The 54,572-nt window shown below is 62.9% G+C and carries 57 protein-coding genes (2 of these 57 cut by a window edge); 27 read left to right on the top strand and 30 right to left on the bottom strand.

Annotation, left to right across the window (positions count from 1 at the left end; genetic code table 11):
• The 3 genes from glmU to glmS all read left to right on the top strand — a co-directional run.
• Nucleotides 1-153, top strand: partial view of a bifunctional UDP-N-acetylglucosamine diphosphorylase/glucosamine-1-phosphate N-acetyltransferase GlmU gene (gene glmU, locus NAV32_RS06270; protein WP_256051939.1) — the 3' portion only. The gene continues 1,212 nt to the left of window position 1, outside the view; only the last 153 of its 1,365 coding nucleotides appear in the window; its start codon lies off the left edge, out of view; the stop codon is at nt 151-153.
• Nucleotides 154-388: 235 nt separating this feature from the next.
• Entirely contained in the window at nt 389-1,171 is a 783-nt protein-coding gene (locus NAV32_RS06265) for a DeoR/GlpR family DNA-binding transcription regulator (RefSeq protein WP_256051938.1), read from the top strand.
• A 2-nt stretch (nt 1,172-1,173) separates the two neighbouring features.
• On the top strand, nt 1,174-3,021 hold the full coding sequence (glmS, locus tag NAV32_RS06260) for a glutamine--fructose-6-phosphate transaminase (isomerizing) (RefSeq protein ID WP_256051937.1): 1,848 nt from the start codon (nt 1,174-1,176) through the stop codon (nt 3,019-3,021).
• 217 nt (nt 3,022-3,238) lie between these two features.
• Here glmS and NAV32_RS06255 read toward each other — a convergent pair whose 3' ends face one another.
• The 4 genes from NAV32_RS06255 to trpB all read right to left on the bottom strand — a co-directional run bounded on the left by NAV32_RS06255 (nt 3,239) and on the right by trpB (nt 6,514).
• Complete coding sequence (locus tag NAV32_RS06255; RefSeq protein ID WP_256051936.1) at nt 3,239-3,877, bottom strand: peroxiredoxin; 639 nt, start codon at nt 3,875-3,877, stop codon at nt 3,239-3,241.
• Between the two features lie 161 nt (nt 3,878-4,038).
• A complete protein-coding gene (locus tag NAV32_RS06250) occupies nt 4,039-4,425 on the bottom strand; it encodes a hypothetical protein (protein ID WP_256051935.1) in 387 nt (128 codons plus the stop codon).
• Between the two features lie 71 nt (nt 4,426-4,496).
• Nucleotides 4,497-5,306, bottom strand: a complete 810-nt coding sequence (trpA, locus tag NAV32_RS06245; protein ID WP_256051934.1) for a tryptophan synthase subunit alpha — start codon at nt 5,304-5,306, stop codon at nt 4,497-4,499.
• Nucleotides 5,303-6,514 carry a tryptophan synthase subunit beta gene (gene trpB, locus NAV32_RS06240; protein WP_256051933.1) on the bottom strand — a complete coding sequence of 404 codons (1,212 nt, stop codon included), beginning with the start codon at nt 6,512-6,514 and terminating at the stop codon, nt 5,303-5,305. The genes trpA and trpB overlap by 4 nt, the downstream gene beginning before the upstream one ends.
• A gap of 173 nt (nt 6,515-6,687) precedes the next feature.
• Here trpB and NAV32_RS06235 point away from each other — a divergent pair, with 173 nt between their 5' ends.
• Nucleotides 6,688-7,587, top strand: a complete 900-nt coding sequence (locus NAV32_RS06235) for a LysR family transcriptional regulator (RefSeq protein WP_256051932.1) — start codon at nt 6,688-6,690, stop codon at nt 7,585-7,587.
• Nucleotides 7,588-7,599: 12 nt separating this feature from the next.
• On the opposite strand, the gene NAV32_RS06230 is transcribed toward NAV32_RS06235, so the two are convergent.
• The 3 genes from NAV32_RS06230 to NAV32_RS06220 all read right to left on the bottom strand — a co-directional run bounded on the left by NAV32_RS06230 (nt 7,600) and on the right by NAV32_RS06220 (nt 10,142).
• Complete coding sequence (locus NAV32_RS06230; protein ID WP_256051931.1) at nt 7,600-8,343, bottom strand: class I SAM-dependent DNA methyltransferase; 744 nt, start codon at nt 8,341-8,343, stop codon at nt 7,600-7,602.
• 5 nt (nt 8,344-8,348) lie between these two features.
• Nucleotides 8,349-9,257 (bottom strand): serine O-acetyltransferase EpsC, encoded by a 909-nt coding sequence (epsC, locus tag NAV32_RS06225; protein WP_256051971.1) that lies wholly within the window; start codon nt 9,255-9,257, stop codon nt 8,349-8,351.
• A 294-nt stretch (nt 9,258-9,551) separates the two neighbouring features.
• Nucleotides 9,552-10,142, bottom strand: coding sequence for an alpha/beta hydrolase (locus NAV32_RS06220; RefSeq protein ID WP_256051930.1), 591 nt, complete (start codon nt 10,140-10,142; stop codon nt 9,552-9,554).
• A 244-nt stretch (nt 10,143-10,386) separates the two neighbouring features.
• Here NAV32_RS06220 and oscA point away from each other — a divergent pair, with 244 nt between their 5' ends.
• From oscA to NAV32_RS06190, 6 genes are all read left to right on the top strand, one after another.
• Entirely contained in the window at nt 10,387-10,566 is a 180-nt protein-coding gene (gene oscA / locus NAV32_RS06215) for a sulfur starvation response protein OscA (RefSeq protein ID WP_256051929.1), read from the top strand.
• A 165-nt stretch (nt 10,567-10,731) separates the two neighbouring features.
• Nucleotides 10,732-11,730, top strand: coding sequence for a sulfate ABC transporter substrate-binding protein (locus NAV32_RS06210; RefSeq protein WP_256051928.1), 999 nt, complete (start codon nt 10,732-10,734; stop codon nt 11,728-11,730).
• A 279-nt stretch (nt 11,731-12,009) separates the two neighbouring features.
• Nucleotides 12,010-12,828, top strand: a complete 819-nt coding sequence (cysT, locus tag NAV32_RS06205) for a sulfate ABC transporter permease subunit CysT (RefSeq protein ID WP_256051927.1) — start codon at nt 12,010-12,012, stop codon at nt 12,826-12,828.
• A gap of 10 nt (nt 12,829-12,838) precedes the next feature.
• Nucleotides 12,839-13,714, top strand: a complete 876-nt coding sequence (gene cysW, locus NAV32_RS06200; protein WP_256051926.1) for a sulfate ABC transporter permease subunit CysW — start codon at nt 12,839-12,841, stop codon at nt 13,712-13,714.
• A 4-nt stretch (nt 13,715-13,718) separates the two neighbouring features.
• Nucleotides 13,719-14,708: a sulfate/molybdate ABC transporter ATP-binding protein gene (locus NAV32_RS06195; RefSeq protein WP_256051925.1), complete on the top strand. Its 990-nt coding sequence runs from the start codon at nt 13,719-13,721 to the stop codon at nt 14,706-14,708.
• Between the two features lie 165 nt (nt 14,709-14,873).
• Complete coding sequence (locus NAV32_RS06190; protein ID WP_256051924.1) at nt 14,874-15,281, top strand: SMI1/KNR4 family protein; 408 nt, start codon at nt 14,874-14,876, stop codon at nt 15,279-15,281.
• 187 nt (nt 15,282-15,468) lie between these two features.
• Here NAV32_RS06190 and NAV32_RS06185 read toward each other — a convergent pair whose 3' ends face one another.
• From NAV32_RS06185 to NAV32_RS06160, 6 genes are all read right to left on the bottom strand, one after another.
• Nucleotides 15,469-16,869, bottom strand: coding sequence for an amidase (locus NAV32_RS06185; RefSeq protein ID WP_256051923.1), 1,401 nt, complete (start codon nt 16,867-16,869; stop codon nt 15,469-15,471).
• A 12-nt stretch (nt 16,870-16,881) separates the two neighbouring features.
• Nucleotides 16,882-17,979 (bottom strand): CobW family GTP-binding protein, encoded by a 1,098-nt coding sequence (locus NAV32_RS06180; RefSeq protein ID WP_256051922.1) that lies wholly within the window; start codon nt 17,977-17,979, stop codon nt 16,882-16,884.
• A 51-nt stretch (nt 17,980-18,030) separates the two neighbouring features.
• Nucleotides 18,031-18,723, bottom strand: a complete 693-nt coding sequence (locus NAV32_RS06175) for a cyclase family protein (protein ID WP_256051921.1) — start codon at nt 18,721-18,723, stop codon at nt 18,031-18,033.
• Nucleotides 18,724-18,774: 51 nt separating this feature from the next.
• Nucleotides 18,775-20,088 (bottom strand): TRAP transporter large permease, encoded by a 1,314-nt coding sequence (locus tag NAV32_RS06170; RefSeq protein WP_256051920.1) that lies wholly within the window; start codon nt 20,086-20,088, stop codon nt 18,775-18,777.
• Entirely contained in the window at nt 20,081-20,548 is a 468-nt protein-coding gene (locus tag NAV32_RS06165; RefSeq protein WP_256051919.1) for a TRAP transporter small permease subunit, read from the bottom strand. Before NAV32_RS06165 ends, NAV32_RS06170 begins: the two co-directional genes overlap by 8 nt.
• A gap of 192 nt (nt 20,549-20,740) precedes the next feature.
• On the bottom strand, nt 20,741-21,811 hold the full coding sequence (locus NAV32_RS06160; protein WP_256051918.1) for a C4-dicarboxylate TRAP transporter substrate-binding protein: 1,071 nt from the start codon (nt 21,809-21,811) through the stop codon (nt 20,741-20,743).
• Between the two features lie 483 nt (nt 21,812-22,294).
• Here NAV32_RS06160 and NAV32_RS06155 point away from each other — a divergent pair, with 483 nt between their 5' ends.
• Together NAV32_RS06155 and NAV32_RS06150 are read left to right on the top strand one after the other, a co-directional pair.
• Nucleotides 22,295-23,221, top strand: a complete 927-nt coding sequence (locus tag NAV32_RS06155; protein ID WP_256051917.1) for a LysR family transcriptional regulator — start codon at nt 22,295-22,297, stop codon at nt 23,219-23,221.
• Between the two features lie 150 nt (nt 23,222-23,371).
• Nucleotides 23,372-23,749 carry a DUF3301 domain-containing protein gene (locus NAV32_RS06150; RefSeq protein ID WP_256051916.1) on the top strand — a complete coding sequence of 126 codons (378 nt, stop codon included), beginning with the start codon at nt 23,372-23,374 and terminating at the stop codon, nt 23,747-23,749.
• A gap of 20 nt (nt 23,750-23,769) precedes the next feature.
• On the opposite strand, the gene NAV32_RS06145 is transcribed toward NAV32_RS06150, so the two are convergent.
• On the bottom strand, nt 23,770-24,738 hold the full coding sequence (locus NAV32_RS06145; protein WP_256051915.1) for a CobW family GTP-binding protein: 969 nt from the start codon (nt 24,736-24,738) through the stop codon (nt 23,770-23,772).
• Nucleotides 24,739-24,824: 86 nt separating this feature from the next.
• On the opposite strand from NAV32_RS06145, the gene NAV32_RS06140 reads away from it, so the two are divergent.
• The gene (locus tag NAV32_RS06140; protein WP_256051914.1) at nt 24,825-25,178 is read left to right on the top strand and encodes an NADH:ubiquinone oxidoreductase; all 354 of its coding nucleotides are present in this window, start codon (nt 24,825-24,827) and stop codon (nt 25,176-25,178) included.
• 45 nt (nt 25,179-25,223) lie between these two features.
• Here NAV32_RS06140 and NAV32_RS06135 read toward each other — a convergent pair whose 3' ends face one another.
• The 9 genes from NAV32_RS06135 to NAV32_RS06095 all read right to left on the bottom strand — a co-directional run bounded on the left by NAV32_RS06135 (nt 25,224) and on the right by NAV32_RS06095 (nt 32,337).
• Nucleotides 25,224-25,748 (bottom strand): DUF3617 domain-containing protein, encoded by a 525-nt coding sequence (locus NAV32_RS06135; protein ID WP_256051913.1) that lies wholly within the window; start codon nt 25,746-25,748, stop codon nt 25,224-25,226.
• A 97-nt stretch (nt 25,749-25,845) separates the two neighbouring features.
• Nucleotides 25,846-27,780, bottom strand: coding sequence for a DUF4105 domain-containing protein (locus NAV32_RS06130; RefSeq protein ID WP_256051912.1), 1,935 nt, complete (start codon nt 27,778-27,780; stop codon nt 25,846-25,848).
• Between the two features lie 20 nt (nt 27,781-27,800).
• A complete protein-coding gene (locus tag NAV32_RS06125) occupies nt 27,801-28,121 on the bottom strand; it encodes a DUF2388 domain-containing protein (protein ID WP_256051911.1) in 321 nt (106 codons plus the stop codon).
• A 25-nt stretch (nt 28,122-28,146) separates the two neighbouring features.
• Nucleotides 28,147-28,440, bottom strand: a complete 294-nt coding sequence (locus NAV32_RS06120) for a DUF2388 domain-containing protein (RefSeq protein WP_256051910.1) — start codon at nt 28,438-28,440, stop codon at nt 28,147-28,149.
• Nucleotides 28,441-28,524: 84 nt separating this feature from the next.
• Nucleotides 28,525-28,842, bottom strand: a complete 318-nt coding sequence (locus tag NAV32_RS06115) for a DUF2388 domain-containing protein (RefSeq protein WP_256051909.1) — start codon at nt 28,840-28,842, stop codon at nt 28,525-28,527.
• 60 nt (nt 28,843-28,902) lie between these two features.
• A complete protein-coding gene (locus NAV32_RS06110) occupies nt 28,903-29,103 on the bottom strand; it encodes a DUF1127 domain-containing protein (RefSeq protein ID WP_256051908.1) in 201 nt (66 codons plus the stop codon).
• A 321-nt stretch (nt 29,104-29,424) separates the two neighbouring features.
• Nucleotides 29,425-30,876, bottom strand: a complete 1,452-nt coding sequence (locus NAV32_RS06105; protein ID WP_256051907.1) for an NAD(P)(+) transhydrogenase (Re/Si-specific) subunit beta — start codon at nt 30,874-30,876, stop codon at nt 29,425-29,427.
• Nucleotides 30,873-31,202, bottom strand: coding sequence for an NAD(P) transhydrogenase subunit alpha (locus tag NAV32_RS06100; RefSeq protein ID WP_256051906.1), 330 nt, complete (start codon nt 31,200-31,202; stop codon nt 30,873-30,875). Before NAV32_RS06100 ends, NAV32_RS06105 begins: the two co-directional genes overlap by 4 nt.
• Nucleotides 31,203-31,215: 13 nt before the next feature.
• Nucleotides 31,216-32,337 (bottom strand): Re/Si-specific NAD(P)(+) transhydrogenase subunit alpha, encoded by a 1,122-nt coding sequence (locus NAV32_RS06095; RefSeq protein ID WP_256051905.1) that lies wholly within the window; start codon nt 32,335-32,337, stop codon nt 31,216-31,218.
• Nucleotides 32,338-32,862: 525 nt separating this feature from the next.
• Here NAV32_RS06095 and gspE point away from each other — a divergent pair.
• From gspE to NAV32_RS06050, 9 genes are all read left to right on the top strand, one after another.
• The gene (gene gspE / locus NAV32_RS06090) at nt 32,863-34,452 is read left to right on the top strand and encodes a type II secretion system ATPase GspE (RefSeq protein WP_423836418.1); all 1,590 of its coding nucleotides are present in this window, start codon (nt 32,863-32,865) and stop codon (nt 34,450-34,452) included.
• Between the two features lie 112 nt (nt 34,453-34,564).
• Nucleotides 34,565-35,779, top strand: a complete 1,215-nt coding sequence (gene xcpS / locus NAV32_RS06085) for a GspF family T2SS innner membrane protein variant XcpS (RefSeq protein ID WP_256051904.1) — start codon at nt 34,565-34,567, stop codon at nt 35,777-35,779.
• 134 nt (nt 35,780-35,913) lie between these two features.
• The gene (gene gspG / locus NAV32_RS06080) at nt 35,914-36,363 is read left to right on the top strand and encodes a type II secretion system major pseudopilin GspG (protein ID WP_256051903.1); all 450 of its coding nucleotides are present in this window, start codon (nt 35,914-35,916) and stop codon (nt 36,361-36,363) included.
• A gap of 3 nt (nt 36,364-36,366) precedes the next feature.
• Nucleotides 36,367-36,939 carry a type II secretion system minor pseudopilin GspH gene (gene gspH, locus NAV32_RS06075; RefSeq protein ID WP_256051902.1) on the top strand — a complete coding sequence of 191 codons (573 nt, stop codon included), beginning with the start codon at nt 36,367-36,369 and terminating at the stop codon, nt 36,937-36,939.
• Nucleotides 36,936-37,325 carry a type II secretion system minor pseudopilin GspI gene (gene gspI / locus NAV32_RS06070; RefSeq protein ID WP_256051901.1) on the top strand — a complete coding sequence of 130 codons (390 nt, stop codon included), beginning with the start codon at nt 36,936-36,938 and terminating at the stop codon, nt 37,323-37,325. Before gspH ends, gspI begins: the two co-directional genes overlap by 4 nt.
• The gene (gene gspJ, locus NAV32_RS06065; RefSeq protein ID WP_256051900.1) at nt 37,325-38,026 is read left to right on the top strand and encodes a type II secretion system minor pseudopilin GspJ; all 702 of its coding nucleotides are present in this window, start codon (nt 37,325-37,327) and stop codon (nt 38,024-38,026) included. The genes gspI and gspJ overlap by 1 nt, the downstream gene beginning before the upstream one ends.
• On the top strand, nt 38,023-39,003 hold the full coding sequence (gene gspK, locus NAV32_RS06060) for a type II secretion system minor pseudopilin GspK (RefSeq protein ID WP_256051899.1): 981 nt from the start codon (nt 38,023-38,025) through the stop codon (nt 39,001-39,003). The genes gspJ and gspK overlap by 4 nt, the downstream gene beginning before the upstream one ends.
• Before the next feature lie 3 nt (nt 39,004-39,006).
• Nucleotides 39,007-40,149 carry a type II secretion system protein GspL gene (gene gspL / locus NAV32_RS06055; RefSeq protein ID WP_256051898.1) on the top strand — a complete coding sequence of 381 codons (1,143 nt, stop codon included), beginning with the start codon at nt 39,007-39,009 and terminating at the stop codon, nt 40,147-40,149.
• Nucleotides 40,146-40,661: a type II secretion system protein M gene (locus NAV32_RS06050; RefSeq protein ID WP_256051897.1), complete on the top strand. Its 516-nt coding sequence runs from the start codon at nt 40,146-40,148 to the stop codon at nt 40,659-40,661. The genes gspL and NAV32_RS06050 overlap by 4 nt, the downstream gene beginning before the upstream one ends.
• Before the next feature lie 9 nt (nt 40,662-40,670).
• Here the strand turns inward: NAV32_RS06050 and NAV32_RS06045 are convergent, their stop codons facing one another.
• The 3 genes from NAV32_RS06045 to NAV32_RS06035 all read right to left on the bottom strand — a co-directional run bounded on the left by NAV32_RS06045 (nt 40,671) and on the right by NAV32_RS06035 (nt 45,147).
• A complete protein-coding gene (locus NAV32_RS06045; protein WP_256051896.1) occupies nt 40,671-42,074 on the bottom strand; it encodes an aminoacyl-tRNA deacylase and HDOD domain-containing protein in 1,404 nt (467 codons plus the stop codon).
• Nucleotides 42,075-42,150: 76 nt separating this feature from the next.
• Nucleotides 42,151-44,223 (bottom strand): ATP-dependent DNA helicase RecG, encoded by a 2,073-nt coding sequence (gene recG / locus NAV32_RS06040; RefSeq protein ID WP_256051895.1) that lies wholly within the window; start codon nt 44,221-44,223, stop codon nt 42,151-42,153.
• Nucleotides 44,224-44,226: 3 nt separating this feature from the next.
• A complete protein-coding gene (locus tag NAV32_RS06035; RefSeq protein WP_256051894.1) occupies nt 44,227-45,147 on the bottom strand; it encodes a hydrogen peroxide-inducible genes activator in 921 nt (306 codons plus the stop codon).
• A 140-nt stretch (nt 45,148-45,287) separates the two neighbouring features.
• Between NAV32_RS06035 and NAV32_RS06030 the strand changes: the two genes are divergently transcribed.
• The 4 genes from NAV32_RS06030 to NAV32_RS06015 all read left to right on the top strand — a co-directional run bounded on the left by NAV32_RS06030 (nt 45,288) and on the right by NAV32_RS06015 (nt 49,278).
• Nucleotides 45,288-46,148, top strand: a complete 861-nt coding sequence (locus tag NAV32_RS06030) for an SDR family NAD(P)-dependent oxidoreductase (protein WP_256051893.1) — start codon at nt 45,288-45,290, stop codon at nt 46,146-46,148.
• Nucleotides 46,149-46,304: 156 nt separating this feature from the next.
• Entirely contained in the window at nt 46,305-47,477 is a 1,173-nt protein-coding gene (locus NAV32_RS06025) for a zinc-dependent alcohol dehydrogenase (RefSeq protein WP_256051892.1), read from the top strand.
• 190 nt (nt 47,478-47,667) lie between these two features.
• A complete protein-coding gene (locus NAV32_RS06020) occupies nt 47,668-48,186 on the top strand; it encodes a transcriptional regulator (RefSeq protein ID WP_256051891.1) in 519 nt (172 codons plus the stop codon).
• A 159-nt stretch (nt 48,187-48,345) separates the two neighbouring features.
• Complete coding sequence (locus NAV32_RS06015; RefSeq protein WP_256051890.1) at nt 48,346-49,278, top strand: AEC family transporter; 933 nt, start codon at nt 48,346-48,348, stop codon at nt 49,276-49,278.
• Between the two features lie 108 nt (nt 49,279-49,386).
• On the opposite strand, the gene NAV32_RS06010 is transcribed toward NAV32_RS06015, so the two are convergent.
• Together NAV32_RS06010 and NAV32_RS06005 are read right to left on the bottom strand one after the other, a co-directional pair.
• Nucleotides 49,387-50,334, bottom strand: coding sequence for a methyltransferase (locus tag NAV32_RS06010; RefSeq protein ID WP_256051889.1), 948 nt, complete (start codon nt 50,332-50,334; stop codon nt 49,387-49,389).
• A 24-nt stretch (nt 50,335-50,358) separates the two neighbouring features.
• Complete coding sequence (locus NAV32_RS06005) at nt 50,359-51,756, bottom strand: iron-containing redox enzyme family protein (RefSeq protein WP_256051888.1); 1,398 nt, start codon at nt 51,754-51,756, stop codon at nt 50,359-50,361.
• 179 nt (nt 51,757-51,935) lie between these two features.
• Between NAV32_RS06005 and NAV32_RS06000 the strand changes: the two genes are divergently transcribed.
• Entirely contained in the window at nt 51,936-52,163 is a 228-nt protein-coding gene (locus NAV32_RS06000) for a hypothetical protein (RefSeq protein WP_256051887.1), read from the top strand.
• A gap of 156 nt (nt 52,164-52,319) precedes the next feature.
• On the opposite strand, the gene NAV32_RS05995 is transcribed toward NAV32_RS06000, so the two are convergent.
• Together NAV32_RS05995 and NAV32_RS05990 are read right to left on the bottom strand one after the other, a co-directional pair.
• Complete coding sequence (locus NAV32_RS05995; RefSeq protein WP_423836419.1) at nt 52,320-53,417, bottom strand: lactonase family protein; 1,098 nt, start codon at nt 53,415-53,417, stop codon at nt 52,320-52,322.
• Nucleotides 53,418-53,662: 245 nt separating this feature from the next.
• On the bottom strand, nt 53,663-54,572 hold the 3' portion of the coding sequence (locus NAV32_RS05990; RefSeq protein ID WP_256051885.1) for a sigma-54-dependent transcriptional regulator. Its footprint extends 455 nt past the window's final position; 910 of the gene's 1,365 nt are visible here — the last part of the coding sequence; its start codon lies beyond the right edge, outside the window — the gene reads right to left on this strand; the stop codon is at nt 53,663-53,665.

Below are 54,572 nucleotides of genomic sequence, written 5' to 3'. Positions count from 1 at the left end.
TCGCTGGTGGCACCTCTGTTGTTGGGCGATGGCGCGACCACCGGTGCCGGTTCGGTGATCACCGAGGATGTGCCGGGGCAAACCCTGGCCCTTGGCCGGGGACGCCAGCGCAATATCGAAGGCTGGCAGCGTCCGGTGAAGAACAAGCCGTAGGGTGGACGTCGCCTTTCACGTCCACTACATCTCTGCTCGGGGGTTCAGTGAAACGCGAACCACGCCATATGCCGGATCTGTAGGGTGGATATCGTTTTCTATATCCACCACAACTCTCTCGGTGGATGGCCACCCCCGTGGATCGATAAAGCGTGATCCACCCTACGTATGCTTGACGAGAGCGTTCCATTAGGTTTTGATTCGCACCCTTAACTTTCGAATCGAAACCTCGCGCATGTCCAAGCGCAACACCCCACAACGTCGTCACGCTATCCTCGCTCTGCTCAATGAGCAGGGCGAGGTCAGTGTCGATGCGTTGTCACGGCACTTCGAAACTTCTGAAGTGACCATCCGCAAGGACCTCGCGGCACTGGAAAAGAACGGCTTGCTGCTGCGCCGGTACGGCGGTGCGGTGCCGCTGCCTCAAGAGCTCATCGGTGACACCATCCAGCCTGTTTCTCCCGCCAAGCAGGCCATCGCCCGCGCGGCGGTTGGCTGCATCCGTGAGCATGCGCGCATCATCATCGACAGCGGCACCACCACCGCGGCGATGATCCCGCAGCTGGGCTACAAGCACGGCCTGGTGGTGATGACCAATTCGCTCGGCGTGGTCAACGCCCTGCGCGAGCTGGAACATGAGCCTGTGCTGCTGATGACTGGAGGCACCTGGGACCCCCATTCGGAATCCTTTCAGGGTCAGGTGGCCGAGCAGGTTCTGCGCTCCTATGATTTCGATCAGCTGTTCATCGGTGCCGACGGCATCGACCTGCAGCGCGGCACCACCACGTTCAACGAGCTGCTGGGCCTTTCGCGGGTGATGGCCGAAGTCGCACGGGAAGTGATCGTCATGGTTGAATCGGAAAAGATCGGTCGGCGCATTCCCAATCTGGAGCTGCCCTGGAGCGGTATCCATACATTGATTACCGATGAACGCCTCGGCAGCGAGGCGCGTAACAGCATTCAGGACCGCGGCGTCAGGTTGATCTGCGCGGCCATCGAACACGATCTGGAGAACTGAACATGTGTGGCATTGTTGGCGCCGTCGCCGAGCGTAATATCAGCGCGATTCTTCTCGAAGGTCTAAAACGCCTTGAATACCGTGGTTACGACAGCGCCGGCATTGCCGTACTGGATGCCGCCGGCCAGCTGCAACGGCTGCGCCGTTCGGGCAAGGTTGCCGAGCTGGAAAGTGCCCAGCAGGCCCAGGAGCTGACCGGACGTCTGGGTATCGCCCACACCCGCTGGGCGACTCACGGCGCGCCTTGTGAGCGCAATGCCCATCCGCATGTGTCGGGTGAAGATCTGGCGGTGGTGCACAACGGCATCATCGAGAACCACGAAGCGTTGCGCAGCCAGCTCAAGGGGCTGGGTTATTCCTTTGTTTCGGATACCGATACAGAGGTCATCGTGCATCTGCTCAGCCACAAGCTGGACGAGTTCGGCGATCTGGCTGTTGCGCTCAAGGCTGCAGTGAAGGAACTGCACGGAGCTTATGGCCTGGCCGTGATCAGTGCCAAGCAACCCGATCGCCTGCTGGCCGCCCGCAGCGGCAGCCCGCTGGTGATTGGTCTCGGCATGGGCGAGAACTTCCTGGCTTCCGACCAGCTGGCATTGCGCCAGGTCACCGACCGTTTCATGTATCTGGAAGAGGGCGATATTGCCGAGATCCGCCGCGACAGCGTGCAGGTCTGGGATGCCACCGGGCAGTCGGTACAGCGTGAGTCGGTGCAGTACCACGAGGGGGCCGAAGCAGCGGACAAGGGCGAGTATCGTCATTTCATGCTCAAGGAAATCCACGAGCAGCCCAAGGTCGTGCAGCGCACCCTCGAAGGTCGCCTGGGTGACAAGCAGGTGCTGGTGCAGGCATTCGGCCCGCAGGCAGCCGAGTTGTTCGCCAAGGTGCGCAACGTGCAGATTGTCGCTTGTGGCACCAGCTACCACGCAGGCATGGTCGCGCGTTACTGGCTGGAAGAACTGGCCGGGATTCCCTGTCAGGTCGAAGTGGCCAGCGAGTTCCGTTACCGCAAGGTGGTGGTGCAGCCCGATACCCTGTTCGTCACCATCTCCCAGTCCGGCGAGACCGCCGATACCCTGGCCGCGCTGCGCAATGCCAAGGCGCTGTCGAAAAACGAGGGCTATCTGGCCAGCCTGGCGATCTGCAACGTCGGCATCAGTTCGCTGGTTCGTGAATCGGACCTGACCCTGCTGACCCAGGCCGGCCCGGAAATCGGTGTGGCCTCGACCAAGGCCTTCACCACCCAGCTGGTCGGGCTGATGCTGCTGACCCTGGCGCTGGGCCAGGTGCGCGGCACCCTGTCGGCGGACAAGGAAGCCGAGCTGGTCGCTGAACTGCGCCGCCTGCCGACCCGCCTGGGCGAGGCATTGGCCATGGATACCACGGTCGAGAAGATTGCCGAGCATTTCGCCGAGAAGCACCACACCCTGTTTCTCGGTCGCGGGGCGCAATATCCGGTGGCGATGGAAGGTGCGCTCAAGCTCAAGGAGATCTCCTACATCCACGCCGAAGCCTACCCGGCCGGTGAACTCAAGCATGGCCCGCTGGCGCTGGTCGATGCAGACATGCCGGTGGTTACTGTGGCACCGAACAATGAGCTGCTGGAAAAACTCAAATCCAACCTGCAGGAAGTCCGCGCGCGTGGCGGCGAACTGATCGTCTTCGCTGACGGCTCGGCCGGGATGGAGAACGGCGAAGGCACCTTCGTGGTGAACATGCCGCACATTCACGATGCACTGGCGCCGATTCTCTACACCCTGCCGCTGCAGTTGCTCTCGTATTACGTCGCCGTGCTGCGCGGTACTGACGTGGACCAGCCCCGCAACCTGGCCAAGTCCGTCACCGTCGAATAAACCCGCCCCAGCGGCAACCGAGCGGCAGCGGATTCCCAATCGGTTGCCGCTGCTGCGCCATCCCGTCAGCGCTTGGTGATGGACACCTCGTGGATTTCACGAGGGCGCTCACCTCGCTGCCCACACCCAGCTCCAGCTCGCAGGCTACGGGCGTTGCAGCAGGCGGTCGAATCCCCGCGAGAGAAACGACCCACATGGTCGCTATTCTTCTGTGCAATCAGCGGTTGGGCTGCGGGGTCAGGCGCAGGTACGGCTTCACTGCGCGATAGCCCTTGGGAAAGCGCCGCTTGATCTCTTCCTCGTCCTTGAGCGACGGCACGATCACCACCTCGTCCCCGTCCTGCCAGTTGGCCGGGGTGGCGACCTTGTGGTTGTCGGTCAGCTGCAGCGAATCGATCACCCGCAGGATCTCGTTGAAGTTGCGCCCGGTGCTGGCCGGATAGGTGATGGTCAGGCGCACCTTCTTGTTCGGGTCGATGACGAACAGCGAACGCACGGTCAGGGTGTCGTTGGCGTTGGGGTGGATCAGGTCGTACAGCTCCGAGACCTTGCGGTCGGCATCGGCCAGGATCGGGAAATTCACCGTGGTGTTCTGCGTCTCGTTGATGTCGTCGATCCACTTGATGTGTGAATCCACCGGGTCCACCGACAGGGCGATGGCCTTGACGTTACGCTGGGCGAATTCGTCCTTTAGCTTGGCGGTGAAACCGAGCTCGGTGGTGCATACCGGGGTGAAGTCGGCTGGGTGGGAGAACAGCACGCCCCAGCTGTCGCCAAGCCATTCATGGAAACGAATGAGGCCTTCGCTGGAATCCTGTTCAAAGTCGGGGGCGATGTCGCCGAGGCGGATGCTCATGGTGATGCTCCTGGAGAGGGTGGCGCTCACTATGTGCAGAAATGGTCTATATGAAAAAGAATATATAACGATTAATTTATGACTTTATGATCTAAGAGTCAGGTGCAAGGCTTCCGATGTGGTGGCCATCGGAAGCCGGCAGCGCTTGCGGTCTAGAACGTCTAGAACGGCTTGACCGTCATCAGGCCATAGGCGGCGACCAGAAGCAGGATCTGCACCACCACCGCCACTACCGCTACTGTCTTGTTGCCGGCAAGCAGCGCCTTGCGGCTGCGCACGCCGGCGAAGCCATGGCCGGCCACAGCCACGAGGCCCAGCCAGGGAAACAGCAGCGCCAGCCATGAGCCCATCGCCAGCGCGACCAGCACCAGTCCGGTGACGCCGGCCAGGCCCGTCGCCGCCATCGACCCGATATAGAACAACCGTTGCGTCCGCCCCAGCGCGGCGGTAATCCGTGGCGTAAACAGCACCACCACAGCCCAGCCGATAGTCAGCAGCAAGGACAGCAGGGCCAATCCCTGGTGGCCGTGATTGAACAGCTTGTACATGGCGCATCCCTCGTCGTCGTTTCTGAACGCGTCACTATATCCGCGACGCCGGCTGTAGCGCCGCCAAAAGGTCAGTTGCGTGCGTTACGAATTCCTTCGGCCAGCTGGCGGCAGTGGGTGAGTACGCCAGTGATGGCTTCCCGGGCACTCTTGGCGTTGGCGATATGGTCGATCAGCGCCGAGCCGACGACCACGCCATCGGCCAGCCGGGCAATGGCCGCCGCCTGCTCCGGTGTGCGGATGCCGAAGCCGATGGCCACCGGCAGATCGGTGTGGCGCTTGAGGCGCGCGACGGCTTGCTCGATGTGTTCCAGGGTCGCGGAACCCGCGCCCGTCACGCCGGCCACCGAGACGTAGTAGACAAAGCCCGAGCTGTTGTTCAGCACCACCGGCAGGCGCGCATCGTCGGTGGTCGGGGTGGTCAGGCGGATGAAGTCGATGCCCGCGGCCTGGGCTGGGTCGCAGAGGTCTTCGTTATGCTCGGGCGGCAGGTCGACCACGATCAGGCCATCGACACCGGCCTCCACGGCGGCTGCGATAAAGCGCTCTACGCCCATCTTGTGGATGGGGTTGAAGTAGCCCATCAGCACGATCGGGGTGGTCTGGTTGCCCTGGCGGAATTCGCGAACCATCTGCAGGGTTTTCGCCAGGTTCTGGCCGTTTTCCAGGGCGCGGATATTGGCCAGCTGGATCGCCGGACCGTCGGCCATGGGGTCGGTGAAGGGCATGCCCAGCTCGATCACATCGGCGCCGGCTTCCGGCAGGCCCTTGAGAATTTCCAGCGAGGAGGCGTAGTCCGGGTCCCCGGCGGTGATGAAGGTCACCAGCGCGGCGCGGTTTTCCTGTTGCAGCTGGGCGAAGCGCGTCTGCAAGCGACTCATATGCGTTCTTCCTGTTCGGCAAAGTGGTGCATGACGGTCTGCATGTCCTTGTCACCGCGACCGGACAGGTTGACCACCATCAGATGATCCTTGGGCAGTGTGGGGGCGCGCTTGAAGACTTCAGCCAGCGCATGGGAAGACTCCAGCGCCGGGATGATGCCTTCCAGGCGGCAGCACTGGTGGAAGGCGTCCAGCGCCTCCTGATCGGTGATCGAGGTGTACTCGACACGACCGATATCGTGCAGCCAGGCGTGTTCCGGGCCGATGCCGGGATAGTCGAGACCGGCGGAAATCGAGTGCGCGTCGATGATCTGACCGTCATCGTCCTGCAGCAGGAAGGTGCGATTGCCGTGCAGCACGCCCGGTTCACCGCCGTTGAGGCTGGCGGCGTGCTTGCCGGTCTCGATGCCGTAGCCAGCCGCTTCGACGCCGATGATCTTCACGCTTTCATCGTCGAGGAAGGGGTGGAACAGGCCCATGGCGTTGGAGCCACCGCCGATGCAGGCCACCAGTGAGTCAGGCAGACGGCCTTCCTGGGCCTGCAACTGGTCGCGGGTTTCCTTGCCGATCACCGCCTGGAAGTCGCGGACCATGGCCGGATAGGGGTGCGGGCCGGCGACGGTGCCGATCAGGTAGAAGGTGCTGTCGACGTTGGTCACCCAGTCGCGCAGCGCTTCGTTCATCGCATCTTTCAGCGTGCCGGTGCCGGCAGTGACCGGAATCACCTCGGCGCCCAGCAGCTTCATGCGGAAGACGTTGGCCTGCTGGCGGTCGATGTCGGTGGTGCCCATGTAGATTACGCACTGCAGGCCGAAGCGCGCAGCGACGGTGGCGGTGGCCACGCCGTGCATGCCGGCGCCGGTCTCGGCGATGATGCGCTGCTTGCCCATGCGTCGAGCCAGGAGGATCTGGCCGATGCAGTTGTTGATCTTGTGCGCGCCGGTGTGATTGAGCTCTTCACGCTTGAGGTAAATCTTCGCGCCGCCGCAGTGCTCGGTCAGGCGTTCGGCGAAATACAGCGGTGAAGGGCGACCGATGTAGTCGCGCTGGAAATAGGCCAGCTCCCTGGCGAACTCGGGGTCCTGCTTGGCTCTTTCGTATTCGGCAGCCAGCTCGTGGATCAGCGGCATCAGGGTTTCGGCGACGTACTGGCCGCCGAACGAGCCGAACAGGCCGCGGGCGTCGGGGCCGTTGCGGTATGCAGTCATGGGTAGTCTCCTGGAGTTCTTTTGTAGGAGCGGCCCTTGGCCGCGAATGAACCAATGACCGGACCATCGGTTCGCAGGCATGGCCCGCTCCTACGCGATTGCATGCACCCTACCCGGATGCAACGCGGAAAAAAAGCGATAAGATCGCCGAAACTAGTGAGGAAAAATCAACTATGAATACCAGCCTGCCGCCGCTCAATGCCTTGCGTGCCTTCGAGGCCGTGGCGCGTCTGGGCAGCCTGAAGCAAGCCGCCGTCGAGCTTCATGTCACCCACGGGGCCATCAGCCGACAGTTGAAGAGCCTGGAAGACGCACTCGGCATTGCGCTGCTGGAAAAGGACGGGCGTGGTGTAAAACTCACCGATGCCGGCGTGCGGCTGCGCGATGTCGCCAGCGATACCTTCGAGCGGCTGCGCAGCACCTGCGCCGAGCTGCAGCGACAGACCGCCGAGGCACCCTTCGTGCTCGGCTGTCCCGGCAGCCTGCTGGCGCGCTGGTTCATTCCGCGGCTGGACCGGCTCAACCGCGAGCTGCCCGACCTGCGCTTGCAACTGTCGGCCAGCGAGGGCGACCTGGACCCGCGCCGCGCCGGGCTCGACGCGACGCTGTGGTACGCCGAGCCGCCGTGGCCGGCGGACATGCGTGTGTTCGAGTTGGCTGTGGAAAGCATCGGCCCGGTATTGAGCCCGTATCACCCGCGCTGCACGGCGTGGCGCGGTTCAGCGCCGACGGTGCTGCTGGGCGAGCCGCTGCTGCACACTGCCTCACGCCCGCAGGCCTGGCCGAGCTGGGCGCGCGGCAAGGGCCTGGAGCCATCCGAGCTGCGCCTGGGGCAGAGTTTCGAGCACCTGTATTTTCTGCTGGAAGCGGCACTGGCCGGGCTGGGCGTGGCCATCGCCCCGCAGCAACTGGTCGCCGACGATCTGGCCGCGGGCCGCCTGCTGGCGCCCTGGGGGTTCGTTGAAACCTCGGCACGGCTGGCCTTGTGGGTGCCCGCACGCCGTGTCGACCGGCGTGCGGAGCGGCTGGCCGAGTGGTTGCGTGGGGAGCTGGGCGTGGCGCAGAGGGTTTGACGGGGTTTGCGGTCAGATCTTTACGCAAACAAACAGGGCGTTGCCGGAAGCCCTATCCCAGGGGGTGATCTTTTCATAGTCATGCTCAAACACATGCACATCGAACAAGGGCTGCAACAGTTCCTGCAGCTCGTCGAAGCCTGTGGCGACCATGGCGTGTTCGTCCTGCCAGGTTTGCGTGACGCCCCGGGTGGTCTTTTCAATGGCGAGTTTCAGGGTCTGCCGGTCACCGGAGCCGCCGTAATGCCAGCCGGAGGTGAACATGAAGCGGCTGTTGTCGTGCTCGGCGGCATGGCGCGTGAATGAGGTGTTGTCGATCCTGTGCTTGTCCACGGTGTTGAAGCAGAACACACCGTTTTCATCGAGCGCCGCATGCACGCTGGCCATGCACGCGCGCAGCGTGTCCAGACCGTTGTTGTAGTGGATGGAATACAGGAAGCAGGTGATCAGATCGAAGGCCTCATCAACCTTGAAGTTGCCCATGTCCTGCAATGAGAACTGGGCTTCCGGGCAACGCAGCCGGGCGATGTCCAGCATGGGCTGATTGATGTCCAGCCCGCTGCTTCGGTAACCGGAATCAAGGAAATGCCGAATATGCGGCCCGGTGCCACACGCCAGGTCCAGGTGGCGTGTGCCCTGGTTACCGAATATCTGATGCAACCTGCGTGCAGCGTCGCTTTGCGCACGGTAGTCGATGCCGTCGCACATCAGATCGTAGTAGCCCGACAGGTCGGTATAGAGCGAGTTGGCGGACATGGTTGTCAGGCGTCATCCCGCTTCTGATGCTGCAGGCCGGCCTGGGTGATGTTGCTGCCTGGCGGGATGCTGCGCGTGAGCCAGACGTTGCCACCGATAGTGGAACCCTGGCCGATGGTGATGCGACCCAGAATGGTCGCGCCGGCATAGATCACCACATCGTCCTCGACGATCGGATGGCGCGCGCGGCCCTTGTGCAGCTGGCCGGTTTCGTCCGAGGTGAAGCGTTTGGCGCCAAGGGTAACGGCCTGGTAGATACGCACCCGATTGCCGATGATCGCCGTTTCGCCGATGACTACGCCCGTGCCGTGGTCGATGAAAAAGCTGCCGCCAATCTGCGCGCCAGGGTGAATGTCGATGCCGGTGGCGGAGTGAGCGATTTCCGCGCCGATGCGCGCCAATAACGGCAGGCCGGCGGCGTATAGATGGTGGGCGAGACGGTGATGGATAACCGCAAGAATCCCCGGATAGCACAGCAGCACTTCGTCGACGCTGCGTGCCGCAGGGTCGCCGGCGTAGGCGGCGGTGACGTCGCTGTCGAGCAGCCGGCGCATCTGCGGCAGGGCGGCGGCAAAGTCGCGCACGATCTGCACCGCGCCGGCGTCACTGCCGGCCTCTGGCTCGCCGCGCTGGCGGGCGGCATAGCGCAACTCCAGGCGTACCTGGCAGAGCAGGCTGTTCAGCGCATTGTTCAATGTATGACCGACGTAGAAGTCTTCGCTCTCCAGGCGCAGGTCGCTTGGACCCAGGCGCATCGGAAAGAGCGCGCCACGCAGGTCGGAGAAGATGCATTCCAGCGCCTGGCGTGACGGCAGCTCGCGGCTCCCCAGCTCGCGGGCACGCCCGGTGCTGACGCGCCATTCGGTACGGGCCGCGCGCAGTTCGCCGACGATCTGCTCCAGGTGCCAGGACATCGGGTTGGACGATGCCTCTTGCGCACATGCATCGCGATCCGGGGACTGGCTGTCGAGCTTGTCGGACATGGAAACTCCTTGAATACGCCGTTGGCGGGTATTGTGCGGAACAGACGGGAAATGAACCGAAGCTGTTCCGGTCGTTCCCGCCTCACAACACTGATCGTCGCTCAGTTTAGCAATGGCAAGCCCAGGTATTCGATAAGTAAGCGCCAGGCGCCGGCGAAAGGTCCACTCGATATAACCCGCTCGGCGTCTCGGTCAAGGTTGCAGCACAACAGCTGGCGCTGCGCTTCAGGCGCACCTGCGGTCATTGCGCTCAATACGGCTCTGCAAGCGGTACAGGTAGGCGAAACCCTGCTCCCAGCGGTGATGCCCGGACGTCACATTGATATGCCCGGCGTCGGCGAGTATCACGATTTCGCTGCCCCAGCCGTGGCCCAGCTCTACAGTGCGCCCGGCGCTGGCGGCGCTGTCGTTGTCGGAACCGATCAACTGGCTGGCAAAGGGCAACGGCTGGCGGGGAAGCGGCGCGAAATTGCGCAACGGCTCCGGGCAATTGCTGCGCTCCACATCGGCTGGGGCGACCAGCAGGGCACCGCGTACCCGGCGTACCCGTGCCGGCGTCGCCTGCGCCGCCTGCGCCGCCCAATGCGCGACGGTGATGCAGCCCAGACTGTGCGCCACAAGAATCACTGGCTGGGTACTGGCGGATACGCAGCGCTCCAGTTCGGCAACCCAATCCTCGCGCCGGGGCGTCAGCCAGTCAGCCTGCTCGACCCGCGCGCTGTTTGGCAAGGTGCGCTGCCAGTGGCTTTGCCAATGGTCTTCGGGTGAGCCGTGCCAGCCTGGCACGATGAGATAGCGTATGGATTCACTGCGCATGTCGGCGCCTCCTGCACGTTGATGGCGGCCAGTCTAGCCAGCAGGATATTTTCTTAAAAAGAATAAGAAATTCTTTGCTTATGCAATTTGTGCGGAATTTCGTTCCAGCTCACATATTCCCAAATAATCTATAAATGTTCTTAAACAGTATTTTTAAGAATATTCTTCCGCTGCTTAATATCCGCTCCACGCCTCACTGGCTACGGCTGTCCTGGCCGTCATGAGGCTTTCACGGAGATAGAAAATGACCGCAACCATTCGCAACCTCGAAGGTCAGGACGAAGCCAGCATCCTGCGCGAAATCCACGCCGCGCTGAATGGCCTCAAGTTTGGTTCGGTGGAAGTCACCGTACACAACGGGCAGGTCGTGCAGATCGAGCGCAAGGAAAAATTCCGCCTGCAGCCGACCGCCAAGAATTCCTGATCCATCAACCCCAAGCCCGACTGGACCACCGGAGGGCGTGACCATGAGACCAAGACCATGAACACGCACCGGTACTGCAGCTGTCGCCCGCGAATGCGGAGTTGATTGCCCAACACCCTGAACCGTTACCGCCAAAACAGAACCAGGTTTTTTCAGGAGCTGCACATGTCCATTCGTTACTTCACGCTCGCCGCCCTGGCCAGCGCACTCATCGTCGGACCAGCCGTGGCCGCCGACTCCCTGCTCAACGTGTCCTACGATCCGACGCGCGAGCTCTACGTGGAATTCAACAACGCTTTCAACAAGCACTGGCAGGCCGGAGGCCACGAACCGATCAAGGTCCAGCAGTCCCATGGTGGCTCGGGCAAGCAGGCCCGCGCCGTTATTGATGGATTGCGTGCCGATGTGGTGACCCTGGCTCTGGCCGGCGACATCGACGAGCTGCACAAGCTCGGCAAGCTGATTCCCGAGGATTGGCAGTCCCGCCTGCCGCAGGCCAGCACGCCGTACACCTCGACCATCGTGTTCCTGGTGCGCAAGGGCAACCCCGAAGGCATCAAGGACTGGGAAGACCTGGTCAAGCCGGGCGTCGAGGTGATCACGCCGAACCCGAAAACCTCTGGTGGCGCGCGCTGGAACTTCCTGGCCGCCTGGGCCTCTGCCCAGCAGAAGTACGGCAGCGATGAGCAGGCGCAGGCCTTCGTCGACAAGCTCTACAAGAACGTTCCGGTACTGGATACCGGCGCCCGCGGCTCGACCATCACCTTCGTCAACAACCAGATCGGCGATGTGCTGCTGGCCTGGGAAAACGAAGCCTTCCTGGCGCTCAAGGAGCAGGGTGGCGAGAACTTCGAGATTGTCGTGCCGTCGCTGTCGATCCTCGCCGAGCCGCCAGTCGCCGTGGTCGACAAGAACGTCGAGCGCAAGGGCACCCGCGAAGTCGCCGAAGCCTACCTGAACTACTTGTACAGCGAGGAAGGCCAGCGCATCGCCGCGAAGAACTTCTACCGTCCGCGTAATGAAACCGTGGCGGCGGAGTTCAAGGATCAGTTCCCGGCATTGAAGCTGGTCACCATCGACGAGGACTTCGGCGGCTGGAAGGTTGCGCAACCGAAGTTCTTCAACGACGGCGGCGTGTTCGATCAGATCTATTCGGCGCAGTAAGCCGTCGTTCGTAGGGTGGATCACGCTTCACCGATCCGCCATCGACGCCGCGAGGTGCCGGTGGTGGAAGTGAAAGGCGACTTCCACCCTACACGCTGCGCTCGCGACGCTTCAGCCGACACATTGCTCGAATAGTTCGTAGGGTGGATCACGCTTTACCGATCCACCATCGACCCCGCGAGGACGCCTTTGGTGGAAGTAAAAAGCGACTTCCACCCTACGCGCTGCGCTCGCGATGTTTCAGCCGGACTCCATGCTCAACCAGACCGAGCCTAAAGAATGTCTAGTCGCTCTTCCTCCGTCATCCCCGGCTTCGGACTGACGCTGGGTTACACCCTGGTGTACCTCAGCCTGTTAGTGCTGATTCCCCTGGGTGCGCTGTTCCTCAAGACCACCGAACTGACCTGGGACCAGTTCATCGCCATCATCAGCGCGCCGCGCGTGCTGGCGGCGCTCAAGCTCAGTTTCGGCACCGCCTTTGTCGCAGCGCTGCTCAACGGCGTCATCGGCACCCTGCTGGCCTGGGTGCTGGTGCGCTATCGGTTCCCCGGTCGCAAGATCATCGAGGCGATGATCGACCTGCCATTCGCCTTGCCGACTGCCGTCGCCGGCATCGCCCTGACCGCGCTCTACGCACCCAGCGGCCTGGTCGGCCAGTGGGCTACGGCGATGGGCTTCAAGATCGCCTACAGCCCGCTGGGCATCACCCTGGCACTGACCTTCGTCACGCTACCGTTCGTGGTGCGCACGCTGCAGCCGGTGCTGGCTGATATTCCCCGCGAGGTCGAAGAGGCCGCGGCTTGCCTGGGTGCTCGCCCGCTGCAGGTGGCCCGCCATGTGTTGCTGCCGGCGTTGCTGCCGGCCTGGCTGACCGGCTTTGCGCTGGCCTTTGCCCGCGGCGTCGGCGAGTACGGCTCGGTGATCTTCATCGCCGGCAACATGCCGATGAAGACCGAGATCCTGCCGCTGCTGATCATGGTCAAGCTGGACCAGTACGACTACGCCGGCGCCACGGCCATCGGCGTGCTGATGCTGGTGGTGTCCTTCATCCTGCTGCTGCTGATCAACCTGCTGCAGCGCCGCATCTCGCACCCTTAAGGAGGTCGCCATGTCTTCTGTTTCGCTAACCGCGACAGCCAGCACCTCCGCCAACGCGGCGCGACGCGGCAATGCCCTCGGGCGCCGCTTGCTGATCCTTGCCGCCTGGCTGGTGTTCGCGCTGTTCCTGCTGCTGCCGCTGGTGATCGTCGTCAGTGAGGCGTTGAAGCTGGGTTTCGGCACCTTCTTCGAGGCGATCTTCGAGCCAGACGCCCTTGCTGCGCTGAAGCTGACACTGATCGCCGTGGGTATTTCAGTGCCGCTCAACCTGGTGTTCGGGGTCGCCGCCGCCTGGTGCGTGAGCAAGTACGAATTCCGCGGCAAGAGCATCCTGGTCACGCTGATCGACCTGCCGTTCTCGGTATCGCCAGTGATCGCCGGTCTGATCTACGTGCTGCTGTTTGGCGCCCAGGGCTATTTCGGCGAGTGGTTGAGTGATCGCGATATCCAGATCATTTTTGCCGTGCCTGGCATCGTGCTGGCCACGCTGTTCGTCACCGTGCCCTTCGTCGCCCGTGAGTTGATCCCGCTGATGCAGGAACAGGGCACCACCGAGGAAGAAGCCGCACGGCTGCTCGGCGCCAGCGGCTGGCAAATGTTCTGGCACATCACCCTGCCGAACATCAAATGGGGCCTGATCTATGGCGTGGTGCTCTGTACCGCAAGGGCGATGGGCGAGTTCGGTGCGGTATCGGTGGTGTCCGGGCATATCCGCGGACTGACCAACACCCTGCCGCTGCACGTCGAGATTCTCTACAACGAATACAACCATGTCGCCGCGTTCAGCGTGGCCAGCCTGCTGCTGGCGCTGGCGCTGCTAATTCTGCTGCTCAAGCAGTGGAGCGAGTCGCGCATCGAGCGCCGGAACGCCAAGGCCGAGGAATGAAGCCATGAGTATTGAAATCAGCAACGTCAACAAGCGCTTCGGGCAGTTTCAGGCACTGAACGACATAGACCTCAACATCCAGAGCGGTGAGCTGGTGGCATTGCTGGGCCCGTCCGGCTGCGGCAAGACCAGCCTGCTGCGCATCATCGCCGGCCTGGAAACGCCGGACACCGGCAGCATCGTGTTCCACGGCGAGGACGTCTCCAGCCACGATGTACGCGACCGCAACGTCGGCTTCGTCTTCCAGCATTACGCGCTGTTCCGCCACATGACGGTGTTCGACAACGTTGCCTTCGGTCTGCGCATGAAGCCCAAGAAGCAGCGCCCGAGCGAAACGGTGATCGCCCAGAAGGTCCACGAACTGCTCGGCCTGGTGCAGCTCGATTGGCTCGCCGACCGCTACCCCGAGCAACTCTCCGGTGGCCAGCGCCAGCGCATCGCCCTGGCGCGTGCGCTGGCGGTGGAGCCCAAGGTGCTGCTGCTCGACGAACCCTTCGGCGCGCTGGATGCCAAGGTGCGCAAGGAACTGCGTCGCTGGCTTGCCCGGTTGCACGAGGATGTGCACCTCACCTCCGTGTTCGTCACCCACGACCAGGAGGAGGCGATGGAGGTGGCCGACCGCATCGTGGTGATGAACAAGGGTGTGATCGAACAGATCGGCACGCCGGCAGAGGTTTACCAGAACCCGGCCAGCGATTTCGTCTATCACTTCCTCGGAGACGCCAATCGGCTACAGTTGGACGGCGACCACTCCGTGCTGTTCCGCCCTCACGAAGTGTCCTTGAGTCGGGTCATCCAGGCTGATTACCAGGCCGGCGAAGTGCGCGATATCCGTCCGCTGGGCGCGACCACGCGGGTGACGCTTCGGCTCGCCAGCCAGGCCGAGCCGATCGAGGTCGAAGTCGCCAACGATCACGCCAGCTTGCTGGGCGCACAGCGCGGCGAGACGCTGTACTTCCGTCCGCTGGAACGGCACTCCCGGGTGGCGAGCTGAGTTCTGCCGGGCGAGCCCGACCGTGGCCAGTTGCTGTGCTTGAGCAGGTTCTGATGCGACGGGCTCTTGTCGATAGGCGGTGCCGTCAGATAAAAGCGGCGCAGGGGCTGGTTCGCCCGCGTCTTGGCTTGTATAAACGCCCTTTGTTGGCGTGAAGGGGGCCGTATGGAAGAGGTGATCGAACAACTGCGTGAACTCAACGAGCCGGTGCCGGTACCGCTGGAGTTGCCGGACGATGAGCGCCTGGTGGAGGTCGAGGAAGAGCTGCTGATCAACCTGCCGTTCGGCCTGCGCGAGTTCCTGCTGCTGGTCAGCGATGTGGTGTATGGGAGGCTGGAACCCGTCACCGCCACCGATCCGCAATCGCACACCTATCTGCCGGAAGTTGCAGCGCTGGCCTGGGACGCGGGAGTTGAGCGCGACTTGCTGCCGATCTGCCAGGACGGCAACGATTTCTACGTGGTCGATCTGGAAGGCGAAGTCATGCTGTTCGACGGTGACGCGCATGAAATGACCGGCGAAAGCTGGGAAACCGTCTGGCATTGGGCGCGGGACGTCTGGCTGGAGAGCTGAGGCGCTTGGTGCTTGGCAGTGCAGCTGGCCAGGGCTATCTCTGGCGCACCGAAGTTGGAAGGCAGGTGGCTTTTCGCCCGATTACTGTGACGTTTCATTGGTTGTGAACGATGCCCGCAGGATGATGGCTGTGGCTGCACCTTGCGGATATCGTCCAGGCAGTCGAGGCCCGAAGTTCCATGCTCTGCTAAAAGCCCTTCGGCCTGTGTTCACTCCAGGGGCGAGCCTCTTCCAGCGCCGCTGCCGCACGAAAAATCGCGCATTCCCCATGCATGGGCCCAACAATCTGCAGCCCTACGGGTAGCCCGTCTTTTGTCATCCCCGCAGGTGCTGAGGCAGCTGGTTGCCCGGTCAGGTTGAACGGATAGGTATAGAAGACCCAGGAAACGATATTCCGGCCGGCGACTTCCGGTGGCACATTCATTCCGATCTGTGGCGCAGGAACCGGAATGGTGGGCGTCAAAAGCAGGTCGTATTTGCCGAAAAACTGCCGCATCTTTTCGCGGAAGTCATAGCGGGCGAACACCTTGGCATAGTACTCATCGAGCGTCTGGTCGAGGGCTCCGGCCAAGACGTCGGAAACGGCGCTGTCGATCAAGTCTGGTTGATCGCGCAGGACGTTCTGCAGCCTGGTCCCTACGCCCGCATAGAATTCCGCCATCCATAGCTCGCCCGGATCGTCCATGACGTTTTCGACCAGCTCCAGCGTGCATCCCATTTCCTCGAATGCACGGGCTGCACGTTCGGCTATCTCGACGACCTCCGGGAGCGGTTTCGCGTAGCCCAGGGTGGGCGACCAGGCGATACGCATCCCTTTGACCGGCTTATCGCAAGCGGCGAGAAAGTCGGGCACCGCGCCCGCGACCGAGAAGGGGTCACGTGGGTCGTAACCGGCGATGGCCTGCAACAGTAACGCGGAATCCCGAACGGTACGTGTCAGAGGCCCCACATGAGCCAGCGTCGGCGTGGCGGATGCAGGAAAGACCGGAACCCGACCGAATTGAGCCTTGATCCCGAAGAGGTTGGTCATGGACGCCGGAATGCGTAGCGAGCCACCGCCATCGGTGCCGAGCGCCAGCGCACTGACGCCGGCTGCAACACTTGCTGCAGCCCCGGCGCTGGAGCCGCCAGGTGTCCGGGTCAGATCCCAGGGATTACGGGTGATGCCCGTTAATGGCGAATCGCCGACCGCCTTGCAGCCGAACTCACTGGTTGTAGTCTTGCCGATGATGCAGCCACCGGCAGCCTTGATCCGCTCGGTCGCGGGTGCGTCCAGCGCTGCGAGATTGTCGGCCAGGGTACGGGAGCCGAAGGAGCAGGGCACCCCGGCCACGGTGATGAGGTCCTTGATCGAAACGGGGAGGCCATGCAGCAATCCAAGCGATGTGCCATCCATCACTGCTTGTTCGGCTTTTCGCGCGGCGGCTAGCGCCAGTTCGGGGGTGCGGGTGGCGAAGGCGTTGAGCCTGGGCTCGGTTTCGTCCATCCGCTCCAGCGCCCGCTGCACCACTTCAACGGGGGACACCTCTTTGTGGGCAATGGCTGCGCGCGTTTCCAGCGCCGACATGAAGTCGAGTTCCTGTTTCATGACATGTCCTTCTCAGATGGCGCCCAGGGCGCGATCCAGCGTCGCGCTTGCCTGTGCTTTGCACAGGGAAAGGCGTTGCAGGATCGCGTTGCGCTGCAGGTTCTTGCCGATCAGAACCAGTCGCGAGTCCGCTACGTCTCCAGGCCAGGATTCGGCGTAGGTCAGCGGGCTGTAGACCTGCTGTACACCTTGAAGAATGACGGGTCGTGGATCGTTGCTGAACTGGATCAGGCCCTTGATACGGAAGAGGTTATCGCCGTATTCCTCGGTGAACTCGGAAAGCGCCAGCATCAGCTCTGCGTAATCCAGCGGCGCCTCTTCGCGGAACGATACGGAAACGATATCTGCGTGCTGGCTGGCTTGATCAGGGGTATGGCCATGATGCGCATGACTGCAGTCCTGCCCACACGCGGCATGATCATGCTCATGGTGTGCCGGTACGGTCTCGCCGATCCAGGTGGCGACGGCGCTTTCCTTGGTGTTCGGGTCGAACAGACTGAGATCCATGACCTTGGAGGCGGACAGTTCAGCGTAGGTTGTGGTCTCCACAGGACAGCTGGGGTTCAGGCGCCTTACAGCGGCCAGGGCTGCTTCGTAGGTTTCGTCATCCACCAGGTCGCGCTTGTTGAGAATGATCTTGTCGGCCATTGCGATTTGCTTGCGCGCCTCATCCGAGGCTTGCAGCTGTTGAACGACATGCTTGAGATCGACCATGGTGACGATAGCGTCCAGGCGATAACTCAGGTTGAGCTGCATGTCCGTGTAGAAAATCTGTGCCAGTGGCGTGGGGTCGGCGATTCCGGTGGTTTCGATCAGCAACTTGTCGAACTCGATCTTGGGCTCGAGGGCACCGACCTTGCGCATGAACAGCTCATAGATGGTTTTGACCAGGTCGTCCTTGCTTGCGCAACAGATGCAGCCGTTCTTGAGTTCCAGCATGTCTTCGGAAGCCGATGAAACCAGGTCGCCGTCGATGCCGATTTCGCCGAACTCATTGACGATGACTGCGATGCGTCCCGCTTCGGGATCGGTGAGCACGCGGTTGAGGCAGGTGGTCTTGCCTGCTCCCAAGAAGCCGCTGAGCACGGTGATGGGGATTCGTTGGTCCACAGGGGTTCCTCCGCAGGAGAAGGCTGCGGCGCGCGCCGCAGCCAGAGTCGATTACTGCACTTCAGCCCAGGCGCGCACCGGCGAGCCGCTGCCGTTGTCGATCTTCAGGGGTGGGCCGTAGAACATGAATTCGCCCTTGCCGACAAGCTCCTCCAGGTTGACCAGCCACTCGTAGTGGGTGATGCCGCGGTCACGGCATACGCGGTGGCTGGGGAACTCGTTGTGCGAGGGTTTATCGGTGGAAGGGCCTTCGACGCCATGCAGCTTGGAATTACGGTCGGCGAGCCAGTGGGTGGCGGCCTCGGTCAGGCCAGGGTTGGACCAGACGACCTTGACGTCCGGGTAGTATTTCTTATGCAGGCCGGTACACATCAACACGATATGACCGTCGATTTTCACGCCAGCCATTGCCTCGGCTTCTTCCAGGTCCGCGACATCGATGTCGCCCAGGTCCGGGATATGGCGAAGATCCAGGCAGACCGCCTTGCCCATGAACATATCCAGGGGCATGTTATCGATGGTCAGTCCGTTAGGGCCCACATGGTAAAAAGCGTCCACGTGGGTGGCGATATGGTCGAGCATCGACAGGTGCGTGGTGGCGAAGGTCATCTGGTCGCCAGGCACGCCGAGATTGAACTTCTTCGAGGTTTCGTGGGTGAAGTGAGCCGTGATGACCGGACGCTGGAACAGCTTGTGCGCCGGCATGTTGTCTTCGATCTTCAACGTAAGGTCGATGATGGGCATTGCGTTTTTCCTTTTGTTAGACGCAGTGGAATAACGTAGGCGCGATTGCGACTACATCATTTTCGTGGGAAGCCAGCTGGCGATCCCGGGAAACAGAGCTACCAAGAGGACGACTAGAAGCAGGATGATCCAGTAGGGGATCGAGCCCCGGAAAATGAGCCCCAGCGTGGCGTCGGGGTCTGATATGCATCCCTTGACCGTGTACACACATAGCCCGAGTGGGGGGGTGAGTAGGCCTGCCTCGATGGCCAGGATGCCGAGAATTGCGAACGCCAGTGGCTCGAAACCCAACGCCGTGGCGATCGGCGCGAAGATCGGTACCGTCAGCAGGATGATGGAGGTGCTGTCGAGAAACATGCCCAGCACCAGCCAGATTCCGACCATGATGGCCAGGGTCAGATAAAGGCCGCCAACGCCCAGGAACAGGTCGCCGATCATGTCGCCGATGCCGCCCATGGACAGCAGGCGTGAATACATCTGCGCGGTGATCAGCAGGAAAAGCAAGGGTGCGGAGATGCGTCCGGTGTTGAGGATCGATGCGGAAAAGTCGCGCCATCCCATGCCCTTGGCGAGCCCGACCACTACGGCACCAAGCACGCCGATGCCGGCTGCCTCGGTTGGCGTGAAGAGGCCGAACCAGATGCCGCCGAAGATCATCATGATCATCAGGATCACGCCCGTGGCACCGATCTTGGCGCGAGCATCGGCTTTTTCCACGACGGCGTCATGCTCGTGGTCAGCACCGAAAAGGTGCGGACGCAGCAGGGCGAAAACCAGCAGAAACAGGAAGAACAGTGATGCCAGCAGCACGCCGGGAACCACGCCTGCAATAAAGAGCTTGCCGATGGATTGTTCGGCCATGACGCCCCAGATGATCAACAGTACGCTGGGCGGTAACAGCATGCCGAGGGATGCGCTGCCGGCAATGCATCCCAGCGCAATGCCTTTGTCGTATTTGGCGCGTGCCATCTCCGGATAGGCGATGCGGGAAAAGGCGGCAGCCGATGCGATGGAGACCCCGGTGACCGCACCAAAGGCCGCGTTGCCTCCGACGGTCGCGAGCGCCAGGCGACCCGGCAGGCGCTTGAACGACTGGTTGATCAGTTGGAACAGATCGGTTGCGGCTCCCGACCTGGCCAGTATCTCGCCCAGTAGCACAAACAGGGGAATCGTCGCGAATTCATAAGCCCGAATAGCTCCGAAAGCACTGCTGGCGAGCAATGAGCTGGCAATATCGAAGGTGCCCATCAGATAGGCGAGGCCAAAGAAACTTGTCAGTCCGAGCGAAATAACCACCGGTACTCCAAGAAGAATGCTCATTATCAGAACCGCAATGATGATTGCGGCAAACTCTGGACTACCCATGTTCAACCTCCTGCCCCTTTAACATGTTGAGCGGCTCTTCATTTCCAGTGAAAAGGGCAACTGCTGCGGGAATAGCCATTACCAGATAAGTCATGGTGGCGAGAATAGAACCTGCCACGATAGCCAGCCGACTTGGAAATACAGGTACCGCAAAGGTTACATGCCCTTCAAACTCGCCATTGATAAAGGCATTGACCATGTTTTCCCATTCGGCTATTGCAAGAATTGCAAACAGAAACGCCCCCAGCAGGTAACCAGCCAACCATAGGAAGCGCTTGACTGACGGTGGCGCTAACATATCCATCAGCTCTGTACGCAGCATGCCGCCAATCCGGACTGTATAGGGCAACTGAAGAAAGGCGATGATGACCAGGCCGTTAATGACTACTTCTGCGACGCCGATAATTGGCATGTTGAATAGGCCGCGTCCGAAAACATCTGCGGCAATCAGCAATGCCACTAATATCAATAGCGTTGCGGCTATTACCATTAGTGTCTTACTGATTATTCGGAGCGTAGAATCCAGTATTCCGACCCAGCCTGTGGTGGAACTCTTGTGCGCTAACATGAAACGCCCTCGCTTGCGGTAGGTCGCTTATTTCAGATCAACTCATGAACAGTACGGCCGAGCCTTTCGGCTTGGCCACAGATATCAGTCGATTTCATAGGCATACGGGAATTCGTAGCCACGCTTCTCGAGTTCACTGATATAGGTCTTCATGATGGCGGTGCCAGGCATCCCCTGCTTGTTCACTTCCTGGGCCATGCGGTTGGGGAAGTCTTTCAAGGCTTCGGCCCAGGTTTGGCGCGCTTCAGGGCTGATCTCTTTCACGTTGACACCCAGTTCCCTGGCTTTCTGCAGACCGTTACGGTCATTGGCGGCGCAGACTTCAGCAGTAGCGTCTTCGTAATCCCTGGCTACTTCTTTAAGTATCTGCTGAACGTCGGCAGGCAGTTTGTTCCAGGTTTTCAGGTTGACCGTAACGCTATTGACCGGCATCGCGCCGAAGTCAATCTTGGTATAGTGCTTTGCAATTTCGTTGAGTTTGAACGTCGTCCACCAGGTTGAAGTACTGATGTAGCCCTGATACACGCCAGTCTGCATTGACTGGTAGGCTTCGTTCAGATTGGACGCGACAGGAGTTGCACCCTTGATCCAGTCCAGGTTTACCCCGGCGCCTGCAATCTTGTGTCCTTGGAGATCAGAAAAGTTCTCCCAGGCAAAGGTGGTACCCAGGCCATAGTTTGACAGGCAACTGACGGCGAGCAGCTTCTGGTTGTGCTTCTTCTCGAAGGTCTCGGCCAGTTCGGGGTGAGCTGCATACGTGGCGCGTACGGCTTCGCTCGCCATTTTGGCGTCGGGAGAGCCGAAAGGCAGGAACAGGGGGAAGTTCTGCGCGAGCAGTTCCGAAGGCTCGAAAATCATGCTTGTGAAACCGATGTCCAGCAATCCGTCCCGTGTCGCTTCAAGAACCTCGGTTACCTTGGCGATCTGGCCCGCATGAAGCTCCATAACCCGGATGCCGTGGTCCGTATTGGCTTCGATTCTTTTCTTGAGCTCTGGCACGAAAAAGTGGTGTGCCGTTTCCATATAGGACAATAAGCCAACCGGGTGGCCGGAACCTACTCGAAGGTTGATCTGGTCTGCTTGGGCGCTTGTTGCTGCGCTGATGAGACCAACGGATAGCAAGAAATGAAAACCTGTTTTTTTTATATATTTCATATCTGTCCTCGATGCGATTAGCGTGAGTAAGCGCTAGCTTCGTTTATTGGGTGGTTCCGGCCTTGGCGGTTGCTCTCCTGCATAGTCGTAGAACCTGCAAACAAGAACTCCAGCCTCTTTAGGGTGCGCACTCTTGATGTTGTTTTGATCTGTCAGGTGTAACTCGTCTTCTGTTCTTTTACTGCGTGTCATATGGCTCGGTATCAGTGAACGACTAAAAATCACATAAGACAAATACTGTTTTTGCCTAGCAGCTATCATTTATTCTTATGGATTTATGTTGGTGCAAAAAGATTTCAGATGCACCATTTAAGGGCTTTTATTCGCGGTATTTTTCGGTATTTTTAAAGCAGTTCCTGGCGCTTTTTCTCTTTTGTAGGGGGATTATGTGTTTTTAACAGGGCTGGATTTAGGGAGAGGCGCTATCTTCTTATCCTTATAGGTACTGCCTAAAGGATTTTTATAACCAATGGCGAGTAATCAATGAATCTCAAGCAGTTGCGTTATTTCGTGCGGATTGCCGAGTGCGGAAGCCTTTCGAAAGCCGCCGAAGAACTGGGGATCGCCCAGCCGGCTTTGAGTCAACAGCTACGGGCCCTGGAAGATGAGTTGGGCGTCGAACTCGTGACTCGCCATTCTCGGGGCATTGCGCCTAATGATCTGGGGACGATGCTGTTGAGCCATTTCGGCACCATACTCACTGAAATCGACAGAACCCCGCTGCTGGTACAGGATCTGACTCGTAATCCGAGCGGAGAAGTAAGGTTGGGCGTGACCACTACCGCAGCGCGTGCCCTGACCGCACCGCTCGTGGCCAAGGTGCATGAGTACTATCCGGGCATCACTTTGCACGTGGTCGAGGCCATGAGTGGGAGCTTGAGCCAGTCCCTGCAGCGCGGAAGCCTTGACCTGTCGATTCTTTACGAGCCGAAGCTTCTGGAACTGGATGATGCCGACCTCATGCCGATGCTCACGGAAGAGCTGTATCTCATTTCCAAGAACAAAGGCATCGTAAAAAACAGAAAGGTCGTGCCGTTCTCAATGCTCGAAGAGCTTCCGCTGGTCCTTCCGTGTTATCCGAATGTGTTGACGAGGCTGTTGTACGAATTGGCGGCCAAGCGGGAAGTCAAGCTGGACGTGAAGTTTGAAATCGACTCACTGAGCAGCATCGTCGAATTGGTGAATGCCGATTTCTGTACGGTCCTCCCGCTTGTCTGCCTGGGTCGTGAGATCGAGGAAGGAAGAGTGGTAGCAACGCCTATCACTGACCCGCGCGTGAGCTGGAGCGTGCATATTGCCGCCGCCCGCAAGGGGGTGCGTTCACGCGCGGTGCGTGCCGTCCATAAGCTTCTGATCGAAGTGGTGCATGAAATGGTCGAGAGCGGCTCATGGCCCGCTCGGCTCATCTAAAGAGCGCCGCCCGATGCGTCGCGGGCCTCAAGACAAGAGCGAAGCAGGTATTTCGCCCCGTTCTCGCTGGGGTGAAAGTGATGGGAATGGGTTTAATCTGTCTGCTTGCGTGGCTGTTAAGCTGGGCGCCATTTTCGATGGATTTCTTGCATGCTGACTCTGGGCAATTTCACCGTCTTTCTATTTTTCGCTGCGGTTGCCGCCTGGTTCTGGCATGCCCATGGCATACGCGAGCGCGCGTTGCTGGCGGTGCAGCGCCACTGTCAGAAGCTGGATATCGAACTGCTCGATGGCAACGTTGCATTCCGCCGTCTGGGCTGGGTGCGTGATGCGCGGGGGCATCGCCGCTTTGCCCGTGTGTATGGTTTCGAATTCACCGTGACCGGAGAGCAGCGGCATCAGGGCAGTATCTGCATGTTCGGCATGCGCGTGGGTCCGGTCGAAATGGATGCTCATCCGTTTCCGGCGCAGGCGGCAGAGCAGGGGCGGGTGATCCAGATGGATGACTGGCGCAATCGCAGCGACTGAGTAAGGTCCTGTTTGGTGCTTCAACGACCAGCCAGGCAATGGCGCAGGCCGAGGTTGAGTGCTGCTTCCGACTGCGCATCAGCGAAAATCAGCTCAAGGCGTGAATCGCGCCGCCATTCGCTGGACTTGAAGTCCAGCGGTCCGCCTGCCAGCGCATTCGCAGACACCCAGCCGTGCTCCCCGTGCAACACCAGTTTGGCGCGCAGCCAGGGTTGCGTCGCGAGCCATTCGCTGACGCGCGGGATGGCGAATACCTGGCTTGGATGCCACCGCCAGCCGATGCTCCAGCCTTCGGTCGCGGCATGGCTGAGCACTACCGGCTTTGTCGGATCGAGCCAGACGCCGGGCAGTGGTGCTGCACCGGGCGCGGGCAGATTGTCCGCTGCCGCCTTCTTGGCGCCGCGCTCGATGCCTGGCAGTCGCGCCAGATCGAGTTGCCCCTGGGACGTCCAGAAAACCGGCCGTTCCGGCAGTCTTTTCTGCAGCTTCTCGCGAGCCTCGTTACCCAGTTGCTCGCTCTTGTTCAACACCAGCAGGCCAGCCTGAGCGGCCATTTCCTGTTGGCTGGGGGCGAGGGCGTCGTTTCGTGCAAGTGCTTCGGCATCCAGCACCATCACCGCCGGTTGTAGCGCCAGTACCCGATCCCAGGGCGCCTGACGCAGCTGCTGCAGCAATTGCAGCGGATGGCCAAGCCCGGACGGTTCGATCAGCAGGCGATCTGGTTTGACCTTGCGCAGCAGCCGGTTCAAGCCGATCTGGAAGGGCACGCCGTTGACGCAGCACAGACAGCCACCAGCGACTTCGGCAAAGCCGATGCCACTGTCGTCGCGGTGCAGCAGCGCAGCATCCAGGCCGATCTGGCCGAATTCGTTGATCAGCACGGCCCAGCGCTCATGTGTAGGTTTCTGAGCCAGTAGCGCCCGAATCAGGCTGGTCTTGCCGGCACCCAGTGGGCCGGCAATCAGGTGGGTGGGGATCTGTTCGAGCATGTGAGCCTGTGGTTAAAGGCGTGAAGCGTGGATGCTGTCAGGGTGGCCCGGCATGCTAGATTTACCCTCTTTCAAGGGGGTGATCGATGCGACTGTTGGCGCTTTGCATGCTACTGGCAACCGGACAGGCCCTGGCCGAGGCCTGCATTGTGACCAGCAGCGGGGCCGGTGTGGAAGTCAAAGTCTGTCAGGAAAACAAAAGCATCCCTACTGAGCTGTTCCGCAGCGGTTACTGCCAGCCCCAGCTGGCCGGGCAGCAAGTCGAGGTCGAGTTTGTCGAGCAGTGCCCTACCGGCGCCTTCGGCATTTGTCGCAACTCCCAGGCCTCCAACCTGAGTTACCGCCAGGATATTCATTATTACGGCGTGGCCAGCGACGCCCGCTTTCTGCAGCCGGCTTGCGAGCAGAACAGCGACGGCCACTGGCACGTAGAAGATTGACGCAAGCCCTGGCCGCACAGGGGTTCCACGTGGAACCCCTGTGCCTTACTGGGCGGGTTTCAGCGTGCCGCAATCCTCGCCAAGCCAGCGCGCCTGGGATTCCATGCGGCTGCTGCCCTGCTCGCTACCGACGCTGTAGCGCGTCTCCATGACACTGATGAATTCTCGCTCGCTGATGAAGCGGGTCTCGCCTTGGCCGCTTGCGTCGGGGCACTGGAAACGGAATTTCCACAGGCGCTCGCTGCGTTCGATGATTTCCTGGGTGCAGTCTGGCTGATCGCTGAAGGGCAGCGTCTCGGCATTCACTTGAGCCTCGCTCAGGCAGATGTGTACACCCTGGCCGCCGAGCTGCACGCCCTGAGCGGCCAGCATGTCTTCCATCATCTTGCGCTGGTCGGCTGGCAGGTTCTGCAGCTGTTCGAGCATCTCGTTCATGCCCGGCATCTGCTGGCCATCAACCTCGACGTTGCGGCTGGAGAACTCCCAGAGTCCGGGCAGGATGGGGGCGGCCTGAGCCGGCAGCGTGCAGGACAGCACGGCGAAGGTGAGGGTGGTCAGTATGCGATTCATGAAGCGGCTCTCTCTGGTAGGTATGGTCCCAGAATAGATGCACCGGAGCGCCACGCTTTTTGTAGTAGTGGATTTATCCGCAGGCCGGGAGCAGGCCCTAGCGCAGCTCCAGCCCACCCTCGGCCTTGTGCAGTTGGCGCAGGTGTTGGCCGATTCGCTCAAGGTTGTGCTCGATGCTGTCCAGTTCCAGGCTGCGTTCCTCGCTCAGCAACAGGCGCACTTCGCGATCCAGTTCTTCGCTTAGCTGGTTGAGCTGGGCCTGACGTTGACTGCTTTGCTCCTCCAGGCGCTGCCATTCACCCGCTTGCGGCAAGCCGTAACCTTCGTCGTTGAGCAACTCGGCGGGGCGGCTCAGGTAGCCGCTGTTGGCAAGAATCTGCTGCAGCGCGCCATCGGCCTTGGCCAGGCTGGCATCGCCGCGCTCGCGGCCACTGAGGTAGCGCTTCTTCAGTTCTTCCTGGGCCAGCAGCAATTGCTGGCGCAGGGCGGCCTGTTCCACCAGCAGCAATGCCGCGCTGGCGCGCAGGTCGGCTTGTGCGATCCAGGGCTGGCGTTCGCCGGCCGACAACTCCAGCCACTGTTCCACTGTCTGCTGCGGCAACTTCAGGCGTTCCTTGAGTACGGTAAACATTGCCTGATAGCGGTCGCGATAGGAGTCGAAGCGATAACCCAGGCGCAGCGCCTCGCGTGGGTCGTCGAGCACGCTGGCGTCGGCCAGATTACGGGCGATCAGCAGTTCCAGCAGGCCGCTGGGCAGGATGCTGTCGAGCGCCGCCAGCTCCGCACGATGGGTGCCGCTGCGCAGCAGCTTGAGGGTTTCCACTGCGCAATTGTTGGACAGGAAGTAGTAGTCGCCGTCATAACTCCAGTGCAGCTCGGCACTGCGTTCGACCAGCATCTCGATTTCGCGGCGCTCCAGCCGCAGTGGAATCGAAGCCAGGCTGCGCAGTTCGACCTTGGTGTATTCGTCGATCACCTGCCCCAGTGGCAGCACGAACAGACGCGAGGGATAGGCGCCGGTCAGGCCGTCCCAGCTGGACAGCTGCACATCGCCGACAAAGGCGCGGAAGGACAGCACCAGATGATGATCCAGATCCAGCCGGCAATCGGCGCCGCGCGTGCGGCCCGGTGCGCAGATTACCAGCCGCAGCATGCTGTGGCCCCAGCGGCTGACCCAGGCGTCGTTGGCTTCGGCGAACAGGTAGTCCACTTCAAAGACGCGCTCTGGATCGAGGCGCAGCAGTGGTGTGCGGGCCAGGTCCTGGCCCGCGTTGAGAATCGGATAGCCCTCACCGCAGGCCTGCACGGCGGCAGGCTGCCAGCCGAAGTGCTCGCGAAAGTAGCGGTGCAGTGAAGGGCGGCGGCAGGCATAGCTGGAGTCCAGGAGAAAATACTCCAGATTCACCGCGACGAATTCCAGCGGATGGCTCAGCTCGTAAACATCGGGGCTGCGTGCCACCTGGGCGTTGTGCCTTTCGCGCTCGCCACGGCTGCCGACCCGCTGTGGCCAGCCGGCAAGATCCAGCAGGCGCGGATCGTCGCTCAGGGTAAAACGCCGCTGCGTCTGCCCCCGGCATTCGTGCGGCAGGCCGATCAGGCCGAGGCTGGCGGCGCGCTGGCTGCAAAAGGCCTGATGGCGGTTGTCCACAGGCGACCATAGACGGGCGCGGTCGTAGAGATGTGCCAGTTCGTGGATCAGCGTGGCGAGCAGTTCCTGACGCACCGTGCCATGCACCCGAGTGGTGCGCTGCCCGGCGGCGGAGCCGTCAGTCAGCGACGGCAGCAGGCGTCGATTCAGCTCGATCAGGTTGCCGCCGGCACGCCCGTAAGCCTGCTCCGGCAGGTGCTCGCTCCAGCGCACGCGGATCTGGCGATCCAGCTGCTGCAGCATGCGCGGCGGCAGGGCAGCCAGGGCTTCGTCAAGCAGAAGTTGGGTGGCGGCGCGTTCTCCAGGTGACAGCAGGTGCTCGTCCAGCGACAGATGCAACGCTGCGCACGCTTGACCCGCAAGGCTGGCCAGCAGGACAGCCATCAGCCAGGCGCAAGCTGATTTCACAGGGCGAGGATGGTTTCGGCCAGCGCCTGATCACTTGCCTGACGGGCTTCGGCGAATTCGTGGCGCAGGGCGTTGAAGGCTGCTTCCAGACGTGCGCCACGAATATCGCCGGCACTGGCGACGAAGCTGGCGGCTTCGTCACGGGCATCGAGGACCAGCTTCATGCCGCTGACCCGGCTGGTCGCGTCCGAGGTGAAATTGATGCTGCGATCCACCGCATTGATGACGATATTGCTGGTGGCGACCAGTGTCTGTGCCTGGACCGCCCCGGCGAGCAGGGTCAGCGTGACGGCTGTGGCGGTGAGTAGCTTGAGCATTGCGAAATCTCGTTAAGGCGGGCCGTTATTGGACGAGGATAGCCTGGGCCAGTTCCAGATCACTGGCCGCCAGTCCCGGATGCTGCTCGCGCATCCAGCGCAAAGCGGCTTCCAGGCGTGCGCCCTGGAGCTGGCCGGCACTGGCGACGAAGCCTGCCGCTTCGTCCCGGGCATCGACGATCAGCTTGTTCTCGAAGGGCAGGCTGGTCAGTTGGCTGGTGACGTAGCCGGAAGCCACGGTGCCGGCCAGGGTGGTGTCGAATGCCTGGGCGCTGCCGCACAAGCAGCAGCCGGCCAGTAAAAGGTAAAGCGAGCGCATGCGAATCCTGATGCTAGAAAAAACCAGCGGCAAGGCTAGCGAAACGCCAGCGTAACGGCCAGCCCTGCGGTTTTTCCAACGGTTTCAGCGTGCCAGAATCGCGCGCGCCAGCTCAAGGTCGGTGGCTTCGATGGTCGGGGCCTGGGTGCGGATGTGCACAAGAGCCGCTTCCAGCTGCGCGCCCTTCTGCTCGCCATTGCTGGCGACGAAATGCGCGGCGTCATCGCGGGCATCCAGTACCAGTTTGTCGTCACCGATTGAGGATGTCAGGTCGGACGTGCCTTCCACGGTATTGATCAGCGAAGCGCCAAGGGTATCTGTGGTGGCGATAAAGCTGGATGCCGAAGCGGCACCCGCCAGCAGGGTGGCGGATGCACCAAGGATCAGCAGGAATTTCAGCATGGGACTCTCCAGTACGGCTTTAACAGGGAAGGTGCATGCAGAATAGTGCCGGGTTGTCTGTCAGCGCCAGAAGGGTTTTTTCAGCTCAACCATTCGATCGCTGTGGCTGATGCCTGTATCGGCCAGCAGGCGATCATCCAGCGTGGCGAGTTGGCGGCGTGTTCGAATCCTTTGCCGCCACAGGCGCAGCAGTTGCTTCAGGCTTGCCAGCGTATCGCGCGAAGTGCGCAAGGAGAGGATGCGGGGTAGGGCGCGATCCATGATGCCTTCCTTCCGGCTGCCGCCGGGTGAGTGGACATACAGGGTCGCGCAGGGCGGTTTTGGCAGACAGTCACAGCGCTGGAAAATTGTGCCGGTTCAGTTGCTCAAGGCTGGAAACTGTACGGCTCAATACGGAAGGAACTGTGTCGACGGCGTCCACGGCTGAGCATGGACGCCGCACTTGAACAAGCTCATGACGCAAACGCCTGCGGCGATTCCATCCTACAACGGACCGTAGCCTGTATTGGCCGAAGGCGTAATACGGGTTTCCGAAGGCGTTATCCGGCATTCAAAGGCCTTCCGTCGCCATCCCCCGTCAGGTTACTCCACAGCCTTGACCATGTCCTCAACCACCTTCTTGGCGTCGCCGAAGACCATCATGGTCTTGTCCATGTAGAACAGCTCGTTGTCCAGGCCCGCATAGCCGCTGGCCATGGAGCGCTTGTTGACGATCACCGTCTTGGCCTTGTACGCCTCGAGGATTGGCATGCCGGCGATCGGCGACTTGGGATCGTTCTTCGCTGCCGGGTTGACCACGTCGTTGGCGCCGAGCACCAGCACCACGTCGGCCTGGCCGAACTCGGAGTTGATGTCATCCATCTCGAACACCTGCTCGTACGGCACTTCGGCCTCGGCCAGCAGCACGTTCATGTGGCCAGGCATGCGCCCGGCAACCGGGTGGATCGCGTACTTCACGGTCACGCCCATGTGCGTCAGCTTTTCGGCCAGCTCCATCAGCGCGTGCTGCGCGCGGGCCACCGCCAGGCCATAGCCGGGGACGATGATCACGGTATCGGCGTTGGTCAGCAGGAAGGCGGCGTCGTCTGCCGAACCGGACTTCACGTTGCGCTCCAGCTGCGCGCCCGCCGGGCCACCGGCATCCGCGTCGGCACCGAAGCCGCCGAGGATCACGTTGAAGAACGAGCGGTTCATCGCCTTGCACATGATGTACGAGAGGATCGCGCCAGAAGAACCCACCAGCGAGCCGGCGATGATCAGCATCGAATTGTTCAGCGAGAAACCGATACCGGCCGCCGCCCAGCCCGAGTAGCTGTTGAGCATCGACACCACCACCGGCATGTCCGCGCCGCCGATGGGGATGATGATCAGCACGCCGATGACGAAGGCCAGCGCCACCAGCAACATGAACGCGGTGAAGTTGCCGCTGAAGGTGTAGATCAGCCCCAGCACCAGGATCGCCACGCCCACGGCGAGGTTGATCTTGTGCTGATTGGCGAACACCACCGGTGCGCCCTGGAACAGGCGGAACTTGTACTTGCCCGACAGCTTGCCGAAGGCGATCACCGAACCGGAGAAGGTGATGGCGCCGATGGCGGCACCGAGGAACAGCTCCAGGCGGTTGCCAGCGGGAATCGGGTAGCCGATGGCCTGGACGATACCCAGCGACTGCGGCTCGAGCACCGCGGCGATGGCGATGAACACCGCGGCCAGGCCGATCATGCTGTGCATGAAGGCGACCAGCTCGGGCATCTTGGTCATCTCGACGCGCCTGGCCATCAGCGTGCCGATGCTGCCGCCGACCAGCAGGCCGAGGACGATGAAGCCCAGGCCCGTCCAGGCGCTGGCGCTTTCGACCAGTTGCGCGCCGAGCTTGAACACCAGGAACACCGTGGTGACCACGGCGATGCCCATGCCGATCATGCCGAACAGGTTGCCGCGGCGTGAAGTGGTGGGGTGCGACAGGCCTTTGAGGGCCTGGATGAAACTCACCGAAGCGACGAGGTAGAGCAGGGTGATCAGGTTCATGCTCATGGCTTGGACTCCGCCTTGGCGCTGCCGGCAACGGCGCGCTCCTTCTTCTTGAACATTTCCAGCATGCGCCGGGTAACCAGGAAGCCACCGAAGACGTTTACGGCGGCCAGCGTCACGGCCAGGGTGCCCATCAGCTTGCCCATCGGGGTGACGGTCAGTGCCGCAGCGAGCATGGCGCCGACGATGACGATCGCCGAGATCGCGTTGGTAACCGCCATCAGCGGGGTGTGCAGGGCCGGTGTGACGTTCCAGACCACGTGGTAGCCGACGTAGATCGCCAGCACGAAGATGATCAGGTTGTAGATGCCGTCTGAAATGAGATCCATGTTCGCGTCTCCCTTAACCGTTGGTCCGTACGACCTGGCCGTCGCGGCACATCAGGCACGCGGCGACGATGTCGTCTTCGAGGTTGAGCTGGAACTGGCTGTCCTTGTCGATGACCAGCTTGAGGAAATCCAGCAGGTTGCGGGCGTACAGCGCCGAGGCGTCAGCCGCGACCAGCGTCGCCAGGTTGGCGTGGCCGACGATGGTCACACCGTGGCGCACCACCACCTGGTCGATCTCGGTCAGCGGGCAGTTGCCACCGTGGCCGGCCGCCAGGTCGACGATCACCGAGCCGGGCTTCATCTGCTCGACGGTGGCTTCCTGCAGCAGCGTTGGCGCCTTGCGGCCCGGGATCAGCGCGGTGGTGATGACGATGTCCGACTGCAGCGCACGCTGGTGCACCGCCTGCGCCTGACGCGCCATCCATGAGGCCGGCATTGGCCGCGCATAGCCGCCGACGCCTTCGGCGCATTCGCGCTCCTCGTCGGTTTCCAGCGGCACGTCGACGAACTTGGCGCCGAGCGATTCGATCTGCTCCTTCACTGCCGGGCGCACATCCGAGGCCTCGACCACCGCGCCGAGGCGCTTGGCCGTGGCGATGGCCTGCAACCCGGCGACACCGGCACCGAGGATCAGCACGCGCGCGGCCTTCACCGTACCGGCAGCGGTCATCAGCATGGGCATGAAGCGCGGGTAGTGATGGGCGCCGACCAGCACCGACTTGTAACCGGCGATGTTGGCCTGCGACGAGAGCACGTCCAGGCTCTGTGCACGGGACGTACGCGGCGCGGCCTCCAGGGCAAAGGCGGTAATGCCGCGGGCGGCCATGCGCGCGATGCAGTCATTGTCGAACGGGTTGAGCATGCCCAGCAGCACGCTGCCGGATTGCATCTGCGCCAGTTCAGCCTCGTCCGGCGCATTGACCTTCAGTACCAGCTCGGCGGCAAAGGTCGCGGCGGCATCGCCGATGGTTGCGCCGACCGCTTCATAGGCGCTGTCCGGCACGCTGGAAAGCAACCCGGCGCCGCTTTGCAGCGTCACCCGGTGCCCTTGGCCGATCAGTTTCTTGACGGTTTCCGGGGTGGCGGCGACGCGCGTCTCCCCGAAGTGGGTTTCGAGAGGAACACCGATGTGCATTGTTGTTGTTCTCCTGCGTAATCGTGGCCAGCAGACCTCTGTGTAGGGGTCATGTGCTGCTTCGCTGGTGATACGTTTCTGGCCGCTTCAAAGGCGGGTAAAGCGGCTGACAGCCCGATTCCGACGGTTTTTGGTCGGTCGCGGCGGCGCATTCTGCAAGCGCTAAAAAAATCAAACAACTGTTTTAATCAGAACTGTAAATATTTTTACGTTCAGAAACTGACCAAAAGTGCGGCTTCCGGCTATGCAGATCCTGCGTTAGCGAGCCGTTCAAGCGGCGCTGCAATGAGGCCGCCGGCCCATAAATGGCGCGCCGTAGAATGAGGTCCGAGCTCTGTGGCCGGTATTCGTCTGGAGCGTTGTTCCATACCGACCTTGGTGCCGGTTCTGCCGATGGCTTTGACTGCTGCATGTAAAAAACGATCAAAGCTGCGAATGCCATCCAATCCTTGTAGTCCAAAGTCATTGACGACGCCGGAGCGAGTGCCGGCGAGCTTCGATTGTCTGACTGCCGGGACGGCAACCATGGCCGAGATGAACCTGAGCGAAATACCCCCAGTGCTGGTTGAACCGGTGCGTCTGCGCCTGCCTTTCGCCTTTGCCCGGCGTCACGGCGTGATCCTGCTGACAGCAGATGGCAAGCCATGTCTGGGCCTGCGCGAGGGCGCGGCCCTGACCGCCGTGCAGGAAGCGCAGCGCGTGGTGGGTGGGCCGCTGCCGGTGCAATGGCTGGCCCAGGCCGAGTTCGACGAGGCGCTGGGCGCCGCCTATCAGCACGATTCCTCGGCGGCGATGCAGATGGTCGAAGGGCTGGGCGAGGACATGGATCTGCACAGCCTGGCCGACCAGATCGAGCAGACCGAGGATCTGCTGGAGCAGGAAGACGACGCGCCGATCATCCGCCTGATCAACGCGCTGCTCGGCGAGGCGATCAAGGAAAACGCTTCGGATATCCATGTCGAAACCTTCGAGAAGCGCCTGATCATTCGCTTTCGCGTCGACGGCATTCTGCGCGAAGTGGTGCAACCCAAGCGTGAGCTGGCGGCGCTGCTGGTGTCGCGGATCAAGGTCATGGCGCGGCTGGATATCGCCGAAAAGCGGATTCCCCAGGACGGGCGAATTTCCCTGCGGGTGGGTGGGCGTGAGGTGGACATCCGCGTCTCCACCCTGCCATCGGCCAATGGCGAACGGGTGGTGCTGCGCCTGCTCGACAAGCAGGCCGGGCGCCTGACCCTGCAGCACCTGGGCATGAGCGAACGTGATCGTGTGCGCATGGAGCAGGCGGTGAAGCGGCCTCACGGGATCATCCTGGTCACCGGCCCCACCGGCTCCGGTAAGACCACCACCCTGTACGCCGCGCTGACCACGCTCAACGACCGCACGCGCAACATTCTCACCGTCGAGGACCCCATCGAATACAACCTCGAAGGCATCGGCCAGACCCAGGTCAACACCAAGGTCGACATGACCTTCGCCCGCGGCCTGCGCGCCATCCTGCGCCAGGACCCGGACGTGGTGATGGTCGGTGAGATCCGTGACCAGGAAACCGCAGACATGGCCGTACAGGCCTCGCTCACCGGCCACCTGGTGCTTTCGACTTTGCACACCAACAGCGCCATTGGTGCGGTGACGCGGCTGGTGGACATGGGCGTGGAGCCGTTTCTGATTTCCTCATCGCTGCTTGGTGTGCTGGCCCAGCGGCTGGTGCGGGTGCTCTGTGATGACTGCAAGCGCGCCTATGTTGCCGACGAGGCCGAGTGCGCGCTGTTCGGCCTCGCCCCGGACCAGGCGCCGACGCTGTACCACGCCGAGGGCTGCGATGCCTGCCGTCAGCTGGGCTATCGCGGGCGTACCGGCATCTATGAACTGGTGCTGTTCGACGACAGCCTGCGCAGCATGATCCACACCCGCGCCACCGAGCAGGACATGACCCGTCATGCGCGCGAGCTTGGCCCGAGCATCCGCGACGACGGCCTGCGCAAGGTGCGCGAAGGCGTGACCACCATCGAGGAGGTGCTGCGCGTCACCAGCGAGGACCGCCGCTCCGGCCAGACGGATCGCAGGCACAGCGGCGAGCGCCGGGGAACCGCCCATGACCGTCGGGAAGCGAGCTGATGAGTGCCTGCCTTTTCGCGACTGAAACCGTACCCACAGGCCGTTCGCGACGGCTTTTCGTGAGCGCGGCTTCAGCTGCACAGCCGCCACGCCATCGATTGGTCAACGCCTGATGGCCGCCTTTGAATACGTGGCGCTCGATCCACGGGGCCGTCAGCATAAGGGCCTGATCGAGGCGGACAGCCCGCGTCAGGCCCGTCAGCTCTTGCGTGACAAGCAGTGGTCGCCGCTGGAGGTCAAGCAGGCACGCTCCAGAGAAGACAGCGGTTCAGGCGGGTTCAGTTTCGGGCACGGCTTGTCGGCCCGCGACCTGGCGCTGGTCACTCGCCAGCTGGCGACGCTGGTGCAGGCCGCGCTGCCCATCGAGGAAGCCTTGCGTGCCGCCGCGGCGCAAGCCAGCTCGCAGCGGATCAAGTCGATGCTGCTGGCGGTGCGCGCGCGGGTAATGGAGGGCCACAGCCTGGCCGCAGCCCTGCGTGAATACCCCTCGGCCTTCCCCGAGCTGTACCGCGCCACCGTGGCTGCGGGGGAGCATGCCGGGCATCTCGGTCTGGTGCTTGATCAGCTCGCCGACTACACCGATCAGCGCCAGCAGTCGCGGCAGAAGATCCAGCTGGCGTTGCTCTACCCGGTGATCCTGCTGGTGGCTTCCCTGGCCATCGTGGTGCTGCTGCTGGGCTACGTGGTGCCGGACGTGGTCAAGGTTTTCGTCAATACCGGCCAGGACCTGCCGGCGCTGACCACCGGCCTGATCGCCACCAGCGAGGCGGTGCAGCGCTGGGGCTGGCTGATGCTGCTGGGTATTGTCGCTGCTGGCGTGGCCATGCGTCTGGCCTTGCGTGACCCGAATATCAAGCGCCGCTGGCACGCCATCATCCTGCGCATTCCGCTGGTCGGGCGGCTGGCGCGGGCGACCAATACCGCGCGCTTCGCCTCGACGCTGGCGATTCTCACCCGCAGCGGTGTGCCGCTGGTGGATGCCCTGGGCATCGCCGCCGCGGTGATCGGCAACCTGCGCATTCGCGAGCGCGTGGTCGAGGCGGCGCAACGTGTGCGCGAGGGTGGCAGCCTGACCCGTGCGCTGGACGCCACTGGCGAATTCCCGCCGATGATGCTGCACATGATCGCCAGCGGCGAGAAATCCGGTGAACTGGACCAGATGCTGGCGCGCACCGCCCGCAATCAGGAAAACGACCTGGCCGCGCAGATCTCGCTGCTGGTCGGGCTGTTCGAGCCGTTCATGCTGGTGTTCATGGGAGCCGTGGTGCTGGTCATCGTACTGGCCATCCTGCTGCCGATTCTTTCTCTCAACCAACTGGTGGGGTAATGCTTATGAAGTCGAACGAACGCAGCAGGTTGCTGAAAAGCGTAGGCGAGGCAGGCAAGACAAGGCAAAAACAGGCGAGGACGCGGAGTTTAGGTGCTCTAAATGAGCAGTCCGAGCCTGTTTTTAACGCAGTATTGCCAACGCAGGTAGCGTTTCAGCGGCCTGCTAAACAGAGGGGCTTCACCCTTATCGAAATAATGGTGGTGGTGGTGATCTTGGGCATCCTTGCAGCGCTGGTGGTGCCGCAGGTGATGAACCGTCCGGATCAGGCCAAGGTCACTGTGGCCAAGGGTGATATCAACGCCATTTCCGCTGCGCTGGACATGTACAGACTGGACAATTTTTCCTATCCCAGCACCCAGCAAGGCCTCAATGCGCTGGTGGAAAAGCCCGGTGGCAGCCCGCAGCCAAAGAACTGGAACCGCGACGGTTACCTCAAGCGCGTGCCCAAGGATCCCTGGGGCAACGACTACCAGTACTTGTCGCCGGGCACCCAGGGCCCGTTCGATCTCTACTCGCTCGGCGCCGATGGCAAACCGGGTGGCAGCGACCTGAACGCGGATATCGGCAACTGGGATCTGTGATCCATGACGCGGGCGCGACGCGGCGGCTTCACCCTGGTCGAGCTGCTGGTGGTGATTGTCATCCTCGGCGGGCTGGTGGGCCTGGCAGTGCTGGCCACGGGCAGCTCCGGCTCGTCCCGTGAACTACGCGATGAAGCGCAGCGACTGGCCAGTCTGATTGGTCTGATGGTCGATGAAGCGGTGCTTGACAGCCGTGAATATGGACTGCTGATCGACCCTCAGGGCTACCGAATCCTGCACTACGACGAGACCAGCGGGCGCTGGCAGGAAGCCGACGGACGCCAGTCCCGCAGGGTGCCGGAATGGATGCACCTGGAACTGGAACTCGATGGCACGCCGCTGCGGCTGACGGCCCCGGTCAGGCGTGAGGACGACCGCGCCGGCCTGTCCCGTGAGGGCGACCGCGAGCGGCGCAGTACGCCCCGCCTGGAGCCGCAGGTGCTGCTGTTGTCGAGTGGCGAGCTGTCGCCCTTTACCCTGCGGCTGATCGATTCGCGTGCGGCTGGCGGTGGCTGGCAGGTGTCCAGTGACGGTTTCCGGATGCCCCGTGCCGAACCGCTGGAAACCTCTCGATGAAGCCGGCGCGTGCTTTCACCTTGCTCGAAGTGCTGGTGGCGTTGGCGATTTTTGCCCTTGTCGCCGCCGTGGTACTGACCGCCGCCGGCCGCAGCGTGACCAATGCAGGTCGGCTGGAAACCCTGACCCTGGCCAGCTGGATCGCCGACAACCGGCTCACCGAGCTGCAATTGCAGCGCCCGCCACCAGGCATCGGGCGCGAAGAACGTGCGCTGGCGTTCGGCGGTCGCCAATGGCAGACACTCAGCGCAGTGGAGTCCAGCGGCACGCCGGGCCTGCTGCGCGTTACCGTCTGGGTTGCGGCGGTCGAACCGCGCGGTGACACCGGCCCGATCGCCGAGCGTGCAGTGACCAGCCTCAGTGGCTTTATCGGGACAACGTTCTGATGCGCCGTGCCGGGGCGGGCTTCACCCTGCTGGAGCTGCTGATCGCCATTGCCCTGTTCGCCCTGCTGGGGCTGGCGACCTACCGGATGCTCGAAGCGGTGCTGCGCAGCGACGAGGTGGTGCGCGCTCAAGAGGTGCAGCTGCGCCAGCTTGCACGGGCGCTATGGTCTCTGGAACGGGACCTGATCCAGGCTGTGCCGCGGCCCATCCGTGACGGTTATGGCGACGAGCAGAATGCCTTTGTCGGGCAGCTCGCCAGCATCGACCAGGGTGTTTCCTTCGAGCTGACCCGCAGCGGCTGGCGCAACCCCACCGGCCTGCGTCGGGCCAATCTGCAACGGGTACGCTGGCGTCTCGCCGGCGACAGTCTGGAGCGGCTCTACTGGGTGGTGCTCGACCGAGATGTCGACAGCCAGCCGCGTGTGCAGCGGGTGCTGGAGGATGTGTCCGCATTGCGCCTGCGTTATCTGGACAGCGAAAGCGCTTGGCACGAGGAATGGCCGCCCTTCGAGTTTGGTCGCCGGGACCCCGAGCACCAGGTCCGGCGTCTGCCCGCCGCCGTTGAGGTATCGTTCGAGCATCCGCGCTACGGCAGCATTACCCGCTTGCTGCGTCTGCCTGAAAGTGTGCCGCCAGCGACCTTCAGCCAGCCGGACGACACACAGACCGAGCCGCCCGCGCCGCAGGAGCAGCCGCAATGAAGGCCGAACGTGGCGTTGCGCTGATCACCGTACTGCTGGTGGTGGCCATCGTCACGGTGGTCTGCGCCAGCATGATTGCACGCCAGCAGCTCTCCATCCGCGCCACCAGCAACCAGTTGCAGGCACGACAGGCCTGGCATTACGCCCTGGGTGGCGAGGTGCTGGCGCAATCGATCCTGCGCCGCGACGCCGAAGCCTCTGGCAATGGCGCACAGCCGCCGGTGGATCATCTGCTCGAAGCCTGGGCGCAGCCGCAACCGGTCTACGAGCTCGATGAAGGGCAGGGCCAGGTACAGATTCGCATCGAGGATCTGAGCGGGCGCTTCAACCTCAACAGCCTGATACAGGACAACCAGCCCAACGAGGCCGCACTGGCACAGTTGCGCCGCCTGCTGCTGCGGCTGGAAATCACCGAGCCTTACGCCGAACGTCTGCTGGACTGGCTCGACAGTGATCAGCAGCCCACTGGCGAAACGGGCGCGGAAGACACGGCCTACCTGCTACTGGATCCGCCCTACCGCACGGCGGGCCGCCGACTGGACGACCTCTCCGAGCTGCGCCTGCTGCTGGGCATGCGTGACGAGGATTTTCAGCGTCTGGCGCCCCATGTCAGCGTATTGCCGGCGGGCACCCCGCTGAACGTCAACACCGCCAGTGCGCTGGTGCTGTCCAGCCTGGCCGACAACCTCGGCCCCGCTGCTGCCGAAGCCCTGGTGCAAGCGCGCCGGGCCGGTGGATTTCGCGATGTGGCGACCTTTATGGCGCAACCGGCGTTTGCCGCTGTCCAACTGGAGGACGCCCGCGTGGCGGTGACGAGCCAATACTTTCAGGCCATCAGCGAGGTGCGTCTGGCTGACCGTCGCCTGGCGCTGGTGAGCCTGTTGCAGCGCCAGGCCGACGGCGAGGTACGTGTGCTGCAGCGCAATCTGGGGCAGCCGCCAAGGCTGCCTCGTCAATCAGATGAAGGGGATCGATAGCCGATGGACAGCCTGTTCCTGCCTGCCGATTGCGGCCCGCGCCTCGATACCGGGACGCGGGTGTACTGGCTGCCCCGCGAAGGTGTGGCGGGCTGGATGACGCTGGAAGAGGTCGCCAGGCAGACGCCGGCTGCGCTGGCGCTGGTGCTGCCGGTGGAGAGGTGTAGCTGTTTTGCGGTCAGCCTGCCGACGCGCAAGGCGCGCTGGGTTGCCCAGGCGCTGGCCTATGCCGTTGAAGAACTGCTGGCGGAGAATGTCGATGACCTGCACCTGACCCACGGCGAGGCGCTGGAAGATGGCCGTCTGCGCGTCATCGCCATCAGCCGTCAGCTGCTGGCCGATTGGCTGGAGGATCTGCAGGCGCTGGGCCTGAACATCGTTGCCATCCATGTGGATGCCGATCTGCTGCCGCGTGACGGCTGTCAGGTGCTGTTCATGGGCGAGCGTGGACTGCTGGGCGGCAGCCCGGAAGCCCGGTTGGTGTTTGCAAGCGACCGCTGGGCGGAACTGGCGCCCCACTGTCCGGCACCCCGGCATGGGCACGGCACGCTGGAGCTGGCGCCCGAACGGCTGGATGACTACCGGCAGCTGGACGACCCCTATCGTTTTCTCGCCGCTGGTCGAACCGGCGCACTGGATCTGGCCCAGGGCGAATTTGCCGTGCGCCGCGCCAGCGATGGGCTGGGCCGATGGATGCCGGTGGCGGCGGTGCTGGGCCTGCTGCTGGTGGTGCAGCTGCTGTTCAATCTGGTCCAGGCCTGGTCGCTGGAGCGCCAGGGCGATCACTACGCCGAAGCCAGTCGCGCGCTTTATACCGAGCTGTTTCCCGAGGACCTGCGCATCGTCAACCTGCGCGCGCAGTTTGCTGCGCATATCGGCCAGAGTGCCGGTCATTCCGCCGAATTCATGGGGCTGCTCGACGAAGTGGCGCTGGCCATCGGTGAGGGCATGCCGGTGACCATTGATCAGCTGGATTACAACCAGGCCCGTGGCGATCTGGCCCTGCAGGTGCGCGCCAGCGATTTCGCCGCGCTGGAACAGTTGCGTCAGCGTCTGGGCCAGAGTGGGCACCCGGTCCAGCTGGGTTCGGCCAGCCGCGATGGCGAAGCGGTCAGCGCCCGCATCGTCATGGGAGGACAGGGATGAACTGGAAACAGCGGGCGCGCGCGGGTCTGATGCAGTCCTCGCTTTGGCTGCGCTGGCAGGCCTTGCAGCCGCGGGAACGGCTGTCGCTGGGGCTGCTGGGCGCATTTCTGCTGGTCACACTTTTCTATCTGCTGATCTGGCAGCCGGCGCAGCAGCGTGTGCAGCAGGCGCGGGATTACTTCGTGCAGGAGCGAGAACTGCATGCCTACCTGGAGCAGAACACCGAGCTGGCCCGACAGATGTCGCGCAGCAACCCGGTGACACTGGCGCCCGAAGCGCTACAGGGGCTGGTGACGGCGACCGCGCAGCAGCACGGCCTGACGATCGAAAGCCTCGACAGTGGCAGCGACGGCAGCCTGCAGGTGACGCTGCCCGGTGTTTCCCATGCCGCGCTGCTGCGCTGGTTCGACGAGTTGCAGAGTGCCGGCGCGAGCCTGACCGAGGTCAGCCTGGGTCGCACCGGGGATGGTCGGGTCGACGCGCGGGCAAGCTTTCGTGCGGCTGGCTCCTAAAACCCGGCGTCAGTGCGTCGGGCTGAACTGCTGCGCCAGCGCACGCAGTGCGGCTTCCGCGTCGAGCACCCTGCCGACCACTTCATGGGCTTTTTCGCGAGTCAGTCCGAGGCGATCGAAGAGGTCCTGAGGAACCTCGCTATAGGCCCCCGAGCCGATACCCCGATTGCGTAGCATGCGCACCGCCAGGCAGACCAGATTGGCGTGGCTGGCATGCTCGCCCTGATAGTCCGGGTCGTGCTGGAAACGCAGTGCGGTGGAAAGTTCCTCCGGCATGCCCCAGTAGCGCATCAGCCAGGCGCCGATCTGCTCGCGGGTAATGCCCAGCAGATGCTGCTCGACCTGGCTGTGGTGCAGGTGCGGGTTGACCTCAAGATGCCGACAGATCAGCGAAAAGTGTGGCGGGAAGACATGCGCCAGCACCATGTAGCCGAAATTGTGCAGCAGCCCTGCCAGGTAGCTGAGACCGGCTTCAGGTCGCTGGGCGCGTGGAATGGCGCGGTTCAGGCCATCGATCACCGCCGCGGTGTAGATCGCCTGCTGCCAGTACGGCGTCGCCTGCTGCGGCTTGTCGCTGGGCAGGCTCAGCGTCTTGCCCAGCGCCAGGCCCAGCGCCAGATTGATCACCAGATCGAAACCCAGTACGCGAACAATGGCGTCCTCCACCGAGCGGATCTTGCCGGGCGCGGCGTAATAGGGCGAAGCCGCCCAGCTGACCACCTGCGCGGCCAGCGCCGGATCGGTTTCCACCACGCCGGTGATGTCGTCCACGGTGGCGTCCGGGTTGACCCTCAACTTGATGATCTTCTGCGCCGTCTGCGCCAACGGCGGAATCTCGATGGTTTCTTCCAGACGCTGCTGAATACGCCGTGCTGTAAAGCTCTGCACCGCCAGGGTGATTTCGGCGCGGTCGTCATCGGGACGGTCGAGGTTGGGCCGAATACCACTCAAGGGGACGGCGAAGCGACCGGCGCTGGCCTTGCTCAGCAGGGTCTTGAAGTCCTGCGGGGTCAACACCAGCAGCAATCCCGGCAGGCCGCAATCGATCATCAGTTCGGTTTGCTGCAGCAGGCACTCTTCATAGAGGCAAGGTGAACTGGTCAGCGGAGGCAAGCCGGGCAGCACCTGCAGATCGTGTCGTGCCAGCATGCGCTCCAGCCGTTCAGGCTTGACTGCCGACAGCTGGCGCCCGGTCAGCTCCGTCACCCGCGACAGATCGAGCAGGTGATCGCGCGGATACAGCACCAGCAGTGCTCCGATTGCATCGTCGAGCAGAATGGCCTGCACCCGCTGCGCAGGGTCCAGGCCGGGATCGTCGACCTGCGTCCGGTAGCTCAGGCCGAGGTCGTCCATCAGTTTCGTGATGAGCAGAGGCGGAATGGAATTGGGCATGTTATCGACAGCAGCTTTCATGGGCGGGTCCGAAAACAGGTATGTGGCGCAGTATAGCGAAGCCGCTCCGAAAGACAGCCGCAACGACAGGCGGTTGTCACACCTGCCCGTATTGTTGGCCATGTCGCAGCCAGCGCTCCAGCAGCGGGCTGACGTGTCCGGGCCAGTGTTCGAGCAGGGCTTGGGCGGCATCGCGGACTGCTGGCAGCAGGTCGGCGTCGCGCATCAGGTCGGCCACCTTGAACTGCAGCAGGCCGGTCTGGCGGGTGCCGAGCATTTCGCCGGGGCCGCGCAGTTCCAGGTCCTTTTCGGCGATGACGAAGCCGTCATTGGTGTCGCGCATGATCGCCAGACGCTGGCGACCGATCTGCGACAGCGGCGGGTGATAGAGCAATACGCAATGGCTGGCTGCGCTGCCACGCCCAACCCGGCCGCGCAGTTGGTGCAACTGGGCCAGGCCCAGGCGTTCGGGGTTCTCGATGATCATCAGGCTGGCGTTGGGTACGTCCACGCCCACTTCGATCACCGTGGTGGCGACCAGCAGTTGCAACAGACCTTCCTTGAACGCCAGCATCACCGCAGCCTTTTCGGCAGGCTTCATGCGGCCATGGATCAGGCCGACGTTGAGCCCGTCCAGCGCCGCTGTCAGATCCTCGAAGGTGGTTTCGGCGGCCTGGCAGGTGAGTTCTTCCGACTCTTCGATCAGGGTGCAGACCCAGTACGCCTGGCGGCCTTCGTTACAGGCCGCACGCACCCGTTCGATGACTTCCAGGCGGCGGCTGTCGGCAATCACCAGCGTATTGACCGGCGTACGACCTGGCGGCAGCTCGTCGAGGATCGAGGTATCCAGGTCCGCATAGGCGCTCATCGCCAGGGTGCGTGGAATGGGCGTGGCGGTCATGATCAGCTGGTGCGGGCAGAGCCGGCCGTCGATGCCTTTCTGCCGTAATGCCAGGCGCTGTTGCACGCCGAACCGGTGCTGCTCGTCGATGATCACCAGCGCCAGTCGGCTGAAACGCACCTCGTCCTGAAACAGCGCATGGGTGCCGACCACCATCGGGCAGCCGCCGGCGATGCGCTCCAGCGCCGCGGTGCGGGCCTTGCCCTTGAGCTTGCCGGCCAGCCAGGCGACCTCGATGCCCAGCGGTTCGAGCCATTTGCAGAAGGTGACGAAGTGCTGCTCGGCGAGGATCTCGGTGGGCGCCATCAGCGCGACCTGATAGCCGGCTTCCAGCGCTTGTAGCGCGGCCAGCGCGGCGACCACCGTCTTGCCGGCACCCACGTCGCCTTGCACCAGGCGCAACATGGGTTCCGGCTGGGACAGGTCGTAGGCGATCTCGGCGCCAACCCGCTGCTGCGCGCCGGTGGGCTGGAAACCGAGATTGAGCAGATAGCGCTGCGGCAAGGTACGGGCGACCGGCAATTGCGGTGCCTGCTGGGCGCGCACGCTTTCACGCAGGCGCTGCAGCGACAGCTGATGGGTCAGCAGTTCTTCGAAGGCCAGGCGGTGCTGGGCCCAGTGGCGGCCTTCGGCGAGCTCTTCCAGATCGGCGTCCGGTGGCGGTCGATGCAGGTAGCGAATCGCCTGGTCCAGTGCGCCCAGACGGTAATCGCGCGCCAGCTCCTCAGGTAGCCAGTCCGGCAGGCTGTGCGGGCCAAGCCGGCTCAATGCCTGCTCGCTGAGGTTGCGCAGGCGCTGCTGGGTCAGGCCTTCGGTAGTGGGGTAGATGGGGGTCAGCGTCTGTTCGACCGGTGCCGGTTCGCTGGTCAGGGCGCGGTATTCGGGGTGGTAGATTTCCAGCCCGGAAGCACCGGGGCGTGCCTCACCGAAGCAGCGCAACTGGGTGCCACGCTTCATGGCTTCCTTCTGTGCGTTGCTGAAGTGGTAGAAGCGCAGGCTGAGCGTGCCGCTGCCATCCTGCAGGCGCACCAGCAGACTGCGGCGACGGCCCATGAGCACGTCGGCACCTACTACCACGCCTTCGATCACCGCATCCTGACCGGGGCGCAACGCGCCGATGGGCACCACGCGAGTGCGGTCCTGATAACGCAGCGGCAGGTGAAACAACACGTCCTGCAGGGTTTCCAGGCCGACCCTGGCAAGCTTCTCGGCCAGCGCGGCCCCGACGCCCTTGAGCGCTGTGACCGGAACCGTTGCCAGCTCGCTCATGGGTCAGTCTTTCGCAACCGGTGGTTTGCCCACCGAACACAGGCGGATGGAGTCGGCCAGGATTTCGATGGCCTTGGGTCGGGGGAAACTGGCGCGCCAGGCGATGGCCACGGTGCGGAACGGTACCGGCGGGGTCAGCGGGCGGATATCCAGCACGCCGGCAGAGTAATGATGGCTGTCCACTGCCGACAGCGGCAGGATCGACACGCCCAGCCCGGACGCGACCATGTGGCGGATGGTTTCCAGCGAAGAGGATTCCACGGTGGTGTGGCTCGGCGCCTCGCCCTTGCGCGTGGTGGGGCAGGCTTCCAGTACCTGATCGCGGAAGCAGTGGCCTTCGCCGAGCAGCAGCAGGCTCTTGTCGTTGAGCATCTGGCTGTCGATGGTTTTCTTCGCGGTCCAGGGGTGGCCGGCTGGCATCAGCACGTAGAAGGGTTCGTCATACAGCGGCTTGGTCAGTACGTCGGCTTCCTGGAAGGGCAGCGCGATGATTATGGCGTCCAGCTCGCCAGTGCGCAGCTTGTCGCGCAGCACATGGGTGAAGTTCTCTTCGATGTACAGCGGCATGTCCGGCGCCACGCGGTGCAGCTGCGGGATCAGGTGCGGGAACATGTAGGGGCCGACGGTGTAGATGGCGCCGACCTTGAGCGGTGCGGCCAGCTGGTTCTTGCCCGCTTGTGCAAGCTCGCGAATGCTCTGTGCCTGCTCCAGCACTTTCTGCGCCTGGGTGACGATGCCTTCGCCGACCGGCGTCAGGCGCACGGCGCTCTTGGTGCGTTCGAAGATCAGTACGCCCAGCTCGTCCTCGAGCTTCTTCACGCCGACCGAAAGCGTCGGCTGGCTGACATGGCAGCGTTCGGCGGCGCGGCCAAAATGCTGTTCCTGGGCGAGCGTGACGATATAGCGCAGTTCGGTCAGAGTCATAGCGAGTATCCATCAGAGTGCGGGTTAGCATAGCCTTTGCTCGTTGATGAACCAACCGGCAGCGATACCTTGTTTAGCGCGAAACAAAACCGTGCGGCGTACACTGCGACAAGCGAAACCCTGTTGATGGAGCAACCCTGATGAACATGCGTCCTTCGGTAATGATCGCCGGCTGCGGCGATGTCGGCAGTCGTCTTGGCCTGCTATTGAGTCGGGTCGGCTGGACAGTCTATGGCCTGCGCCGCGAGGCGGCAGGGTTGCCGGTGCCGATCCTGCCGGTGGCCGGCGATCTGCTGGCCAGCCAGTGCCCGCGTAGCTGGCCAAATGGTCAGCTGGCCTATCTGGTCTATGCCGCATCCGCCAGTCAGCATGATGAGCCCGGTTATCGCCAGGCCTATATCGAAGGGTTGCGCAATGCGCTGGGCTGGTTGGAACAGCGTGGTCAGCGTCCAAAGCGTTTGCTGTTCCTCTCCAGCACGGGCGTCTACGGGCAGAGCCAGGGCGAGTGGATCGACGAGCGCTCGCCTACCGAACCTAAAGGCTTCACCGGCCAGGTGATGCTGGAGGCCGAACAGCTGGCTTTGAACAGCGGCCTGCCGACGACCTTGGTCCGCATGGCTGGCCTCTACGATCCGTCGCGGCCCTGGCTGCAGAATCAGATACGCGCGGGGTTGCGCGTCGAGCGCGAGCCGCCGCAGTACAGCAACCGTATCCACCGTGATGATGCCGCCGGCTTGCTGGCCTTTCTGCTCCAGGCGGACCTGCGAGGCGCTGCGCTGGAGGATTGCTATCTGGGTGTGGACGACGACCCGGCACCGCTGCATGAGGTGGTCGACTGGCTGCGCGAGCGGTTGGGTGTGACGTACTGGGCCGAGCAAGCGATGACCCGCCGCGCCGGCAGCAAACGCTGCAGCAACGCCCGCGCCAGGGCGCTGGGCTGGGCGCCGAAATATTCCGGGTATCGCGATGGGTATGGCCCGGTGGGGCAGCGCAAGGGTTGACGTGCATGCAGCCCGTCGGCAATCGGGCAACTATGGCGTGGCGCTGCTTACTAAAAAACTGACACCTAGTTAGCAGCGCCGACCGGCACAGGAGCAGCGAAACAAAAGGGAAAGACACCAGGCGGCGTTTCTGGACACCCGACCAGGAGATTTCCCATGAGAGCGCTTCGCTGGCACGGCAAGCACGATATCCGCTGCGACAACCATGTACCCGACCCCTCAATCGAAGACCCGCGCGACGCCATCATCAAGGTCAGTTCCTGCGCCATCTGCGGTTCCGACCTGCACCTGTACGACGGCTTTATGCCCGGCATGAAACACGGCGACATCATGGGCCACGAGTTCATGGGCGAGGTGATGGAAGTCGGCTCGGCGAACAAGAAACTCAAGGTCGGCGACCGCGTGGTGGTGCCCTTCACCATCGTCTGCGGCGAATGCGAGCAGTGCCGGCGCGGCAATTTCTCGGTGTGCGAACGCACCAACCGCAACAAGGATATCGCCGACAAAATGTTTGGCCACACCACCGCCGGCTTGTTCGGCTACACCCACCTCACCGGTGGTTACGCTGGCGGCCAGGCCGAATACGTCCGCGTGCCCTATGCCGACGTCGGCCCTGTGGTGATACCCGAGGGCATGACCGACGAGCAGGTGCTGTTCCTCGGCGACATCCTGCCTACCGGCTGGCAGGCTGCGGCGCAGTGCGACATCCAGCCCACCGATACCGTGGCGGTGTGGGGCGCCGGCCCAGTCGGCCAGTTCGCCATCCGCAGCGCGATCATGATGGGTGCCGAGCAGGTCGTATGCATCGACAACGTGCCGGAACGGCTGTCCATGGCCCGCGCCGGTGGCGCCATCACCATCAATTTCGATGAGGAAAGCGTGCTTGAGCGCCTGTCCGAGCTGACCCGCGGCAAAGGCCCGGAGAAATGCATCGACTCGGTGGGCATGGAAGCACACGCCGCACGTTCCATTGATTCGATGTACGACCGCGCCAAGCAGGCGCTGATGCTGGAAACCGACCGCCCCCACGTGCTGCGCGAGATGATCTACGTCTGCCGCCCGGCTGGCATTCTCTCGATTCCAGGCGTCTACGGCGGACTGATCGACAAGGTCCCGTTCGGCGCGGCGATGAACAAGGGCCTGACCTTCCGCATGGGCCAGACCCACGTCAACCGCTGGACCGACGATCTGCTCAAGCGCATCCAGGAAGGGCAGATCGATCCGACCTTTGTCATCACCCACAGCGTCGGTCTGGAACAGGGGCCGGAGATGTACAAGACCTTCCGCGACAAGCAGGACGGCTGTATCAAGGTGATTCTAAAACCCTGAAGCCAGGCCCCGTGAAAACGGCTGCGCTCGGCCATGCTGCGTTGGAAACAGGCTCAGAAATGCTCATTTACAGTCCGTAAACGCCGCTTTTGCCTGCTTCTGCCTTTGCCTGACCTTCGCTCGCAATGTTTTCACACGGTCTGCCAGTTGCCGTTGCCTTTTTGGGTTGCGGCTGAGCGAGGAAAATTTCATGAGCATTCCACGTCAAGTCACCCGTCCCAATCACTCGGCCCGTTCCGTGGCGCGCGGCCTCGGCTGGTTCAGCATCGGTCTGGGCGTCGTGCAATTGCTGGCGCCGCGGCAGGTGTCGCGCTTTATCGGTATGCCCGGCAGCGAAGGCCTGGTCCGCGCATGCGGCGTGCGGGAGATCGTCACCGGGGTCGGCATTCTCCTGGCCGACGATCCCAGGCCCTGGATGTATGGGCGTGTCGGCGGCGATGCGCTGGATCTGGCCTGCCTTGGCTGGAGCGTCGAGCATGGCCGTGAACCGGTCAATGCCGCGATTGCCGCCGGTGCGGTGGCGGGTATCACCGCGCTGGATATCGGCTGCGCCCGAGCGCTGGACGCCGAACGGGTGCCGGTGACCGAGTGGGACTACAGCGACCGCAGCGGCTTTCATGGTGGACCGGAGCAGGTACGTGGTTCGGTCGAAGCCGAGTTCGCCGCTGCGCGAGCCGAGCCCAACGGGTATTCGCCGCAGCTGCACTAGGAGTAAGGCCGCCTGTATGTAGCCTTTGCAGGTACTGCCGCGCGTGTCGGTAGCGGATTGTGGTGGACTAGAGCTGCGGATTCTTTGCTAAGGTGAGTGGCCGTTTGGGTCGCTCGCCTTTGCGCGTGCGGCGCCGCTCAAGCCTGCAGTTGAGGTTTCATGTCCTCGGTCGTCAATGTCGTCCTGCCTGTTTTTGCACTGATCTTTCTGGGCTATCTGTGTCGTCGTACCGGTCGCCTGGGGCCGGCGGGCGCTTCGGAGCTCAATCGTTTCGTGGTCTGGCTGGGCCTGCCCGCGTTGCTGTTCAAGATCACCGCGACCTCGACCTGGGCCGACGTGTGGCAGCCGGGCTTTATTGCAGCGTTCTCCATCGGCTGCCTGGGCGTTTTCGCCTTCACCCTCTGTTATCGCCTGCTGCAGAAGCAGCCGCTGGTGGACGCCAGCCTCGATGCCCTGGGCGCGTCCTACGCCAACACCGGCTACATCGGCTTTCCGCTGTGCTTGCTGATTCTCGGCGAGGCGGCATTGCAGCCGGCGCTGGTGGCCACGCTGGTGGTGGTCTGTGTGCTGTTCGCCATCGCCCTGGCCTGCGTCGAGACAGGCCTGCACGCCGGTCAGGACATCGGCAAGACACTGGCCAAGGTGAGTCGCGCGCTGCTGGGCAATCCGCTGGTGCTGGCGCCGTTGCTCGGTGCCGGCTGGGCATTGGGTGGGCTTGAGCTGCCGAGCGGGATCAGTACGCTGCTGGATCTGCTCGGCGCTGCCGCTGCGCCTTGCGCGCTGGTGTCTCTCGGCCTGTTCCTCGCCCAACCACAGCCCAGCGGGCCGGTGCGTGGTGTCTGGCCGCTGGTGCTGCTGAAACTCATCGTGCAGCCGGCGCTGACCTGGTATTTCGCCGCAGTGGTGTTCGAGCTGGAGCCGCTGTGGGTCTATTCGGCGCTGCTGCTCAGTGCGCTGCCCACCGGCACCGGACCGTACATGCTGGCCGAGTTCTATGGTCGTGAAGGTTCGCGGGTGTCGCGGGTGGTGTTGTACTCGACGCTGGGATCGCTGCTGAGCCTGTCGCTGATTCTGGTGCTATTGCCGGTCTGAGCCGCGGACGTAGGTGCGCAACGCGTGGAAAACGCTTCGCGGTTTTCCACCCTACGCCCGGTGAGTAGGGTGGATAACGCCGAAGGCTTATCCACGCGTAACTCAAGGTCAGCTCGCAGGCCGCGTCACCTCCAGGACAACGGCGGCGATGCGGTCGCAGCTCGTATAGGCGCCTTCCAGCAGTTCCTCGCCGAATACGTCCGGGTCCATTTCGCGGTAGCGCCACTCGAGCGCGAGTCCTTCGAGGCGTTGGCGCACTTCGCCCAGGAAAGGGTCCTGATTGCCCTGCATCGCCACGCCGGTGTAGAGCAGCAGGCTGCCGCCCGGTGCCAGGCGCGAGAGGGCACTGTCGAGGATCGCCAGTGAAAGGCCGGCACCCAGCGGGCCGCCGCCATGGCGATAGGCACGCTCGCTGGGGTCGATCAGATAGGGGGGATTGGCCAGGATCAGATCGAATTCGCCGTGAACATCCTTGAGCAGATCGCTGTGCCGGGCCTGCAGGTTATCCGCTCCGGCCAGGGCTGCGTTTATGCGAGTCAGGCGCAGGGCGGCGGAATTGATATCCACCGCCAGCACCTCGGCCTGCGGTCTTGCCAGTGCGGTGAGCAGCGCCCCGGCGCCCGAGCCGCAACCGATGTCCACGGCACGGGCAATGTGGCCCCGATGATGATTCAGGTGTGCCTGGATGGCGCTGGCGAAACGGTAGGTATCCGGGCCGAAGAACACCGCATCGGGCGCATCGGTGGGAAAGGCTGAATGGACGAACAGCTGTCCGTCGAGGCTCGACAATCGCACCCGGCTACGCCAGCGCGAACCGCAGGCTTCGAGCACGTCGGCCAGCTCCATCAGGTTGAAGAGCGCCGGCGGCAGCAATTCGCGCTGGAAGGGGCGGCTCCAGCCGAATATCCCATGCATGTCCTCGGCCAGGGCATTTTCCGGACGCTGGTTGACCCGCTCATGGGTGAGTGGCGTGGGGGTGACGAAGTGGTAGCCGCGCTCGCGCAGCGCCTGCGCCAGATGCAACAGCGCCTGATCCTGTGTTTTTTCCGAAATCATGGAGTTCCCTGGCAAGTGTCGCCTTCAGTTGAATAGCCCGCTGAATAGGCGTGTGGCGAGCAGGCCGGCGTTGCTGTGGTGGCGCGTCGGCGAAAGCAGTGGCAGCAGGTGCCGCATGCGTGCCTCGCGATGGGGTAACTGCGCCAGTTGCTGCTCCAGCAGGCGCGCCTCCTGATCGAAGTCGCTGTCTGGTTGAGGGCGTGGCGTTGTCGCTGCCTGCCGGCCCTGACGCTGTGCCAGCCGCAGGTTCGGCTTGCCACGTGTCGTTTGCTGCTCGGCAAGCCAGTCGCCGGCAATCCAGTCGTGAATCAGCTGTTGTTCATGCGCGCTGAACACACCGAACATCGGGGCCTGTTCGCCGCTGATCAATTGCCAGAAACGGCTGCCCTGAGGGTCCTGGTTGCGTGCGATCCAGCCACGCTGCTGCAGTACGTCCAGAAAGCGCTCAACGTCTTCGGCCAGCCACTGATTGACCGTATGTCCCTCGAAACGGCAGTAATCGGAGTGCACGAACTGCCCCACGGCGGCCTTCTTCTCGAACACACGGCGCACTTCGCGATCCGGGTCGAAGCCGTCGATCACCGACAGGGTGCTGGCGCCCAGCTCGTTCAGACGATAACCGGCACGCACGCGGCGATAGAACTCGGCACTGTCGCCCACCTGCGGCCAGGCGGCCTGCAGGCTCTGCACCGCCTTGCGGGCGTGGCCGTTGTCGGCATTGTCGACGGTGACGTGCAGGGTGAAGTAATAAGGGTCGATGCCCAGCTCGGTCAGCTCGTAGGAGGTGATCAGCAGGTGCAGCGGCAGCTGTTCATAACCGAGATTGAAGCCGATCACCTCCGGCAGGAAATGCTCGGCCTGCTCGGCCAGGGCCAGCTGGATGGCACCCTGCACGAAGTTCTCGTCATCCAGACTCTGCCAGTCGTCGCAGCCCTGGCTGGCAAGCAGCCTGCGATAGAGCACCACATGATTCTTCTCCGGCAGACCTTCGCCCAGCTCCTCCAGATAAGTCTGGATCAGCCCCTGAAAGCGCGGCTCATCCCAGCGTTGCAGCAGGCCGTAGAGCCACGCGCCGTCGACCAGCTTGGTGGGCGCCACGCCTTGCAGAAAATGCAGCGCATGGGCCTTGCTGGAGAAATAGCGGCGGGGCGCGCCGGCGCGCCGGCTGTCCAGATAGGTTTGGTATTGCAGGCCGACCTTTTCGGTATGCCCTGCCAGCCATGCACCGAGCCGGGAGGGATCAGCGGGCAGGTCGCAGGGCATCTCTGCAGCGGCTTCCAGCTGGTCGCGCAGATACTGCGCCGCGTCCTGGCGCGCGGCCACCCGGGTGGTTTCGTCGAACAGGGCGAAATAGAGGTCTTTGCTCGGCGTCATGGCCGAAAGGGGCAAAGCAGTGGCGGGCAGGCTATGAGTCAGTTGCATAAGTCACACGGCAGAAATGCGAGGGAAGCCTCTGTGTAATTTTTGGCCGCCCGGCCTTCGGATAAGTTCAGCCTGCCTGCCGAATGGCCGGCAATGTGCCGGATTCGCTGCAACTTCTTGGCAACTTCACCTTCCTACCTGAAGGGCCACCGGGTGCCCGCAACCGAATGGGAGGCCGCATGAAGCAGCAAGACGAATGTGGTGAAGAAGACCGCAAATCCCTCGATGAGCGTGCGACTGGCCGTAGCGGGCAGCCGCGCGGCCCGACTCAGGGTGAAGCCGCCGGGGGTGCCCGGCAGGATGTGCCCGGCGGCGCCTATAACGTGCCGCCGGGCATGGCCGATGAGGTCAGTGAAGGCGATGCGCAGCGGGACCGGCAGCGCGGCAAACACAATCCCGAGCGTTAGCAGGCCGTTGAGAAACGTAGGCGAGGCAGGCAAGACAAGGCAAAAACAGGCGAGGAACGGACCGGGCTCGCGTACGAGTTTAGGTGTTCTAAATGAGCATTCCGAGCCTGTTTTTAACGCAGTATTGCCAACGTAGGTAGTTTTTCAACGGGCCTGTTAGTGTTCCGAGGCCGGGAGAAACTTCACATCCGAGGGCTGGCCCATGGGCAGCGTTTGCAGGGTTTCGCCCAGCAGGCCGCTGTCCGGGTCGCGTTGCAGCAGCACCAGGGCATCACTTTTCTGATTGGCGATGAGCATGAAACGACCGCTGGGGTCGATGGCGAACTCGCGTGGTTCACGGCCTTCACTGGGGCGCTGCTGGATCTCGCGCAGGCTGCCGTGTTCTTCGATGGCGTAGACCATGATGCGGTTTGCTTCGGCGCGGTCGCTGACATAGAGGAAGCGGCCATCGGGCGAAACGTGAATGGCACCCGGCGAATGCTGCCCGGTATCACCGCCTTCGGCCAGATCCAGCAACTGCCGTTGCACCAGACTGCCGTCCACATGATCGAAGCGCGCAATCTGGACGCTCAGCTCCAGCGTGGCGTAGGCCTGGCTGCCATCAGGACTGAACACCAGATGCCGCGGCCCGCTACCGGGCGGAAGTTCGATGCTGGCCGGCTTGGCCGGCGACAGAGGGCGCTCGGAATTGCTCGCATCGTAGCGGTAGACAAAGATCCGGTCGGCCCCCAGATCGCTGACGAACAGCGTCCGCCCATCCGGCGAGGGCACTGCCGAATGCACATGCGCGGATTTCTGCCGTTCGGGATGGACGTTGCTGGGTCGATGCGCAGCGATTTGCGTCACCGGCTGCGGATGGCCCTGGGCATCGAGCGGCACCACCGTCAGATTGCCGCCGGGATTTTCCCGCGAGCCATAATTAGCCACGAACAGGTAGCGGCCATCGACACTCAGGCTGGCATGGGTGGGCTCGTCGCCGAGCGTACTGACCTGGCCCAGCGGCTGCAGCACACCGTCATCCGCAAGACTGAAGGCGCTGATGCGTCCAACCGGATCGGCACGGCCGGGGCCGTTTTCATTGGTCGCATAGAGCCGGCGGCGCTCTTCGTCCAGCACCAGCCAGGAGGGGTTATGGCTGCTGATGCCTTGCAGGGGCTGCGGGTCCAACCGGCCTTGTTCGGGATCGAAATGCAGCCGCAGGATGCCTGGGCTGTCGCTGTCATGGGTGTAACTGCCGATCAGTATCTGCTGCATGGGTGCCGCCACTCCTGCCGTGCTGAAGATCAGGAGCGCCGCAGCGACGCCGAGGCCGATTCGAGAGGGATCGCGCATGAGTCGCTCCTGCCTTTGTGGTTCTGTCCAATCGCTGAAGTCGCTTTGAGTCCCCATCCAGGCAAAGAGTTGCGACCGCTTGAGCCGGGCAGGGGTACCGGCAGGCAGGAGTCGCCAAGCGTCGGCGAGCTATCAGTTGTGGCGCGGGCGACTTGTAGCTCGCGCCGTCAGTGGCCGGGGTGCTCGTGCGCACCACCCTCGGGCAGGTAGTCGCTGCGGCTCAGGCCGTGGCGCTGCATTTTTTCGTTGAGGGTGCGGCGCGGCAGCTGCAGCAGGTTCATGACTTCGCTGATATTGCCTTTGCACTGCTGCAAGGCGTTGTGCAGGCACTGCGCCTCGAAGGCTTCCATCTGTTCGGCCAGCGAGGTGCCGCTGACGCTCGGCGGGGTGCTGGCGGGCGGGGTTGTAAGGCCCAGCGCGTGGCGTTCGGCGGCGTTGATCAGCTCGCGGACGTTACCGGGCCAGTCGTGGCTGAGCAGGTGCGCCAGCTCGCCGGGACCGACCGGCAGCGGTTCGCGGCCATGGCGCAGGGCGGCCTGGCTGGCGAAGTGCTCGAACAGCAGCGGAATGTCCTCACGGCGTTCGCGCAGCGGCGGGATATGCAGCTCGGCAACGTTAAGCCGGTACAGCAGGTCCTCGCGGAAACGCCCGCCGCGCACTTCTTCGAGCAGGTCCGGCTTGGCTGCGCTGATCACCCGCAGATCGACCTCGATGCTGCGGTTTGAACCCAGCCGCTCCAGGGTCTTTTCCTGCAGCACACGCAACAGCTTGACCTGCTGGGCCAGTGGCATGCTTTCGATCTCGTCGAGAAACAGCGTGCCTCCGTGGGCATGTTCGATGCGCCCGATGCGCTTGCCCTGGGCGCCGGTGAAGGCGCCGCTTTCATGGCCGAACAGCTCGCTCTCGAAGATGGATTCGGGGATCGCCGCACAGTTGAGCGCCACGAAGGGCTTGCCCGCCCGCGGGCTGAAATCGTGCAGGCAGCGCGCGACCTGTTCCTTGCCGCTGCCGGTATCGCCCCGGATCAGCACATTGACGTCGGTGCCGGCCAGCTCCAGCACCTGGCGGCGCAGGTTG

The organism is Stutzerimonas stutzeri (assembly GCF_024448695.1).
Classification (GTDB): Bacteria; Pseudomonadota; Gammaproteobacteria; order Pseudomonadales; family Pseudomonadaceae; genus Stutzerimonas; species Stutzerimonas stutzeri_T.
This window is presented reverse-complemented; position numbering and strand designations above follow the sequence as displayed.

Excerpts from the sequence above, each read along its gene's own strand:
- oscA (WP_256051929.1), top strand. The coding sequence starts at position 10,387 with ATGACCGCAACCATTCGCAACCTCGAAGGTCAGGACGAAGCCAGCATC.
- NAV32_RS06010 (WP_256051889.1), bottom strand. The coding sequence starts at position 50,334 with ATGATTTCGGAAAAAACACAGGATCAGGCGCTGTTGCATCTGGCGCAG.
- NAV32_RS06050 (WP_256051897.1), top strand. The coding sequence starts at position 40,146 with ATGAACTGGAAACAGCGGGCGCGCGCGGGTCTGATGCAGTCCTCGCTT.
- gspK (WP_256051899.1), top strand. The coding sequence starts at position 38,023 with ATGAAGGCCGAACGTGGCGTTGCGCTGATCACCGTACTGCTGGTGGTG.
- NAV32_RS06105 (WP_256051907.1), bottom strand. The coding sequence starts at position 30,876 with ATGAGCATGAACCTGATCACCCTGCTCTACCTCGTCGCTTCGGTGAGT.
- NAV32_RS06195 (WP_256051925.1), top strand. The coding sequence starts at position 13,719 with ATGAGTATTGAAATCAGCAACGTCAACAAGCGCTTCGGGCAGTTTCAG.
- NAV32_RS06005 (WP_256051888.1), bottom strand. The coding sequence starts at position 51,756 with ATGCAACTGACTCATAGCCTGCCCGCCACTGCTTTGCCCCTTTCGGCC.
- NAV32_RS06155 (WP_256051917.1), top strand. The coding sequence starts at position 22,295 with ATGAATCTCAAGCAGTTGCGTTATTTCGTGCGGATTGCCGAGTGCGGA.
- epsC (WP_256051971.1), bottom strand. The coding sequence starts at position 9,257 with ATGTCCTGGCACCTGGAGCAGATCGTCGGCGAACTGCGCGCGGCCCGT.
- NAV32_RS06150 (WP_256051916.1), top strand. The coding sequence starts at position 23,372 with ATGCTGACTCTGGGCAATTTCACCGTCTTTCTATTTTTCGCTGCGGTT.
- NAV32_RS06100 (WP_256051906.1), bottom strand. The coding sequence starts at position 31,202 with ATGGATCTCATTTCAGACGGCATCTACAACCTGATCATCTTCGTGCTG.
- cysW (WP_256051926.1), top strand. The coding sequence starts at position 12,839 with ATGTCTTCTGTTTCGCTAACCGCGACAGCCAGCACCTCCGCCAACGCG.
- trpB (WP_256051933.1), bottom strand. The coding sequence starts at position 6,514 with ATGACTGCATACCGCAACGGCCCCGACGCCCGCGGCCTGTTCGGCTCG.
- gspL (WP_256051898.1), top strand. The coding sequence starts at position 39,007 with ATGGACAGCCTGTTCCTGCCTGCCGATTGCGGCCCGCGCCTCGATACC.
- NAV32_RS06045 (WP_256051896.1), bottom strand. The coding sequence starts at position 42,074 with ATGAAAGCTGCTGTCGATAACATGCCCAATTCCATTCCGCCTCTGCTC.
- NAV32_RS06265 (WP_256051938.1), top strand. The coding sequence starts at position 389 with ATGTCCAAGCGCAACACCCCACAACGTCGTCACGCTATCCTCGCTCTG.
- gspI (WP_256051901.1), top strand. The coding sequence starts at position 36,936 with ATGAAGCCGGCGCGTGCTTTCACCTTGCTCGAAGTGCTGGTGGCGTTG.
- NAV32_RS06220 (WP_256051930.1), bottom strand. The coding sequence starts at position 10,142 with ATGCGCAGTGAATCCATACGCTATCTCATCGTGCCAGGCTGGCACGGC.
- gspE (WP_423836418.1), top strand. The coding sequence starts at position 32,863 with ATGGCCGAGATGAACCTGAGCGAAATACCCCCAGTGCTGGTTGAACCG.
- NAV32_RS06185 (WP_256051923.1), bottom strand. The coding sequence starts at position 16,869 with ATGAAACAGGAACTCGACTTCATGTCGGCGCTGGAAACGCGCGCAGCC.
- NAV32_RS06210 (WP_256051928.1), top strand. The coding sequence starts at position 10,732 with ATGTCCATTCGTTACTTCACGCTCGCCGCCCTGGCCAGCGCACTCATC.
- NAV32_RS06115 (WP_256051909.1), bottom strand. The coding sequence starts at position 28,842 with ATGCTGAAATTCCTGCTGATCCTTGGTGCATCCGCCACCCTGCTGGCG.
- NAV32_RS06160 (WP_256051918.1), bottom strand. The coding sequence starts at position 21,811 with ATGAAATATATAAAAAAAACAGGTTTTCATTTCTTGCTATCCGTTGGT.
- NAV32_RS06145 (WP_256051915.1), bottom strand. The coding sequence starts at position 24,738 with ATGCTCGAACAGATCCCCACCCACCTGATTGCCGGCCCACTGGGTGCC.
- NAV32_RS06025 (WP_256051892.1), top strand. The coding sequence starts at position 46,305 with ATGAGAGCGCTTCGCTGGCACGGCAAGCACGATATCCGCTGCGACAAC.
- NAV32_RS06015 (WP_256051890.1), top strand. The coding sequence starts at position 48,346 with ATGTCCTCGGTCGTCAATGTCGTCCTGCCTGTTTTTGCACTGATCTTT.
- NAV32_RS06140 (WP_256051914.1), top strand. The coding sequence starts at position 24,825 with ATGCGACTGTTGGCGCTTTGCATGCTACTGGCAACCGGACAGGCCCTG.
- NAV32_RS06095 (WP_256051905.1), bottom strand. The coding sequence starts at position 32,337 with ATGCACATCGGTGTTCCTCTCGAAACCCACTTCGGGGAGACGCGCGTC.
- NAV32_RS06125 (WP_256051911.1), bottom strand. The coding sequence starts at position 28,121 with ATGCTCAAGCTACTCACCGCCACAGCCGTCACGCTGACCCTGCTCGCC.
- gspH (WP_256051902.1), top strand. The coding sequence starts at position 36,367 with ATGACGCGGGCGCGACGCGGCGGCTTCACCCTGGTCGAGCTGCTGGTG.
- NAV32_RS06255 (WP_256051936.1), bottom strand. The coding sequence starts at position 3,877 with ATGAGCATCCGCCTCGGCGACATCGCCCCCGACTTTGAACAGGATTCC.
- recG (WP_256051895.1), bottom strand. The coding sequence starts at position 44,223 with ATGAGCGAGCTGGCAACGGTTCCGGTCACAGCGCTCAAGGGCGTCGGG.
- NAV32_RS06230 (WP_256051931.1), bottom strand. The coding sequence starts at position 8,343 with ATGTCCGCCAACTCGCTCTATACCGACCTGTCGGGCTACTACGATCTG.
- cysT (WP_256051927.1), top strand. The coding sequence starts at position 12,010 with ATGTCTAGTCGCTCTTCCTCCGTCATCCCCGGCTTCGGACTGACGCTG.
- NAV32_RS06190 (WP_256051924.1), top strand. The coding sequence starts at position 14,874 with ATGGAAGAGGTGATCGAACAACTGCGTGAACTCAACGAGCCGGTGCCG.
- NAV32_RS06020 (WP_256051891.1), top strand. The coding sequence starts at position 47,668 with ATGAGCATTCCACGTCAAGTCACCCGTCCCAATCACTCGGCCCGTTCC.
- NAV32_RS06120 (WP_256051910.1), bottom strand. The coding sequence starts at position 28,440 with ATGCGCTCGCTTTACCTTTTACTGGCCGGCTGCTGCTTGTGCGGCAGC.
- NAV32_RS06035 (WP_256051894.1), bottom strand. The coding sequence starts at position 45,147 with ATGACTCTGACCGAACTGCGCTATATCGTCACGCTCGCCCAGGAACAG.
- NAV32_RS06250 (WP_256051935.1), bottom strand. The coding sequence starts at position 4,425 with ATGTACAAGCTGTTCAATCACGGCCACCAGGGATTGGCCCTGCTGTCC.
- trpA (WP_256051934.1), bottom strand. The coding sequence starts at position 5,306 with ATGAGTCGCTTGCAGACGCGCTTCGCCCAGCTGCAACAGGAAAACCGC.
- NAV32_RS06030 (WP_256051893.1), top strand. The coding sequence starts at position 45,288 with ATGAACATGCGTCCTTCGGTAATGATCGCCGGCTGCGGCGATGTCGGC.
- NAV32_RS06135 (WP_256051913.1), bottom strand. The coding sequence starts at position 25,748 with ATGAATCGCATACTGACCACCCTCACCTTCGCCGTGCTGTCCTGCACG.
- gspJ (WP_256051900.1), top strand. The coding sequence starts at position 37,325 with ATGCGCCGTGCCGGGGCGGGCTTCACCCTGCTGGAGCTGCTGATCGCC.
- NAV32_RS06235 (WP_256051932.1), top strand. The coding sequence starts at position 6,688 with ATGAATACCAGCCTGCCGCCGCTCAATGCCTTGCGTGCCTTCGAGGCC.
- NAV32_RS06175 (WP_256051921.1), bottom strand. The coding sequence starts at position 18,723 with ATGCCCATCATCGACCTTACGTTGAAGATCGAAGACAACATGCCGGCG.
- NAV32_RS06000 (WP_256051887.1), top strand. The coding sequence starts at position 51,936 with ATGAAGCAGCAAGACGAATGTGGTGAAGAAGACCGCAAATCCCTCGAT.
- NAV32_RS06130 (WP_256051912.1), bottom strand. The coding sequence starts at position 27,780 with ATGGCTGTCCTGCTGGCCAGCCTTGCGGGTCAAGCGTGCGCAGCGTTG.
- NAV32_RS05995 (WP_423836419.1), bottom strand. The coding sequence starts at position 53,417 with ATGCAGCAGATACTGATCGGCAGTTACACCCATGACAGCGACAGCCCA.
- xcpS (WP_256051904.1), top strand. The coding sequence starts at position 34,565 with ATGGCCGCCTTTGAATACGTGGCGCTCGATCCACGGGGCCGTCAGCAT.
- glmS (WP_256051937.1), top strand. The coding sequence starts at position 1,174 with ATGTGTGGCATTGTTGGCGCCGTCGCCGAGCGTAATATCAGCGCGATT.
- NAV32_RS06170 (WP_256051920.1), bottom strand. The coding sequence starts at position 20,088 with ATGGGTAGTCCAGAGTTTGCCGCAATCATCATTGCGGTTCTGATAATG.
- NAV32_RS06110 (WP_256051908.1), bottom strand. The coding sequence starts at position 29,103 with ATGGATCGCGCCCTACCCCGCATCCTCTCCTTGCGCACTTCGCGCGAT.